The following is a 57,671-nucleotide window of genomic DNA, read 5'->3' on the forward strand; positions in this document are numbered from 1 at the left end:
AGATAAATTATATCATGAGTAAAACAGTAAGTATATAAGATATTCGCATATACTTACTGTTTTTTAAAGTACATAGAGAGGTTGGTGAAAATCATAAAAAATTGTAAATTTATGTGTGTTTTTTCCTGGTAACTAATAGATCCAATGTAAAGACAGAGATACATATTAAAAGCAAAATGTTTATAGATATTGCTCCTATTCTTAACATTAATCCTATGAAAAATAATATAACTATAAGATTACAAAGCCATTTGAAAAATGTCATTGTTTCCTCCTCTTAAATCTATTATTCAATATATATTATTACCCTTATTGAGCAAAGTTATTATAAAATAAAATTGTACCCATACATTTTGACTTTTTTGTAAACAAAAATATAATAGTACTAACTTATAATTAGAGAAAGGATTGACCGTAATGGAACAAAAAAAATTAAGCATTAGTGATCTAAAAGTTCGAGATATCATTCAAGTAGCACTTATGGCAGCGGTAACCTATATTGCTACAGCTGTAATCAATATACCGACAGGAGTTGTGTTTAGGGGAGTCGTACATCTGGGAGACAGCATGGTACTTTTAGCAGCAGTACTTTTGGGAAGAAAAAAAGGTTTTTTTTCAGCTGCTATAGGAATGAGTTTATTTGATATTCTTTCACCTTATGCTATTTGGGCGCCCTTTACTTTTTTTATAAAGGGTATTATGGCGTGGATTGCGGCAGCAATTGCCTATAGAGGAAAATATAATGGGGAAAAGCTGTGGAATAATGTACTAGCATTTGCTATGGCTTGCGTCTGGATGATAGCAGCGTATTATACAGCCGGAGTTTTAATGATGCATTACATAACCAATATAGGTTTCTCCCAGGCACTTGTATTATCAGCGGCAGAAATTCCGGGAAATATTGCACAGAGCATTGTGGGAATGGCTATAGCACTTCCACTGGCAAAAGTTTTAAAAAGAGTAAATTTGGTAAAATAGAAATGTTGGGAATTATGCAGCTAAGTTGCTGACGGTAAATAAGTAAAAGAGAGGATAAACCTCTCTTTATTTATCTTCTCATTCTGTTTTTCTCCGCTTTTCTCTTCTTTCTACATTCTGGGCATCTTACAGGGTCATTTTCAAATCCTTTTTCTTTATAAAATTCCTGTTCACCTTCAGTAAACACGAATTCCTTTCCACAGTCCTTACATATGATTGTCTTATCTGCCATTTAAATAAACCTCCTTAACCAGGACTAATTTTATTCTTGATAATCTACCTCCTAGGGTTAAGGAGAATATAGTACCTTGAAAAAATTTGACCTAATATACATAAATTATAATTAGAGTAAAACTCTATTCACATTATACCATATTCTAATAAAAAAGCAATGTTTTAGAAGAATATTGCTTTCCCCAATTTATTGATATAACTGAAATACAGAATATATAGCAGTAAGAGTCATTTGGAATTTTAACAAGAGTAATATATAATAAAAAATAAAAGGCATATGTTAAAATTGAGGTTGTTTTTATGGATATAAAAAAATTTCTTAGTTTGTTGAAAAGATCAGAAGGACCTAAATTGGATTTTAAACAGTGCATAAATGTTGAAAATGATAGTGGAAGAAAAGAACTGGCCAAGGATATATGTGCTATAGCTAATTCTAGAGGGGGTAGGGGCTACCTCATAATAGGAATTGAAGATAAAACAAAAAGAATACTTGGTGTTGATAAAATAAATTTTAGCGAGGAAAAAATACAACAGATAATTAGTTCTAGAATTGATCCTCCAATACCGGTGTCACTCCAAATCCTAAAGTATAATAACAAAAATATAGCTGTTATAAATATATATAACAGTCCCCAAAGACCCTACCAGATGAGAGACAATGGAGCTTTTTATATAAGAAGAGGCTCAACTAATGATACTATGCGCAAACAGGAAATAATCTCTGCTCTTCAGGAAAATCTAATTATAGATGTGGAACTTTGTCCAATACCCCACAGTGATTTGAACTGCATAGATGATAACATAGTACGCAGATATTTTTTATCCCAGGGAATAGAGATTACTGATGACAATAAAATAGAGTTAATGGAGAACGCTTCAATAATATATATGGACAAAAATTCGGGGAAATATATGGCCACCTTGGGTGGGCTGCTGGTATTCTCCAGAGTTAATAATATATGTGTGCCCCATAACATGATAAAAATAGTCAATAAGGTTAATAAAAATTTTAAATCCGTTGTTGTAATTCAAGGGGATTTGCTCTCTATGATGGACAAAGCAGAGGAGACAGTTAAGGAGATTATAAATGTGAAATCATATCCTGTGGAAGCGGTAAATGAAGGAATAAGAGAAGCTATAGTGTATAGAGATTATTCGGATTTTTCCAGGGGAATAGAGGTTGTGTTAGGGTATAATAGCATGGTGGTAACCAGTCCGGGTATTTTAATAAATAGAAGGAATGCAAATTTTTATAATTATTTAAATAGGAATATGTGGATATATGAAAAGATAATAGCTCTTGATACTAAAGAGAGATCTGTGAATATTTCATCTGGTTTTAATAGAATGCGGAAAAAGTTTAAAAATAAGGGAAAGGTTAAATTTATAAATTCTATGAAGAATTATAATTTTAAAGTAATTTATCCCGGCATTAAAAATTTCAAATGATGTGAGGTGGTAATGCAAAAAATGTAGTGATTTTTATTATAAATTATTATATAGCTGTTGAAAAAATATTCTGAACATTATATAATCTATGTATAAGGATGGCACCTAAATATTAAATTAAGGGGTGATAGAAATGATTCATGTGTTTTGCAGCAAAAGAGGTTCAGGAAAAACAAAAGAGCTGATTAATTTGGCTAATGAAAAAGCAAATATAGGAAGGGGGCATATTGTTTATGTAGATGATGACAAACGACCGTCATTTCAATTAAACAGGGAAATAAGGTTTATAGCTACAAGTGATTTTAAATTAAAAAAGATGGAAACTTTTTATGGTTTTTTGTGCGGCATACTTTCAGAGGACTATGATATTGATACAATCTTTGTTGATGGGTTGTTTAATATTATAGATGGGAATCTTGAAGATATGTCGCATTTGTTTTATAATATTGAAAAATTATCGGCAGAATATAGAGTGAATTTTTATATAAGCATAAATGAAGAAGAGGAAAAAATACCAGAATTTATTATGAAGTATGTGGCCTAATTGAGCTGCTTATTGATGCGAAAACAATTTAATCTTTATAATATACTTAAGACTGGAAAGGTTTCCAGTCTTAATATTTTATCTGACAAATATCATTGCTATTGTCTCTAATTTTTTGAAATCATCAGGTGATAAATAATGCCAATGTTGTAAAATTGCAATATCTGGGTAAAATATTGAAAAAGATAAGCTTTGAATATATACTATACATTATAACAGCTGTACTTATTATTTGAAAGGTTGTGATTTTGATTGACTAATGTTTATGACATATTATTAGAACGTGGTTACATAAAACAAACTACTCATGAAGAAGAGATAAGAGAATTATTGGGAAGAGAAAAAATAACGTTTTATATAGGATTTGATCCTACCGCAGATAGCCTTCATGTAGGACATTTTTTACAGATGATGGTTATGTCTTATATGCAAAAAGCAGGGCATAGACCTATAGCTCTGCTTGGTGGAGGCACAGGTATGGTGGGCGATCCAACCGGCAAAACTGATATGAGAAAAATGTTGACTCCTGAACAGATACAACATAACGTTGAATGCTTTAAAAAACAATTTTCAAGACTTATAGATTTAAAAGACGGAAAGGCCATTATAGAGAACAATGCCAAATGGCTCTTGAATCTGAACTATATAAATTTTTTAAGAGAGGTAGGAGTTCATTTTTCTGTAAATAAAATGCTTACAGCGGAATGTTTTAAACAGAGGCTTCAAAAGGGACTGTCTTTTCTTGAATTCAATTATATGTTAATGCAGGCTTATGATTTTTTAGAATTAAACAGAAGGTACAATTGTGTACTTCAGTTTGGAGGAGATGATCAGTGGTCAAATATTATTGCAGGAGTAGATCTGATTAGAAGAAAAGAGCATAAACCTGCTTATGGAATGACATTTACGCTTTTGACTAAAAGCGATGGCAAGAAAATGGGTAAAACTGAAGGTGGAGCACTTTGGTTAGACAAGGAAAAAACATCACCTTATGATTTCTATCAGTATTGGAGAAATATAGATGATGCTGATGTTGAAAAATGCTTGACGCTTTTAACTTTCCTTCCAATGGATCAAGTTAAAAGACTTGGAGCACTTCCTGGAGAGAAGATAAATGAAGCTAAAAAAACTTTGGCCTATGAAGTTACTAAGCTTGTACATGGAAAGGATGAGGCTGAAAAAGCTAAAAAGGCTTCAGAGACATTGTTTGTTGGTGGTCATGATATGGGAAATATACCTACAGTGGAAACAACTAAAAATTCTTTAGGGTGTTCTATAGTGGAATTTTTAGTTGAACTGCACATATTGCCATCTAAAAGTGAGGCCAGGAGACTTATAAATCAGAATGGTCTGACTGTAAATGATAAGAAAGTCGGAGATCCTAATTTTATTGTTACAGAAGATGACTTTAAAAATGGATATATGCTTGTAAGGAAAGGTAAGAAAAATTATAATAGAATTGTACTTAAATAAATAGGATATAACTTATCCAGGACAGCTGTTTTAATAGATTTGTAAATCATATTAAACAAATTTTGTCCTGGATGAGCCTTTAAATATTATGTTTCCACATTATTATGGCATCTTCTTTATTGTCCATATAATATGACTTTCTTATACCTTCTTCTACAAATCCATATTTTTTATAGAGATTTTGAGCAATTAGGTTGGACTTTCTTACTTCTAAAGTCATGCTGGTTATGAGTTCAATTTTACATATTTCTATGAGTGCATCTAGCAGAGCACTTCCAATACCAAATCCCCTGTATTCAGGATGGACTGCTATATTTGTTATGTGTCCTTCATCTAATATATGCCACATACCTGCATACCCCATTAGTATGTCAAGTTTTTTAGCAACTACGTATTTAGCAAGGGTATTGCTTTTAATTTCTCTTTCAAGAGATTCCCTTGACCAGGGTGTGGGAAAACACATATTGTTTATTGCAAGTACGCTGTCAATATATTCTGGCTTTAAAGGACATATTTCCACATCAATCATTTTTAAAAGACCCCAATTTTTTTTCATATTCTCTTTCTGCCTGGGATTTTCTCAAATAGAAAGGGGCAAATTTGTAAAGATCATCTTGTAGACCAGAAATTAAGAGCTTTAACCCTAGTTCGCCTAAGGAAGAGGCTTTTACTAAGTTTAAGTGCACAGGTGCAAAATGAGAATCTTTTACCTCTGAAGTTAATTTCTCCTTAAATTTTGGTATGGCGTCTCCTATAAAGTATATAGGTTTATTATGGCGATTTAGCAGATCAATTAGATCATCAATGGAGATAATCATATATCTGCTCATAATATTTAAATTATCATTGACAAAGTTATAAATTGCAGTGTATACATTTCCTCTGAGAGCGTCCAGTATTGGGCATATAATACCTGGAGTATAGCATAAATTATAGGCTAGAGCATCTAGAGAAGATACCCCAATAAAAGGTTTTCCCGTACCCTGGCTTAGTCCCTTGATTACAGCGGCTCCAATTCTGAGACCTGTGAAGGAACCAGGCCCTTTGGAAACAACAAATCCATCTAAGGAGTTTATGTCTATGTTTAAGTCTTTCAAAAGTCTATCTATTATAGGCATTAGAACTGTAGAATGTTGTTTCTTATAATTAAAAGTAATTTCACCAAATAGTTTATATTCATCCAGTATAGCACATGTTGCTGATTCGGTAGAAGAATCCAAACTTAAAATTTTCATATTTCTATTTTAACTCCTTTATATAATTATATCTATTTCCATGGTGTTTTATTATTATTTTTCTGAAGTCAAGACCTTTTTCTGGCATCTTATAAATACTTACCCATATACATTCTTCTGGTATTAGTTCTTTAATATAATCAGCCCATTCTATAACACTTACAGCAGAACTGAAAATATATTCATCAAATCCTATAGATGATATTTCGTCTATATCGTTCACCCTGTACACGTCAAAATGAAAGAGTTTTAGTCTTCCCTCATATTCATTTACTATAGTAAAAGTTGGGCTTGTTATAGTGGTGTTTATTTTAAGACCCGATGCTATACCTTTGGTAAAGTAGGTTTTACCAGTGCCAAGATCACCTTTAAGACAGATTATGTCACCGGCATTCAATAAATTTCCCAATCTTTTTCCCAAATCCATGGTATCTTCCACACTTTTTGAAACGTATTCCAATTATTTCATCTCCCGAGTATCTTTCTTCTTACAAGAAGCTGCTATATATTTTTTAGAAGAATGTGAGGAAATATATATAACTTCTTTTAAATAATTTAGTGCATTAGAACATATAAAATTTTCAAGTGCCATATTATCCATTATACTAAAAGCTTTCACAGAAGATAAGCCCTTTCTGTAAGGTCTATCTTCCGTAAGTGCCTGATATATATCACATACCGCCATAATTCTGGATTCTTCAGATAGATCATCCGACTTTAAACCACGCGGATATCCCTTGCCGTTTAATTTTTCATGGTGATTTGATGCCCACTCGCTTATGTTGGGTATATCCTCTATTCTGTCTAAAATTATTTTGGTGTAATAAGCATGGGATTTTATTATATTAAATTCCTCATCTGTCAAAGAATCGTTTTTATCCAATATGTATAGGGGAATAGCTAACTTACCTATATCGTGAAGAAGACCTGCAATTTTCATCTCACGACATTTTTCTACAGGATATCCAATGTGTTTTGAGACCCTGTAGGCTAAATTTGCTATACCCTTGGAGTGAGTTGCAGTAAATTTACTTTTATTATCTATTATATTTGCAAATATCACGGATATATCCTCAAATTCATCTATGCCCATAAACATGTTTAGGTTTGGATGCATTTTGTCTAATATGAAACTGGCAAAAGATATGTTTTGAAGATTTAACCAGAATATATCGTGCATTGCACTCTTTAAAAAAGCACTTACGATTGTTTCGGAGAAAATTTTGTTGCAATTATTTTTAACCCATTTTATAATATTATCCTTTTGTTGAAAGTTAGACAAATTTTCATTATATAATATTTCTATTAAATCGGAGATTCTTATTACTTGACTTTCTATGGGAATTTCATTTTCAGATAATTTCATAGGTCCACTGCCATTAAAATTTTCATGATGATATAATATTATAGTGGACAGATCCTTGAATATGGGAAAGTGTTCTGTTATTTTAGCTCCAATTTTACAGTGCTCTTTTATAAAAAGATTGGCAGAGTGGCTTTTGTCATAAAGAAAGTTTGCTGCCCCTATATCATGCAATAACGCTGATACGTAGATTCTATCTTTGCATTTTTGGTTTAGATTTATTTGATTTGCAATTTCAAGTGCTATGTATGTAGTTCTCTGGGAATGATGCATGAACTTATGATCGGAATAATTTACATTGGTTATATTTTCAATAATAGGATCATTTCCCGGAAAATTGTTATAATTGGAGCTTATCTGGGCTAAATCAAGAGCTATTGCCATAGATCTTATTGTTTTATCGATACTAACTTTCATGGTTAAACCTCCATTTAGTGGTATATTAACTATATATAATTCTATCACAATAAAATGATCTGATAAACATATTATAGTTAAGCACATAAAGAGTGATTTATGAATTATAAAAGTAATTTGCAATGTTAGATCACTTTATGTAAAATATATTTGTTATTATCTAATTTATCCGAACTTAAGAATCACTTGATCAAGGTACTACTATTTTATTTTAAAATGTAGGGAGAAAGGTGAAAAACTTGAAAAGATTAGTAAGTTTAATTATGCTTTTTTTGATAATATTTTTTGCATCCTGTAGTGGCAAGAATTATAATGAAACAGATAAAAATGTTAATAAATTGGCTGTGAGAAAAGATGTGGAATTAAATATAGTAACTACTGACAAACTTTTGTACAATATGGTAAAATCCATAGTTAAAGATAGACATGTAGTTGAATACATGTTCAATAATAGGTCAGGTGAAATGAATTTTAAATTTACAGAAGATAGTGTAAACAATATATCTAAAAAAGATCTCTTTTTTTACGTAGGAGCAGGTTTTGAACCTTGGATAGATAGTTTTGTAGATAAATTAAATAAGAACAAAGTTGGAGTAACTAACGTTTCTAGAGGAGTGCAGCTTTTAACTTATAATAAAACAGTAAAATATGATGGCAGGATTTTAAAGTATAATCCATATTATTTTACTAATATTGATAATTATAGAATAATGCTTATGAATATAAAAAATGCACTTCAAGACAAGGATCCACAGAATAGGGATATTTATGAGAAGAACTTTTCTGAAGCATTGAAGAATCTTAATAGTTATAAAAATGATTTAAAATCTGTAGATGATCAACTGAGTGACTATAATTTTATTGTGGCTGAAGATCAACTGAGCTATTTTGTAAAATACAACAATTTAAATGCTCTGGAGATAAATCCCGGGGAAAATGGCAGTATAATTCCCAAAGATCCAGATGAAAAGCAAAGTTTAGAGCAGAAATTAAAAAATAGTAATATGATATTTTTATATAATGATGAAGCTATATTAAAAGATAATGCTGAAATATTGAAAGATTATAATATAAAGGCGGTAAAAATAGAAATTTATGACGGAGATCTTACATATGAAGATACTCTCAAATACAATATTAAAAATTTGGGAAATATTTATAAGAGATAAAAAACTTGCAATTTACTATTTTATATTATATAATAAATAACGTCTTAGGGGTATAGCTCAATTGGTAGAGTAGCGGTCTCCAAAACCGTTGGTTGAGGGTTCGAAGCCTTCTACCCCTGCCATTTTTAAAATGAAAACCGTACAGAAATCGCACAAGGTGCAAAAGTTGAAGAGCTGATTTAATATAGGCTCTTTTTTTTTATGGTGCACTATTAGTAATAGACAGGGTGAATTAGTCTGCTTTATAAAATTTATTTGTTTAAATAATAGATAGCTTGTGAGAAGGGCTGTCTATTATTTTTTCAGAATTATTTATTTTTACTTTGATACCGAGCCATGTTTCATATATGTACCTTGTGCTTTAAATTAAATTTTCAGTATATGTGCTATATTTTCTCCCAATACTGCTTTTGCAATGGACTGTGACTTGGCAACCTTCAATATGGTTTCCTTGGATAGATCAAGGTCACCAAAAGGCCTGTCCACTCCAAAAATACATTTATCAGGTAATTCGTTGATAACAGTTCTTAAAACAAGTGTGGAGTAATATGCAGAGGTATCGAGAAATAAGTTGGAGGTTTCTTTTACAATATCCATTGTTTCAAGCCAGTTGATTCCACCCAGGTGTCCGAGAATAACAGGAGTAGAGAGATATTTCCGTGCAAAATTGGATACTTCTTTAATATCCTGTAATGTAAGTGGGAAAAAAGCATGTATCCAAATTGGAAGATTTCCGAATTCACCTGATAGTTTGAAGATATTTTTCAAAAGAGGAATTTGTCCACTTCCAAGGGTGAATTCACCCATTCCTGCCAGATGATTTTTCTCAATATTATCTGAGATATATTGCCTTGTAGTGCTCAAATCCAATCCTAGAGGTACAGCACCAAATCCAATGTAGCGATGAGGATACAAATTAATAGCTTTTACCAGTTCTTCAATTGATTTTTTTCGTATTTCTGTCATATTTCCCTTTTTACCGGCCAACAGCTCATTGAGATAATTCATTGAGGCTTTTACCTCCTGTGTATTTTTATCCAATTCAGGATGAAATGACGTGGAAAATAACACTGTCTTGTCCACCCCCGCACAATCCATGATTTTTATATGTTCTTCCACAGGTAAAGTAAGATGAGAATGTCCATCGATAATCATAGTATCACTCCTAGTTTTAAAAATTTGATTATCTCTATTATATCCGGTATAAATACAAATAATAGTATGCACTTTTTTGTGTTATACTATCATAAAGGAGAGTAATGATATGTCAGAAAAGCTTTGTTATGTAGGAAATAAGGAGCCCTTTGAGTACACTTTGTCAATTATAAATGGGAAATGGAAATTGAAGATAATTTATTTGCTGGCTTGCATGGGAACTGTAAGATATGGTGTATTGAAAAAAAATATTGATGGAATTACCCATAAAATGCTGAGTTCACAGTTAAAAGAACTGCAGAATAAAGGTATTGTACTGAGAAGGCAGTATATGCAGATTCCTCCTAAAGTAGAATATTTTCTCAGCAAAAAGGGAAAAAGTCTCATACCCCTTGTAAAAGTCATGTGTCAATGGGGAAGGAATCATGGTATCTAACAGGAATTTTTTAAGAATAATAAAGAATATATTAATCATGAGGAGGGGATAAAATGGGAATTGCCATAGTAACCGGTGCTTCAAGTGGGCTTGGCAGAGAGTTTGTTTATCAGATTGCCTCTAAAGAGAAAAATATCAGTGAAATTTGGGTCATTGCCAGACGGGAAGAACGCCTTAAGGAATTGACTGCCAGAGTTGACGTTCCAATTGAGCTTTTGCCCCTTGACCTTATTAAAAGAGAAAGTATTGATTATTTTATAGAATATTTGAAAGCTCAAAAACCACAGGTGGATATACTAGTAAATGCAGCTGGATTCGGTAAAATTGGAAGTTATAGTGATATAAGTCTTTTGGACAGTGACAATATGATAGATTTGAATTGTCGTGCTGCTGTCGATATGACTGTAGCGGTGCTGCCATACATGAAAAGGAGAAGTCGTATTATTGAAATATGCTCAACAGCTGCATTTCAGCCATTTCAATACCTGAATGTATATGCTGCTACCAAGGCATTTCTTTATAGGTACAGCAGGGCTCTGAGAATAGAATTACTGCCGAGAGGCATTCATGTGACAGCAGTCTGCCCTTACTGGATTAAAGATACTGAATTTATTCCCAAAGCCAAACATAGCAGGGATGGTAGAAAAATAAGAAATTTTATATTTGCAGGTAGGGCAAAAAATGTGGCAGCTATAGCACTTAATGACAGCAGGATTGGGCTGCCGGTATCTACTCCGGGACCAGTATGTTTTATTCACAGAATAGTGGCCAAATTTATTCCCCATGAGATCATGATATGGTTGTGGGAGTTGATAAGAAGACTATAGATAATTGGATAAAAATAGTGATTGATCAAAACAGCAGATTCTATTAGAATCTGCTGTTTTGATACCAAATGATGTTACTTGATCCATTGAACTAAATCTGTCAAGGACGGCCTGGTTTTGGGCCTTGGTTCCTTTTTCCTGTATCCAAAAGCTACCATACAGGAAACTCCAAATTTTTCTCTGTTCAGTAACCCCTCTTTTGCCAGAATTTCTTCTACCTGATCTCTGTTAAATCCTTCTATAGGACAAGAGTCAATTCCTATAAGGGCAGCTGCTGTCATCATATTTCCAAGAGCTATATAAGTTTGCTTGCATCCCCAGTCAAACAGGGCCCTGTCACTTTCCAGTAATTTAAAATCGTTTTTCTGGAAGTTTTCATATCCCTTTTTTCTTTGATCAATTACATTTTGAGGAAGTTTTTGGACATCTTCCATGATATGTGATATATATTTGGAGTTGTATATCAGATCTGGTGTTTTTCTCGATAGTATTACTATAAAGTGACTTGCATCAGGGAGTTTGAGTTTTGCACCCCAGCTTACAGGAGATATTTTTTGCCTGATTTCTCTATTTTGAAGTATTAAAAATTTCCATGGTATGAACCCAAAAGAACTGGGGGATAATTTGCCTACTTCAAGTATATAATTGAAATCGTCATCTGAAACCTTTTTTGTACCATCAAATTCTTTGCAAGCGTGTCTGAATTTATATGCTTTTAATACCTGTTCTTTAATATTTTCTTTATCCATAATGATCACCTTTTTTATATAAATTTAATGCATTCTATATATTTATTATACTTTATTTTATTAGCAAGAAAATAAGATTTTGAATATTAAGAAAATATAATTGCAATATTAAACAATTTATAACTGTAGAACAATATAGTTGAACATTCAACTAAAAAATGATAAACTGATTATAGTGAAAACTTCAATTGTATTTATGAGAGGTGAAAGATATAACAAATTTATATAGCTGTATATTGAGAGAGATAGGAGCTTTGTCACGTTGTATTCATTTTATGAGTGATGTTAAATTCAAGGAGATAAAATTGCAAAAAGGCCAATTTATGTTTCTTACCAGGATATGTGAGAATCCTGGAATTAATCAGGTGGATTTATCAAATCTTTTGAAAGTAGATAAAACAACTACTACAAAAGCCATACAAAAACTCGTTGAAGCTGATTATATAGATAGAAAAAGAGACGATGTGGATAAAAGGATGTGGAGACTTTATCCAAGTAAAAGGGCATTGGATATATATTCTTTCATTATTGATGAAGAAAATAAATATATCCAAATTTGTTTCTGCAATCTTGATGAAAGAGAAAAAAAGTTAGCCTATAAATTAGCAAAAAAAATGAGGGAAAATGTTGAGAGTGTCTGGGAAAAATCAAAAAATTTTTAAGCAATCTGGTAATATGTCAAGATAGTTTTTAAAAGATTTCGATATGTTTTTCTTAAAAAAGGGTACACGAAATAGACGTTCGAATTTTTTGACAAAAAATCGAATATCAGTTCGAGTTGATATGAAGTTCGGTGTCTAATTTTTCACCGGTGTACAGTTGGTTTTTGACCAGCAAACCAAAAACGAGTCGTACGAATTTACGAGATGTCAACGCAAGTGCTCTTTTATGCTGATGTTTCGGAACTTCGCTGTATTTTTTAGCGTAGTAATTCCGGTACTCAGGAATGTGCCTTCTGACACTGTTGGCGGCTTCACCAAGATAATAACGCAGATAAGTATTACCAGCTTTCTGCATACAAGTGTCTTCTCCATCGAAATCACCAGACTGATTTTTTGACCAAGTAAGCCCTGTATACTTGGCTAAAGCATCAGATGAATGAAAAATATTTATATCGCCAATTTCAGCAATGATTCCAGCGGCAAACACAGGACCGATACCATTAATTGATTTGAGAATGGTAAGTGCATTCGGATTCATGCCTTTGATTGTTTTTTCAATGGCATCATCAATAGCCTTGATTTCTTTCTTAAAAGTATCAATACAGTTGAAAGAACTTGCCAAAGAGATGTTTAAAGGCTCATAAAGGCATTTGTCAAGGCGATAGGAATCCTTTGCAGCTTTCTTCAAAAGCTCAGTGGTTTTTGAAATATCTGTAATTCTGTTCTTGCTTTTTTCAGCAATGAATGCAAGCAGCTCTTCTTCAGAAGCATCCATAATCTCTTGAGGAGATAAATATTCTGTAAGAATAGCAGATGAAGTGGCACCATAAATGTTGCTAAATGGCCGCTTTTCTCCACTAAGGAGCTGTAATTCACTGAATTTGAGATATAAGTTAGAAACCATATATGTTTTCTCTCTGGTAATGCATTCTGTCAGATGCAAGCGATGTCTGGTAAGACGTTTTAAAGCTAAAAATTGGCTTCCACGCCAAGGCTGTATTTCGATTAAACCAGCTCTTGCAAAATCAGCAATAATAAAGGCATCCAAAGGATCCGTTTTAGCCATAGCAGTAAAGGCTTTCCTATAGTTAGCTGTCATCTTTGGATTTAGACAGAAAACATAAGGTTTGAATGGAAGCAATATTGGGCAAGTAGAAAGATGGTTCGCTATGTGAATGTTATAAACAGAAGTAGATTCCATAGCAATCACAATGGTATTCAAATCAGAATGAGCAACCATGCAATCTTTGATTAAAGCAGAGAGCTCATCTGCACCAGGCTGATTGTTGGAGAAAGAAGACTGTATATATTTATTTTTGTAAAAATCCATTGCATAAACAACATTGGATTTGGAACTGACATCAATACCGACAAACAAAGTAGACATAAAGTTAATCTTTAACATGATATCACCATCCTTTCCGATTAAGTATTTTTGAAATCTGAAGCAAAAGGTTTATCCCGTGCATCATATAGTGACCGCAACCTCGCGTAATCAGCATGCACCCTGCCAGCTTTTTTGCTGGAGCTACAACAGGAGATGAAACATCTGTGTAAGCGGAATATGCCACATGAACCAGGCTGAAAGCTTAAAAAGCAGACACAACAAGCCGTTGGCTGAAAGGAGTGAAAGCAGTGCCTTTGGACATCAGACTCTGCTGATATCATACCACGGGATAACCTTTATTGAATATATAAATATTAATTGTATAGATGGGAATAGGATGAGGAAGAATCCCTCAAAGATGTCTCCTACCTCTATACTATAAAAAAGATAAGTTTATAACCAGTTTTTCTTGGATATAAACTTATTATACGAGGAGTGGTATTATGATAAGAAAGGCAAATGTGAGGGATATAGAGGATATAATGAAAATTATAAAACGGACCGTTGAGGAAATGCATACCTACAATAATACTCAATGGGATGAAAATTATCCAAGGAAAGAGGATTTTATAAATGACATTCAAAAAGAGAGTTTATTTGTGTTGGAAAGAGAAAGGCATTTAGCTGGTTTTGTATGTATTAATAAAGTGGAACCAGCTGAATATGGTGATTTAAATTGGACATTAAATGAAGAGGCTGCGATTGTTCACAGAATGGCTGTTAACTCAAATTATAGAAGAATTGGCATTGGCACTGAATTACTGAAATTAGCTGAGAGACTTGCACTCAAAAGCAATGTCAGATATTTAAAAACTGATACATATTCAGTAAATACAAAGATGAATTCATTATTTAAAAAGTGTGATTACAAATTTATTGGGGAGATTAATTTTTTAGGAAAGGAAAAGCCATTTAACTGTTATGAAAAGATATTAGATCCGGATAAGTATGTTATTTAAAATAATTATCAAATGATTCTCAGGTTCAGATGGAGTTTGCTAATAATGACAGAGAGGGAAAGAAAAATGAAAGATGTAATGAGAGTAAGAAATGTGAAGTTGGGAGACGGAATTCCTAAGATTGCAGTACCTTTTATGGGTTCTAATGATGAAGATATTGTTGAGGAAATAACATATTTAAAAACAATCAATTTGGACTTGGCGGAGTGGAGAATTGATTATTATGAGGATGTGTATAATATTCGAAAAGTGAAAAAAATCCTTGCAAAGATTAGGAAAGTTTTAGGTGATATTCCTCTGATCTTTACTCTTAGAACTGCCAAAGAAGGTGGAAAAAAGAAAATTACAGTGGAATACTATAAAAAACTTATAGAGTCAATTGCAGCTACTGGCGATGTTGACATTGTTGATATTGAATTGTCCATTGGAAGTGATGAATTGGTGAGGGAAATGGTGGGTACAGTGCACCGACATGGTATAAAAGTTATTATTTCCAGCCATGATTTTGAAAATACACCTGAGAAGAATACGTTGGTGGAAAAGATGTGCAGAATGCAGTATCTAGGTGCGGACTTACCTAAAATTGCGGTAATGCCTTCCAGTGCCCAAGATGTGCTTGATTTATTAGCTGCTACTAATGAGATGGTATGCTGTCATGGCCAAACTCCGGTTATCACTATATCTATGGGCTCATTAGGTATCATCAGCCGAATAGCAGGTGAAATTTTTGGTTCAGCAGTTACTTTTGGATCAGCTAAATCCGCCTCTGCTCCGGGACAATTAGAAGCAGGTGAGTTATATAAAGTGCTTCGACTTATTGCCTGCAAATAGGTAACTATAGGATTGGCATAATTGTGTATGTTATCACTTTAATGAAGATTGATAGGATACAGATATCTACAATAAAATATATAGACGCCAGATAGGGTATATTATTCTTAAATCATTTTTTTATGTTGATTTAAAAATAATTGACAGAGGAGAAATTTGAAATGGATAGATCTAAAATAATTATGAACAGCGGTACTGAGTATTTTGTAGATAAAGATCCCCAACGAGTTATTTCGGATTATGGGTGTATAGAAGATAAGTTTTTGGAAATTCAAGATTGTAGGAATAATAATAGAGTAATCATTAATATAAATAATATATCTTCAATTGAACCTTGTAAATACAAAAAATACGTAGTTACACTGGAAGAATAAATATAAAACTAAAGATAATATGTACTTAAATAGAGAAGCATATCAAGTGATTCTCAGGTTCGGATGAAATTTTTGTACGTATAGAATATTTTTTATCATCTGAAGCCTATAGAAATTTATCTATAAATGTAACATTATTTATCATCTTCCACTCTCGGGAATCTGGGGGAATTGGCAATAACAGCCATAAGATAAATATTTAATAATTTGACTAATATGCTTCTCTATTAAGGTAGAAAATTTACTGAGACCTGAGGCCATTTTTATTCAAAATTTTATAACGAGAATTATGAAATCTGTTTTAAATGATAAAGTACAGCACTTAATTTAAATATATCTGTGATTATAATCAATTATTGCACCCATTATCTTCTTTGGAATTTGTCTGGTGCTCTGGTTCATAATCTGTTTCAGAATCAGGGAATAATGGACTCAAGTTTTGATCTGGATAAAACTTTGGCACTGGTGATCTATTGAATTTGTCGCATACATTTTCTTCAGGCTCAGGTTCGCATGGTTCCTTAGGAACTGGACAGTAGCTGTAAGCTGGTATTAGCAGCTGTACTATAAGTTCACATTTTACAATTATATAGTATCCCAAAGTGATATCTAAAACTTTGCAATTATTTTCATCTTCATGCAATACGGCTTGAAGTACATCAGCCACCATTTCGAGTTTTATAATGTTGTCTATTTCATCTTTTGAACTGTTTGATTGGTTGCAGGATACTTTAGACAATGAATCTGGGCAATAGAATTTGCCAATTACATCTTGTCTGTTTATTTCGAATAGCTCGCTTTTATTTACTGCATTACAGTCGATATAATCTGCATAAAATGAAATAGTATAACAAATGATTAATTTTTTGAAGCCATTCTCACATGAAAGTGGTATTTTTTCTATTGATGTCAATGTAATTTTAAAATCTCTACAGCCAATGTATATTTTTGGATTATCTAATGGATTGCTTCTCAATTCATAATCTGTTGTAGCTGTATCGGGCCCTTCACAATAGGAAATGCATCTTTTAATCAAGCATTGATCAAAAACTTTAGGAACTTCTACACAAACTAATTCTGAAGGATCTGGTAAATGCCCTTGTTTGTTTACGAGGCCTGGACGGGGCACAAATTTATTAAAATTTATGGACATAGATTTTCCTCCTTTAAATATTATAATTTAACTGTCCGCGGTATACCGTAGGCATTTGTTTATCTGTTTTTTACCATTAGTTTTTTATATTTTTCTCCACTATGAGAAGATAAATTGATACTATACAATGTAATAACTCATTGGGAGGAAAGATATAGTTTGTTTTAACAACATGAAGTAATCAATATTTTCACAGATGATTTATGAAGTCTCTGTTTTTATTTGAGAATTTTTAATATTCTTCATTAATGTAAAAAGTTGAACGATTTGTACAGAAAAAGTTATATCGTCTTACATTATATATTATGTTTGAGTATCATAGTTGTGATATCCAAACATAATATATTTAATAAAATTTTATAAAATGTGGGTTATAAATTATATTAACAAAAATATAATTTAAAGGGGTGAAAGATATTATGGCAAATATATATCCGTGGATATTTAATATCAATAATGATATGTGGAAAATCTATTTAAACGATACTGATGTATTGATGTATAAATTGATACATGATCAGGGGAAATGGACAAAAGAGAAATTTATTGATGTGGAAGTAATTGAATTCGCTGTCTGTGTTGAAGATGAAATGATTCATATTATATATGTTAACAAGAAATATGAGATGAGATATTGTACTATGAAGGATGGTAAATGGTTCGGAAGGTTACTTTATCATATAGATAAAAATCAGTTTAAAATTGAAAGCTTAAAAGCTGTAATTTTAAAGGGTAAATTAAATTTTTTTTATTTGCTTAAAGCATTTGATGGTAGTAAACATGGAATTTTAAAGCATTACATATGGGATGGAAAAGAAATAAAATTTTACACTATTCAGAATATAGTTTTATCGAGTAAAGTTGACAAATACTATGATATAGAAATAGGCAATAATGATTGCATTAATGTCTTTTTCCTTTCAGATAGTGGAGATGAAATATCATTATCTTATTGTAAATATGAAAGCAATTTATGGACTTCGGATAAGAGGCTTTATGGATTACAAGGCGATAATATATTGTTCAAAGTGGCGAGTGATTCTGGTATGTTTAATATAATTAATAGGACTAAAGAAGGATCAACATATTTACTTGAACATGTTTGTATTGAAAGTGACATTTATATGAAAAAGTGTGAAGTTTATAAAAGCAAAATAAAACCTATTGAACCAATCATATTTTATGAAAATAATAAACTTTTTATTTGTTGGCAAGAAAATAATAATGTGCTTTGCTCAAGTTACAGATTTGGAAAATGGAGTCGACATATTCCCTTCAATAAAGATTCAAAAACTGAAATTAAGATATATAATTTTATTAATATTAGAGAAAGTAAACAGTCATATATAGTTTATGGAACAGAAAAAGATGGATTATTTGTTTTTTCGCCTGCAGATTTGGCAGAAAATATTATAAAGTTGTTGAAAGAAGAGGTAAGCGGCGAAAGCTTGAATATTGGCCAAGAGGATGAAAGCATTGAAGAAATAAAGGAAAAATTTAAAAGTATTTGTCATGAGAATATTATCCTTAAGGAGAAGATTGATTCTTTTAGTGTTTATTTACAAAATAAAAAACATGTTGCAGATGAATATGAAAATAAACTTTCTAGAATTATTGAACAGAAAAAGAGATTAGAAGAAAATTTAAATTTTTTTATGGAGGTCAAAAAAAATATCGAAAAACAAATGGATGAAGTAAAACGTCAGTTTTCAAGTCAGCAAATAATTACAAAGAGTGTACAGGATAAATTAGAGGAGAAAGAAAAAAATAATCAGTTACTAAAGAAAAAGGTGGATTATCTGATTGAAGAGAATAAAAAACTTAAGGATCAATTAGAAACTGAAAAGAATCAGTCATTCGTGGCAAAATTATTTGGGAAAAAAGATCATGGCTTATAAATGTTGAAGGGAAGTTTGAATAGAACAAACTTCCCTAAATTTTTGAAGAATAAATTTATTGATGGTTTTAAAAATGTTACCTTACTCTATAGTAATACCTGCGCTTGCATAACCTTCTATTATACTACTGCAGAAAATACCTGATGTTGTTATTGAAAATACCATTAATAAACGAGCTTGTGAATCAATTGGTATATTTAAATTAGTATTAATATTATTTGTAATAGTATCAATATCAACAACTTGCCCAGTTATAGGTGGCAGTATAACGCTGGCATCTGGAATTGGTGCAAAACTATTATTTGGAGTATTTGAACTGTATAATTGTGCCTTAATAGTTGCTGAGCCATCTCCTAATGAAAATGAATTGCTAGTGCTGAAATATGCCGATATTGAAGTTATAACTCCATTTCGAGGTATAGAGAAAGCTATATTTCCAATTCCACCGAGATAAATTTTACCTTTATAAATATTAATATTGTTGATTGAATTTCCAAATCCTATCAGACTTACCGTGTTAACTGTTCCATTTGAAAAAGTAGTTAACATAACTGGATCATTTGATGCAAATGGAATGATAGAACCATGTCCGGGATCTCCTTTGGGGCCTTGAGGACCTTGAGCACCAGGATCTCCTTTGTCGCCTTTAGGGCCTTGTGAGCCGGGACAACCGGGTTTACCCTGAGGGCCTTGAGGACCAGGGCATCCAGGATCACCTTTGGGACCTTGAGGACCAGGGCAGCCGGGTTTCCCTTGAGGACCCTGAGGGCCAGGGCAGCCAGGTTTACCTTGAGGGCCTTGAGGGCCAGGGCATCCAGGATCACCTTTGGGGCCTTGAGGACCAGGGCAACCGGTATTTCCTTGAGGACCTTGAGCACCAGGATCTCCTTTGTCACCTTGAGGACCCTGAGGGCCAGGGCAGCCAGGTTTACCTTGAGGGCCTTGAGGGCCAGGGCATCCAGGTCTACCTTGAGGACCTTGAGGGCCAGGGCATCCAGGATCACCTTTGGGGCCTTTAGGGCCAGGACATCCAGGCCTGCCTTGAGGACCCTGAGGACCAGGACACCCTGGGTCACCTTGAGGACCTTGAACTCCGGGATCACCCTTGTCACCTTTAGGACCCTGAGGACCTTGAATACCAGGATCACCTTTGCACCCCTTAGGGCCTTGTGGACCTGGAGGGCCAGGGCAGCCAGGATCGCCTTTGCACCCTTTAGGACCTTGCGGACCCTGAGCACCGGGATCGCCCTTGTCACCTTTAGGACCCTGGGGACCTTGAATACCGGGATCACCTTTGCATCCTTTAGGGCCTTTAGGACCTGGAGGACCAGGACATCCAGGATCACCCTTGCAGCCTTTAGGACCCTGAGGGCCTTGAGTACCAGGATCACCTTTGCACCCCTTAGGACCTTTAGGGCCTTGAGGGCCAGGACATCCAGGCTTACATTCAGGATCAGGAGGGCAAGGTTTATAGTCTGGAGATGGTGAATTACAGGTATATTTTATTAATATATAAGGTGAATTAGCAGTTCTACTACTATCGTATCCAATTAAGCTATCTACGATATTTTCTATTCCAACTAAAGTTATACCATTATTTGCAAGAGTGTTGTTGTGCCAATTAATTACTAAATTTGTTATATCTATTTTTATGAATGTTCCCACATCTGTATCAGATATTGTTTTTTTATATGGAGTTATAGAAATATCGGGTGCAGTATTCCATGTAACCGTATTTCCTCTAAAATTATTTAAGTTATTGTAGACAGTTATGGATTGGCAGGGATACTTGCAATCAAGCTTATTTTTTCTATTTACGTAAATATTTAGATAGGCATTTGATATTACAGATCCGTTTGGTATTGAATCTTCAATGTTAAATTTTAGTAAACTTGCATATGCATCTGGACATCCATTATATTGGGTGTACTCTCCGCTATATAAAGCTGGTGATGAGATAAAATTTGTATTTGGAAAAAATTCTGATATATATACATCATCAGTAGGATAAACTGTAAAAATAGCCATAAGATTGCCTCCTCATTTTCGAGTATTATTCTGTTGTAATGAAAAAGTTGTATAGTTTAATATTTGGTTAATTATAATATATGGAATTATATAGGCTTTGGTTACATTTTGTAGTTTTGTAGTAAGTAGAATTTTAATGGTAATGTAGGTATTTTATAGTACTATAATGACAAATTGATATAAATTTAGTTATTCAGAATAAAATAAGAGTTTTAAGATCCTTTTAGTATATCTATGTTTGTTAAATATATACCAAACTAATGTACATATATTTTACAAAAAAGGAATTAAGACTAAAAATATATTCAATAAATATATGAGAGGGGAACTTCCTATAAATTATCTGAAATCGTTGACAAAATAAGAGTACAGGTATATAATTTTAATAATATATAACAAGTATATACAAGCCGATATTTATAAAAATTGACTAACATATCTCTTAAAATGCCACTAAAATGCCACTTAGAAAATTTGTAAATCAGAGAATCTTGACTATTGATACTTTTTTAAGATTAAATTTAGATAAGAAATTTTTGTTAATAAATTATAAAATAAAAATTATTTAAATTTGCATGTTTATTTTTTAACATTTTTTCTGTATACTATAGTTAGTAGATAAATAAAAAAAAGTTGTTTTGTGAAAATAATAAGTTATATCTATAATTGTAGTCAAATACAATTATTTTATAAGTATAATATGGGTTTTAGGTAATTAAGTTGACTTGAGAAATAATTGCTGTTGTAAAGCTTTTATTTTGAGAAGGAGGGAATTATTAAAATGGAAGAGAAGACGATCTCAATTGACAAGGCTACATTGGAACTGCTGGAAAAAGCGAAGAAGGATGAAGTGGAAACGGCCTGGGATAGAAAGTCTGCACTAAAGACACCCTGCGGATTTGGTTCAGCTGGAGTCTGTTGCAGGAATTGTGCTATGGGACCCTGTAGAGTAAGTCCCGTACCTGGAAAGGGAGTTTCAAGGGGCATATGTGGAGCTACGGCAGATGTAATAGTTTCTAGAAATTTTGCAAGAATGGTTGCAGCAGGTACGGCGGCACATTCGGATCATGGCAGAAGTATAGCTCTTACTTTGTATCATACTAGTGAAGATGGAAATATAAAAGTTAAAGATGAGGAAAAATTAAAGAGAGTTGCAGGGAGATTTAATGTTGAAACTAAAGGAAGAGATAAATATGATATAGCACATGATGTAGCAAAGGAAGGATTGAATGATTATGGGAGACAGCTTGGAGAAGTAAATTTACCACCTTCTGTTCCGGAAAAAAGAAAAGAAATTTGGAAAAAACTTGGTATATTTCCAAGGGCAGTTGATAGAGAGATAACGGCAGTTATGCACTCAACCCACATGGGATGCAATGCGGATGCAGAGAGCATGATCAAAATGTCTATGAGATGTTCATTGACGGATGGATGGCTTGGATCATACATGGGTACGGAATTCAGCGACATAATGTATGGAACTCCTCACTCGGTAGATACTGAAGCAAATCTTGGAGTACTTGAGAAGAACTCTGTAAATGTGGTTTTACACGGACATGAACCAATTCTTTCAGAAATGATAGTACAAGCAGCCTCCGATCCGGAGCTGATAGAACTAACTAAATCAGTGGGTGCTGATGGAATAAACCTGTGTGGAATGTGTTGTACTGGAAATGAAATTAGTATGAGGCATGGAATAAAGCTGGCAGGAAACTTTATGCAGCAGGAACTGGCAGTTGTTACGGGAGCAGTGGATGCATTGATAGTAGATGTGCAGTGTATAATGCCAGCACTGGCGAAGTTGTCACAATCTTATCATACTAAGTTTATAACTACTTCACCAAAGGCGCATATTAAAGATTCAACTTATATTGAGCTGGATGAAGAACACCCGTTGGATTCGGCCAAGAAGATTTTAAGAGAGGCAATATTGAACTTCAAAAATAGAGACCAGAGCAAAGTAATGATTCCTCAATTAAAGTCAAATGCAATTGTAGGATATAGTGTAGAGGAAATTTTAAATAAATTAGATAAAGTTGTAAATACCGAGATAGGACCAATGCAAACTGTAAAACCTTTGGCAGATGTTATAGTATCTGGAGTATTGAGAGGGGCTGCAGCTGTAGTTGGATGCAACAACCCTAAGACTACTCAGGACTACAGCCATATTGAAACTATAAAGGGATTAATAGCAAATGATGTTATCGTCGTTGTTACTGGGTGTGCAGCTCAGGCAGCGGCAAAATATGGATTATTACAGAAGGAAGCAGTAAAATATGCTGGACCTGGACTAGCTACTGTATGTAAACTTGTAGATATACCACCTGTCCTTCATATGGGATCTTGTGTGGATATAAGCCGTATACTGGATCTGGTTGGAAGAGTGGCAAACCACCTGGGAGTTGACATGAGCGATCTTCCAGTAGCAGGTATAGCGCCGGAATGGATGTCTGAAAAGGCTGTGGCAATAGGTACCTATGTAGTAACTTCAGGTATTGATGTTTGGCTTGGGATAGTTCCTCCTGTAACAGGTGGGCCGGAAGTAGTGGACATTCTTACCAATAAAATTGAGGATTGGGTAGGGGCTAAATTCTTTATAGAAACAGATCCTAAAAAGGCAGTTGAACAGATTGTAAATAGAATGAATGTAAAACGCAAGAAAATAGGGATTTAAATACAGTTGTTGAAAATAAGTTAATAACGGGTTTTAATTCGTAATGGCTTAAAATGATACAAAATATTTTATCAAAGTGATACACTGAAATATCTGTGTATCACTTTGAGGAAATTTTTTATAACAATTGATGCAGCTTATGTCAAATATTAATGAAAGAGGGGGATTGCATATGAAGATGAAGATGGCTATAACAGGTAAAGGTGGTGTGGGAAAAACTACGCTTGCAGCAGTAATGAGCAGAATATATGCATCAGAAGGATATAAGGTTTTAGCTGTGGATGCGGATCCTGATCCCAATTTAGCACTGGCTCTAGGATTTCCCCCTGAGATAACTGAAAAAATTGTGCCAATTTCAGAAATGAAAAAATTAGTAGCTGAAAGAACTAAATCTACACCGGGAGCTTTTGGAAAGATGTTCAAAATAAATCCTAAAGTAGATGATATACCAGAGAGATATTGCAGAGAATATAATGGTGTTAGACTTTTAACTATGGGTACAGTTGACACCGGTGGAACAGGGTGTTTCTGTCCTGAAAATGTACTGCTGAAAAAACTGACTTCTCACTTACTTCTTCAGAATAAAGATATTGTAATAATGGATATGGAAGCTGGAATTGAACATTTGGGAAGGGGAACGGCCCAGGGTGTAGATGTATTTATTGTTGTTGTAGAACCTGGCATAAGGAGTATACAGACTTTTAAGCATGTAAAAAAATTGGCCATGGATATAGGTATTGAGAAGATATTTGTAGTAGCTAATAAAATTAAAAATAAAGAGGATGAAAATTTTGTACTTAAAAATATAGACGAAAAAGAATGTCTTGGTTTTATGCATTACAGTGGCGCGGTAGGAAGTTCTGACAGAGTTAATAAATCTCCCTATGATTCCGATAAGGAAACCGTGGAGGAGGTAAAAAAAATAAAACAAAAATTAGAGATGGGGGTATAATAAATGACTTATAAATCAGACATAGAAATAGCTCAGGAGTGTAAAATGGAGGACATAAAAGACATTGCTAAAAAACTTGATATTTCCGAAGATGACATTGAATTATACGGTAAGTATAAAGCAAAAGTGAATTATAACCTGTTAAAGACTACTCCTAGTAAAAATGGAAAACTTATACTCTGTACAGCTATAAACCCGACTCCAGCAGGAGAAGGAAAAACTACCACAGCAATAGGCGTTGCAGATGCACTGGCAAAACTCAACAAATCAGTAGTTGTTGCACTTAGAGAACCGTCCATGGGACCTGTATTTGGAATAAAAGGCGGAGCTGCCGGTGGTGGATATGCCCAGGTAGTACCTATGGAGGATATAAACCTGCATTTTACAGGAGACATACATGCATTAACTGCTGCTAACAACTTACTGGCAGCAATGATAGATAATCATATATATCAAGGTAATAAACTTAACATAGATCCGAGAAGAATTTCTTGGAGAAGATGCGTGGATATGAATGACAGACAACTTAGATTTGTTGTAGATGGATTGGGTGGAAAGGCAAATGGTACACCTAGAGAAGATGGATTTGATATAACAGTTGCTTCAGAAATTATGGCTATATTCTGTCTGTCAAGTGACATAATTGATTTGAAAAACAGAATTGCTAAAATAGTTGTAGGCTACACTAGAGATGGCAAACCTGTAACGGCTCACGACTTAAAAGCTGAGGGAGCTATGGCGGCACTTCTTAAAGATGCATTAAAGCCAAATTTAGTTCAAACTCTTGAAGGAACACCTGCATTTGTACACGGTGGACCATTTGCAAATATAGCTCATGGATGCAATTCGATAATGGCTACTAGAATGGCACTGCATTTTGGCGATTATGTAGTTACAGAGGCAGGATTCGGTGCTGACCTCGGTGCTGAAAAATTCCTTGATATCAAATGCAGAATGGCAGGGTTAAAACCGGATGCAGTAATAATAGTTGCTACAGTAAGGGCGCTGAAATACAATGGTGGAGTTCCAAAAGCTGAATTAAATAGTGAAAATTTGGAAGCTCTTGAAAAGGGACTTCCTAATCTGTTAAAACATGTAGAGAATATAACTAAGGTATATAAACTGCCTGCAGTTGTTGCGTTGAATGCTTTCCCTACTGATACAAAAGCTGAACTTAAATTGGTGGAAGATAAGTGTAAGGAATTGGGCGTAAATGTTAAGTTGTCGGAAGTATGGGCAAAAGGCGGCGAAGGTGGAATAGAAGTTGCCAAAGAAGTACTGAATCTTATAGAAAACGGCAGGAATGATTTTCAGTTTGCCTATGATGAAAAACTTTCAATTAGAGAAAAGATAAGAACTATAGCTCAAAGAATATATGGTGCTGATGATGTTAATTTTACAAGTCAGGCAGAAAAGGAAATTGATGAATTGGAGAAACTAGGTTTTGGACAGACTCCGGTTTGTATAGCTAAAACTCAATACTCCCTTACTGATGATCAGACTAAACTTGGAAGACCTACGGGGTTCAAGATTACAGTAAGACAGGTTACAGTTTCGGCAGGGGCAGGTTTTGTGGTTGCAGTAACTGGTTCGATAATGAAGATGCCAGGGCTTGGAAAAGTTCCATCTGCCGAAAAAATAGATGTGGATGAAAATGGAGTGATAAGTGGATTATTCTAGGATGTTTTAGGAGGTGGCAATATGAAATTGGCAGATAAAACCTGCAGGGATTTTGTGGAGGTTTTAGCTTCTAAATCAGCCACACCAGGTGGAGGCGGAGCTTCTGCAATTGTAGGAGCCATAGGTATGGCACTTGGAAGTATGGTGTGCAATCTTACTATAGGCAAGAAAAAGTATGCCCAATATGATGAAAAGGTAAAGGGAATATTGAAAAAGGCTGCTGATTTACAGGATGAACTTTTAAAATTGACAGATGAGGATGCAGAGTGTTTTCTCCCGCTTTCCAGGGCTTATGGAATGCCTAAAAATACTGAACAGGAAAGGAAATTGAAATCGGAGACTTTGGAAAGGTGTTTAAAGGAAGCCTGCAGTGTTCCGGTAAATATTGTTAAGAAAGCCTATGAAGCCATTGAACTTCACGAGGCACTTGTAGACAACTGTTCAAAGCTTGCCATAAGTGATGTGGGAGTAGGAGTTCAGTGTCTTAAAGCTGCTATTATTGGAGCACAGCTCAATGTAATAATAAACATAAATTCTATTAAAGATGAGGAATATGTAAAAAAAGTAAAATTAGAAACAGAGCCCTTAGTTGATAAGGGTGCTGAAATTGCCGATAAAGTGTACAAGAAAGTTCTAGATAAGCTTTGTAAGTGAGAAATATGATAACTTCGCAGGAAATATTTGTGTTTCTTGCGAAGACATTTATCAATCAATTCTAGTTTGACATGCAGTTAATTTTAAATGTGAAGGAGATTATAAGTATGGGTCAGATAATTAAAGGTAAACCTGTGGCAGATGCCATAAGTGAAACTTTAACTAAAGAAGTTGAAAATTTAAAGGTAAAGGGTATTACTCCAAAACTTGTAATAGTGAGAGTTGGAGCAAACGGAAGTGACCTTGCTTATGAAAGAGGAGCTTTAAAAAGATGCAGTAAAATTGGAATAGACGCAGCTGTCAGGGAGTTACCTGAAGACATAGCACAGGATAAATTTATTGAAGAACTGAAAAAAGTAAATGAAGACAAGAGTGTAAACGGGATAATGGTGTTTAGACCTTTCCCAAAGCAGCTGGATGAAAATGTCATAAAATATGTAATTGCCCCCGAAAAAGATATGGACTGTTTTAGCCCTGTAAATGTTGCAAAAGTGATGGAAAAAGATAAAACGGGTTTTGCCCCTTGTACTCCATCTGCGGTTATAGAGATATTAAGGCACTATAAGGTACCTATGCAGGGGAAGCGTGCAGTTATAATAGGAAGATCCATGATAGTTGGAAAGCCAATGGCCATGCTTCTTTTAAATGAAAACTCTACAGTTACAATATGTCATTCCAAAACTGTGGATATGCCAGAGGTTTGTTCGGAAGCGGATATACTTGTAGTGGGTATAGGAAGAGCTAAAATGATAGATTCAAAGTATGTAAAAGATGGTGCCGTAGTCATAGATGTGGGAATAAACGTAGATAAAAATGGAAAGATCTGTGGAGATGTGAATACAGCGGATTGTGAGCCAAAAGCTTCAATGATTACGCCTGTGCCGGCAGGAGTGGGCTCGGTAACGTCTTCCATATTGGCACAACATGTTATAAAAGCCTGCAAATTGCAAAATAATTTATAGGCCTTTGAATAAATGGAGGGGTAAGATATGATTATTTCAGAAAAGAAACCTTTTGAGGAGTTACTGGATTATCTCAAGGACAGCAAAAAAGTAATAATCACTGGATGTTCACTTTGTGCTTCTACCTGTAAAGTAGGTGGAGAAGAAGAAGTGATGGAAATGAAAACTAAACTAGAGGAAAATGGTAAAGAAGTTCTAGGCTATAAAATACTTGATCCTTCCTGTAGTTTTTTGAAAACGAGAAAAGATTTAAAATCCATGAAATCCGAATTAAAAGAAGCAGATGCAATTTTGTCTCTGTCCTGTGGGGATGGGACGCAGACTGTAGCCAAGTTGGTTGATATTCCTGTTTATCCGGGGAATAATACCATGTTTATAGGTGAAGTAGAAAGGGTAGGCCAGTATTCTGAGGCTTGCAGAGCCTGTGGGAACTGTCAGCTTGGGTGGACTGGTGGAATATGTCCTGTTACTCTGTGTGCAAAGGGGCTTTTAAATGGTCCCTGCGGCGGGGCGAGAGACGGCAAATGTGAGGTCAATCCCGAGAATGATTGTGCCTGGATACTAATATATAATAGGTTGAAGGAATTGGGGCAGCTTGATAATCTGGAAGAGTTAAGAGAACCAAGAGATTATCAGATAAGCTCACACCCTAGGAAGATAAACTTGAGAGCTAAGTAATGATCAAAAGGAGGATTTAAAAATGAGCTTGCTAAAAGAAGCTTTTAAAAAGGGTGATTTTGCAGTTACAGCTGAAATGGCACCTCCCAAGGGAACGGATCTTTCTCATTTAATTGAGTGTGCCAATAATGTGAAGGGAAGGGTTCATGGGGTAAATGTTACAGATTTTCAATCTGCTACGTTAAAAGCCACATCTCTTGCTACTTGTAAAGTACTAAAGGATGCAGGATTAGAACCAGTACTTCAAATAACGGGAAGAGACAGGAATAGGATAGCAATTCAGGGCGAACTTTTATCTGCAGGTGTATTTGGAATAGAAAATGTTTTGGCACTTACAGGAGATTATACTGGTGTAGGAGATCATCCGGGAGCTAAGCCGGTTTATGATCTTGACAGTGTCGGCATATTACAAGTAGCCAGTGCTTTAGCTGCTGGAAAAGATATGAGTGGAAATGATTTAAATGGAGTTCCTAAATTCTATTTAGGAGCCTGTGTTACCCCTAAGTATGAGCCGTTGGAGCTTCAGATTATTAAAATGAGGAAAAAAATTAAAGCTGGAGCTAAATTTTTTCAAACTCAAGCTGTTTATGATATAGATATTTTAAGGGAATTTAAAGAAAAAACTAAAGATTTAAACGCCAAGATTATGATTGGCATAATACCCTTGAAATCGGCTGGTATGGCCAAATATATGAATAAAAATGTACCGGGGATATTTGTACCTGAGGAACTTATTGACAGAATGAAAAATGCTGAAGACAAGGTTAAAGAAGGTATAAAGATATCAGCAGAATTTATAAGACGTATAAAAGAAGAAAAATTATTTGATGGAGTTCATATAATGGCCATTGGGGCTGAAGAGAATGTGCCTTTGATATTGGATGAAGCAGGATTATAAAATAGGGGGAGCGATTATAATGAAATTAGTTGTGATTGGAGGAGGACCAGGCGGATATGTAGCTGCTGTCCAGGCTGCTATTTTAGGGGCAGATGTAACTGTGATTGAAAAGGGATATCTGGGTGGTACCTGTTTAAATGTAGGATGTATACCTACTAAAGCACTGCTTGCTTGTTCAGATGTCTTAAATGTAACAAGAGATGCATCGAAATTTGGAATTGATTTTGAGGGAGAAGCAAAAGTTGATTTTGACTTTATTATGAAGAGAAAAAATAAAATTGTAGCTCAGCTGGTTAAAGGAATAGAAGCGATATTAAAATACAGGGGAATAAAAATTGTAAAAGGTACGGGAAAACTTTTAAATAGCAGTGAAATAGAAGTAGATAGAGAAGATGGAACCAAGGAGACTGTAAAGGCAGATAAGATTGTGCTTGCCACTGGCTCCGTACCTGTGGCACCTAAATTTTTTAAATATGACGGTAAAAGGGTTATAACCTCTGATGAGGTACTTAATTTAAATAAGCTTCCAAAATCCATGATTATAGTAGGAGGAGGCCCTATAGGCTGTGAAATAGGATATTTCCTTCACTGCGTGGGAACTGAAGTCAAAGTAGTGGAAATGCTGCCTCACCTGGCACCTCTTGAAGATGAAGATGTGGCAAAACAACTTCAAAGAGCTTTTAAACGGGAAAAAATAAAGTATTTTGTAGGAGATGGCATATCCGGTGTAGAAGTTAAGGAAAATGGAGTAACTGCTGTACTGAAAAGTGGAAAAGTTCTGGAAGCGGAAACCATGCTGGTAGCTGTTGGAAGAAGGGCTTATACTGATGGTTTAGGATTGGACAATGTTGGAATTAAAACTGATAAAAGAGGTAGAATAATTGTAGATGAGTATTTGGAAACTAATGTAAAGGGCATTTATGCCATAGGTGATTTACTGCCCAGTGCGGCTCTTGCACATGTTGCTTCTAGGGAGGGTATTGTAGCTGTTTACAATGCTGTACTGAATAAAAAGAAGAAAATGAGCTATAGAGCTGTTCCGGGTTGTATATTTGTAGAACCTGAAGTGGCATCTGTAGGAATGAAGGAAAGCGAAGCAAAGGATAGAGGAATAGACTATAAGATTGGGAAATTCGATTTTAGAGGTCTTGGGAAAGCCCAGGCTATGGGCAAATTCCAGGGATTTGTAAAGATAATTACAGATGAAAAAGATGTTATTATTGGAGCTGCAATAGTAGGAGAACGGGCTACAGATATGATTGGTGAACTCACTGTTGCCTGTGAATTGGGGTTGACTGCAGAGCAGATAGGGGAAGTTATTCACCCCCATCCCACACTTTCTGAGGGAATAATGGAAGCACTCCATGATGTCCATAATCAATGCATTCACTCTATTAAATAGGGATCATGTCTCTGGGGATATATGTACTGGTAGAATTTTTAAATTAAAATGTTTATAGATAATTTTTATCATGGCAATATAAGGAGGTTGAACTATGGGATACAAAATAGCTGTAGCAGGTAAGGGAGGCACGGGCAAAACTACACTGACAGGTCTTTTAATTGACTATCTTATAAAAAAAGGCGCTGGGCCTATTCTGGCAGTCGATGCCGATGCCAACTCTAATTTAAATGAAGTGCTTGGAACAGAAATTGAAGAAACTATAGGGGAAATAAAAGAGGATGTAAATCAAAGATCACTTTCAGGAGATAGTTTTCCGGGGGGCATGAGAAAGGCAGATTATCTGAAGTATAAATTAAATGCTTCAATGACTGAAGGTGATGGATACGATCTTATTGTCATGGGAAGATCTCAGGGACCAGGATGCTATTGTTATGTTAATGGGATACTTAAAGCGGAGGTAGATTCACTTTCAGGAAATTATGACTACATAGTAGTTGACAATGAGGCCGGTATGGAACACCTTAGCAGAAAGCTTATAGATCCCATTGATACCCTACTTCTCATAAGTGACTGTTCCAGAAGAGGTATACAGGCTGTAGGAAGAATAAGGCAGCTGGTTTCAGAATTAAATTTAAAAGTTGGTCAGATTTTTCTCATAGTCAACAGAGCTCCAGGAGGCAAATTAAATGCCGGGATAAAGAAAGAAATAGAAAAGCAAGAATTGGATTTAATCGGAGTTGTGCCTATGGATCAGATGGTGTATGACTATGACTCGGATGGCAAGGCGCTGGTAGACCTGCCAGATAATTCCCCATGTAGGAAAGCATTGAATGAAATATTATCGAAAATTGAATTTAAAAAGTAACTAAGTAACTATAAGGAGGCAACATTATGTTAAAAAAACCAGCACAAAAATATTCAGGTAAAATTGGTGAAGTTGAAATTGGAACTGGAGAAAAAGCTATAAAATTGGGCGGTGAAGCAGTATTGCCATTTTACAGCTTTGATGGGAATACTGGAAATGCACCAAAAATTGGTATGGAGATTTCAGATATTTATCCAGAGGATTGGACAGACGCGTTGAAAGAACTGTATAAGGATGTTTCAAGTGATGCTGTAAAATGGGCGCAATTTGTTGAAGAAAAATACAGCCCAGATTTCATATGCTTAAGACTTATAAGTGCAGATCCCAATGGAGAGGATGCATCACCAGAGGATTGTGCACAAAAAGTTAAAGCGGTAGTTGAAGCCATAAAGACTCCTTTGGTAATTGCAGGTACTGGCAACCATGAAAAGGATGCAAAATTATTTGAAAAAATTGCACAGGAAACGGAAGGACGCAATGTGCTTTTAATGTCTGCTGTAGAGGATAATTATAAAACCATAGGAGCAGCTGGTGTATTAGCTTATAACAACAAAATTGTAGCTGAATCTTCAGTGGATATAAATCTGGCAAAGCAGATAAACATTTTAGTAAATCAACTTGGAATTGATAATGAAAAGCTTGTAGATAATGTAGGATGTTCGGCAGGCGGGTATGGATATGAATATGTTATATCAACTTTGGACAGAGTAAAGCTTGCAGCTTTAACTCAAAATGATAAAACACTTCAAGTTCCAATCATCACTCCGGTTTCTTTCGAGACCTGGAAGGTGAAGGAATCGATAGAGCCGGAAGCAGACACTCCAGAATGGGGAAACCAGGACGACAGGGGAGTTTCTATGGAAGTTGCAGCAGCTTCAGGAGTATTGGCTTCAGGAAGTAATGCTATAATACTCCGCCATCCTAAGTCTGTGGAGATAATGAGAAGTTTTATTAATGAACTATTGGGATAATAAGAAAACTATACTTGTATTTAAATTAAGGAGGATTCAAAATGGCTTTAACAGGATTAGGTATATTTAAGTTAACACCCAAAAAAAATTGTAAGGATTGTGGATTCCCAACTTGCCTGGCTTTTTCAATGAAGGTGGCATCTGGAGCGGTGGAAATAAGTAAATGCCCCCATATGAGCAAAGAGTCTATAGAAAAATTAGCAGAAGCTACAGCACCCCTTATGAAGACAATAACTGTAGGAAAAGGGGATACGGAATATAAATTAGGTGGAGAAACTGTTCTATTCAGGCATGAAAAAACACTTGTAAATAGAAATAGATTTGCAGTACTTTTATCAGAGAATATGGAAGATTCGGAAATAGATACTAAGATTCAGCATATGAAAGATGTGAAGTATGTTAGAATCGGTGAAGAGATGAAAACTGAATTTGTTGCCTTGAGATATGTTTCAAATAAAGATAAATATCTTGCACTGATAAACAGAGTAAAATCCAGCGGATTAAAGGTGGCTTATATATTAGTTTGCGAGGACGCAGCAGTTATGAAGGAAGCACTGCCCATAGTAAAAGACGAAAACCCTCTGGCCTATGGTGCAAACAAAGACAATTTTAAGGATATGGTAGAACTTGTAAAACAGGACAATATACCTTTGGGAGTAAAAGCAGATAATCTGGAGGAACTCTATACATTGGTAGAAGGAATTCAAAAATTAGGATATAAGAATCTGGTTTTGGATCCTGGTTCAAAATCCATAAAGGAAACTTTTGAAAATACAGTTCAGATAAGGAGAATAAATCTTCAAGGACAGGATAGAACTTTTGGATATCCTTCCATACTGTTTTTAAATGAGCTTGCAAAGGGAGATAAATTCCAAGAGGTGACCTTATCCACGTTATTTACCATGAAATATGGTTCAATACTTGTTTTAAGTGACATGGATTATTGTAGGGCGCTGCCGCTGTATGGAATAAGACAAAATATATTTACGGATCCTCAAAAACCAATGAGGGTAGAAGTTGGAGTGTACGGGCTCAATAATGCAGATGATAATTCACCTGTAATGTGTACCGTTGACTTTGCACTGACTTACTTTATAGTTTCAGGAGAAGTTGAGAGATCAAAGATGCCTGTGTGGATGGTTATCCCTGATGCAGGAGGATATTCTGTTTTAACTTCCTGGGCTGCGGGTAAATTTACCGGCAGTGTAATAGCTGATATGGTGAAAAATAGTGGAATAGAACAAAAAACTAAGAACAGAACTCTTATAATTCCTGGAAAAGTTGCAGTTTTAAAAGGTGAATTGGAAGAAAATCTTCCAGACTGGAACATAGTGGTGGGCACTACGGAAGCTATGTATATTCCTAAATTGTTAAAGGAAATGGCGGTAAAATAGTAAATTTTTAATAAAACAGTTGCTGGCTGAGAAATTTTAACCAGCAGCTGAAAATATAAAAATTAGGAGGTCGTCTAATAATGGATAAATTTATGATCATAGGTGAAAGAATTCACTGTATATCTCCAACAATCAGAAAGGCTATTGAGGAAAGAAATACTGCACCTATATTTAAAAGAGCTAAAGAACAATTGGATGCAGGAGCTGATTATTTAGATTTGAATATAGGACCTGCAGGAAAAGATGGAGAAGAAATAATGCAGTGGGCTGTTAAGGCACTTCAAAGCGAATTCGATAATGTTCCACTGGCGCTTGATACTACAAATAAAAAAGCAATTGAAGCAGGTCTTAAAATATACAATAGGGAAAAAGGTAAACCTATAATAAATTCTGCAGATGCAGGGGAGAGAATTGGGAACATAGATCTAGCTGCAGAATATGATGCCATGTGTATAGCATTGTGTGCAAAAGAGGGAATTACAAAAGATAATGATGAGAGAATAGCATATTGTACGGAAATGCTTGAAAAAGCCATGGAACTTGGAATGGAGCCTACTGATTTACTATTTGATCCACTGTTTTTAGTGATAAAGGGTATGCAGGATAAACAGAAAGAAGTATTGGAAGCTATTAAGTTGATAAGTGAAATGGAACTCAGGACCTGCTGCGGACTCAGCAATGTATCCAATGGAGCACCAAAGGAAATAAGACCTATAATGGATTCCACTTATGCAGCTATGGCAATACAAAGCGGACTGACTTCTGCAATAATGAATCCTTGTGATAAAAGATTGATGGAAACAATAAAGACCTGTGATGTTATAAATGGAGCTGTGTTGTATGCAGATTCCTACTTAGAGTTATAGTCTTTTAATATTTAAAAATAGGAGGAGCTAAAAATGAATTTATTTCAAACTATATTCACTGGTTCAAAACAGGCTTTGGCAGCAGCTGAGGGCATAGTTAAACAAGCTGTGGATGAAAAGGGTAAAGATTATAAAGTGGCCTTCCCGGATACTGCATATTCACTTCCGGTAATTTTTGCAGCTACAGGAAAAAAGATAACCAATGTGGGGGAATTAGAGGGGGCTCTGGACATAGTCAGAAGTCTTATAGTAGAAGAGGAAACTCTTGATAAAGCTCTGAATTCGGGTCTTGCAACGGCCGTAGCAGCTGAGATAATAGAAGCAGCTAAATATGTATTGTCTGATGCTCCTTATACTGAGCCCTGTGTTGGATTTATATCCGATCCAATAATACGATCTCTTGGAGTACCGCTTGTTACAGGAGATATACCAGGTGTAGCAGTTGTGTTGGGAGAATGTCCGGACGTTGATACTGCATCTAAGATCATAAAAGATTATCAGTCAAAAGGACTGCTTACGTTTTTGGTGGGAAAGGTAATAGATCAGGCTGTAGAGGGAAAAGTTAAGATGGGACTTGACCTTAGAGTTATTCCTCTTGGATACGATGTTACTTCCGTAATACATGTTGTAACTGTAGCTATAAGAGCTGGACTCATATTTGGAGGAATCAAAGGCGGTGCGCTTCAGGAAATGCTGCAGTATACTGCGGAGAGGGTGCCTGCTTTTGTAAATGCTTTTGGACCATTGAGTGAACTTGTGGTTTCTGCCGGAGCAGGGGCTATAGCTCTTGGATTCCCTGTAATAACTGATCAGGATGTAACGGAAGTACCTACACTTTTATTGACTCAAAAGGATTATGATAAATTCGTCAAGACCTCTTTAGAAGCTAGAAAAATAAAGATAAAGATAACTGAGATTCCAATTCCAGTTGCTTTTGCTGCAGCTTTTGAAGGTGAAAGAATAAGGAAGAATGACATGCTTGCAGAATTTGGAGGGGGCAAAACTGAAGCCTGGGAATTGGTAATGAATGTGGATCCTGGAGAAATTGAGGATCATAAAATAGAGCTTATAGGTCCGGATATTGACACTATAGACAAAGCACCTGGAAGAATGCCTCTTGGAATGCTTGTGAAGGTAGCAGGAGCTAATATGCAGAAAGACTTTGAACCGGTACTTGAAAGGAGACTTCATTATTTTCTAAATTATATAGAGGGAGTAATGCATGTAGGACAGAGAAATCTGACCTGGGTTAGAATAGGCAAGGAAGCTTATGATAAAGGGTTTAGACTGAAGCATTTTGGAGAAGTGATATATGCTAAGATGTTGGATGAATTTGGTTCTGTTGTAGACAAATGTGAAATTATTATAACTACAGATCCAGCTAAAACTTCAGAATTAAAGGAAAAATATGCTATGCCAAGATATACAGAAAGGGATGCTAGACTTGTATCTCTGGTAGATGAAAAAGTTGATACTTTTTATTCCTGTAATCTATGTCAGTCCTTTGCACCTGCACATGTATGTATAATAACACCTGAAAGACTTGGGCTCTGCGGAGCAGTTTCCTGGCTGGATGCTAAAGCTACACTTGAATTAAATCCTACAGGACCATGTCAGGCGGTACCTAAGGAAGGTGTAATTGATGAAAATGCAGGCATCTGGGAGAAAGTCAATGAAACTGTTTCAAAAATATCTCAAGGTGCTGTAAACAATGTTACCTTGTATAGTATTTTACAGGATCCTATGACTTCCTGTGGATGTTTTGAATGTATCACGGGTATAATGCCGGAGGCCAATGGTGTTGTAATAGTAAACAGAGAATATGCTTCCATGACTCCCCTTGGAATGACCTTTGGTGAACTGGCATCCATGACCGGCGGCGGAGTTCAGACTCCTGGATTCATGGGACACGGCAGACCTTTTATATCTTCAAAGAAGTTCATGAAAGCCGAGGGTGGAATCGCCAGAATAGTCTGGATGCCTAAGGAGTTAAAGGATTTTGTAGCAGAAAAATTGAATAAGACAGCTAAAGAGCTCTATGATATAGATAATTTTTCAGATATGATATGTGATGAAACCATTGCTACTGAATCTGAAGATGTGATGAAATTCCTGGAGGAAAAGGGGCATCCTGCACTTACTATGGATCCTATAATGTAGTAAATTTGATAGAAGGATAACGGAAACAGGAGATCATTGTTTCTGTTATCCCCAATATTTAAAATTATAAAAGAGGTGGTATCTATGAATTTTCCGGAGAAATTGTACTATAGTAAGGAGCATACCTGGGCAAAAGTGGAAGGTGATACAGCACTTATAGGTATAAGCGATTTTGCCCAGGAGCAGCTGGGTGAAATACTATTTGTGGAAATGCCAGAAGTGGGAGATGAAGTCGTAAAGGACAGTTCTTTTGGAGTAGTTGAATCATCTAAAAAGGCATCGGATACGATATCTCCATTATCCGGTGAAGTAGTCGAAATCAATGAGAAGCTGGATGATGAGCCTGAATATATAAATGAAGATCCTTATGATGCGTGGATAATAAAAATAAAGATAAAGGATGACAGCGAGATTAAAGACCTGTTGAGTTCCTCTGAATATGAATCAGGATTGGAATAGATAATTTGCTGCTTTTTGTAAAGGAGGTATTTGCAAGATATGGTGAGAATAAAATTTAATCCTTATGGAAGGGAAATAGAAGTCCCAGATGGGGAAAATCTCTTGGAAGCTGTAAGAAAAGCTGGTATATTTATGGACACTCCATGTAATGGAAGTGGAGCTTGTGGAAAATGTAAAGTTAGGGTAATAAGCGGCAATATTATTTCGATGAGCAGCAAAAATATCACCGAAACGGAGAAAAAAAATGGGTATGTACTTGCTTGCCAAAGTATTATCAAGGGCAATGCAGTTGTTGAAATACCTGAAACTGAGTCATCTTCAATGCATGGTATGAAGATAGAGGACTTTTCCAGCAGCAGGGAAAAAGATATATTTAATGATTCCAGAGAGCGTATGCTGAAAAGTGGCATGAAATTTGGAACCTATGTAAAAAAGGAATATCTGGAACTTGATCCACCTACATTGGATGACAATATATCTGATTTTGAGAGACTGAAAAGGCATGTGAAAAAACAGCTGAATTATAATAGTGTATTTTGCAGGCTTCCCATATTGAAGAAAATACCTAAACTCTTAAGGAAAGCAGATTTTAAGATTACCATAACTCATATACCCAGGGGGAAAGAAAAGACTACAATCATCAATATAGAAGAGGGAGACAAAACTAAAGAGCTCTATGGAGCAGCGGTGGATATAGGGACTACTTCCGTAGCAGCTTGCTTGGTGGATTTATACAACGGTGAATTGATTGCAAAAGCTTCTTCGGGAAACGCCCAAATGAAGTATGGTGCAGATGTTATAAATAGAATAATATATTCTACTAAAGGCAGCGGGCTTGAAGAATTGAATCATGCTGTAATACAGGAAACTATAAATCCGCTGCTTAGTAAAATGTATATGGATTCTGGGATATCAAGGGATCAGGTAGTATCTTTTGTCGCAGCTGGAAATACTACCATGTCCCATCTTTTTCTGGGAGTATACCCGAACTTTCTGAGAATGGAACCCTATATACCTGCTTTTGTGAAGACACCTTTTATAAAGGCTTCAGAGCTCGATATAGAAGTTAATCCTGAGACGTTTATATACCTGGTACCTTCTGTAGCAAGCTATGTAGGTGGAGACATATCTTCAGGGGTGCTGTCTTCAGGGATCTGGAACAGCGAGGAAAATATACTTTTTATAGACCTGGGAACCAATGGGGAAATAGTATTTGGAAATAGTGAATATCTCATGACTTGTGCCTGCTCTGCAGGACCGGCCTTTGAGGGCGGAGAGATAAGCTGCGGTATGAGGGCGTCCGGTGGTGCTGTAGAAAAAGTCAGCATTGACAGCAGTTATGAGCCTACTTTAAAGGTCATTGGTCAGGAAAAACCCCTTGGAATATGCGGTTCTGGTATTATAGATCTTATATGTGAGATGATGTTTGCCGGAATCATAGACAGGAAGGGGAAAATTGTAAGAGATCTGGATACCAATAGGATTAGATTTGACGAACATGGAATTGGGGAATATATTTTGGCATTTAAGGAACAGTGTGATTTGGAAAGGGATATCAGTATAACAGAAGTTGATATAGATAATTTTATAAGGGCAAAAGCAGCTATATATTCTGGAATTACTACGCTTTTGAAGGATCTATCCATGGATTTTACTGACATTGATAAAATATATATAGCAGGTGGTATAGGAAATAGCCTTGACATAGGTAATGCGGTTAAGATAGGAATGCTGCCCGATATAGATCAGAATAAAATCCACTATATAGGCAATAGTTCACTCATGGGATGTTATTTGACCCTTATGAGTGAAGATGCGAGGCGTAAATTGGAAGAGATAGCCAACAGTATGACTTATGTGGAACTAAGTGTTGAACCGGAGTATATGGATGAATTTGTATCAGCCTGCTTTTTACCTCATACGGATATAGACAAATTTCCTACTGTTAAGAGGTGCTTCAATAAGTCTGTGTAAAAACTTTTTAGTGGTTGTTTTAATAGCATATTAGAAAGAGTATACTTAAATTTAAGGAAGTGTTTTATAATCCTGTAGATTGATATGAAATTTTTTGTGTGAGTTAAAAAGGAGGTAATTGATATGTGTGAATCGACGGCATATTTGGTAACACCCGAAGGTGAAAGCAAAGTTATGGATTATGTGGTAAATATAATTCCGAAGGAAAATGGCAAATTGTTTTTAACGGATATTTTGGGGGAAGAAAAAATAATAGAGGGAATGTTAAAAGAGGTAGATCTTTTGAAAAATAAGATAGTCATAGAAAAGGTTGTATAATTTTGCAGTGAAATATAATATTGAGGAGGGGTTTACTATGAAAGATGAACATACCCATGCACATTGCCACAGCGGGGAGCATCACCATATCCACACCCAGGACAGTACATTGGAAGTTGAAAAGGGCAAAGAGGAAAAAACATTGAAAATACTGTTGGATCATTGGATAGAACATAATAAATCCCATGAAGAAGGATTTTCAGAATGGGTAAATAAGGCCAGAAGTATGGGAAAAATTGAAACTTCACAATATATTGAAAAAGCAGTGAAATTTATGAAACAAGCTGATGATATGCTGCAAAAAGCAAAGGAATATATGTAAGGTTGATGTATTGTATAATTTTAGATAAACTTGATTTTGAAACCAGTTTTAAAATCAAGTTTATCTAAATTGTTAATTGGAGTACATTATGCCGAAATCAAATAAGGTTTAGTTTAAGGAGTGCAAATAGATGGGAGATAAGATTAATACAGATAAAAATAGGAAGGATAAAATACCCTATGATCACTATAAGACCGTATTTAAGAATTTTAACCCTGAAATAATGGCTAAAAATACAGGATGCACTTTTAATAAAGCTGCGGAAGAGATAACTGTGAAATTAATGGGACAAGATTTGATAGTGAGGTATCCTTCTGGAGATATATATAGTAAAAATGGTTCTAAATTTGAAGCCTATCCTCCAAAAACTTTAATTTTGCGGTATCTAATTCATGGCAAGGGAGTAGAGCCTTCCCGTAAATACATTACCTATAGGGAAATAGAAGGTGGGAATGTATACTATAATAATTTCTATGGAAGGTGTATTTTACGATTATCCAGAACTTTTGGAAAGAATGTAGAAAGGTTTAAAGAAATATTTGAAAAATTAGGAGCAGAAAAAGTGGAGATGGGTGATGCTGCCTATAAATTTCAATTTTTAAATAATATATATGTGATCTTTGCGATCTGGAAGGATGATGAAGAGTTTCCAGCCTCTTCCCAGATACTGTTTAATAGCAATGTACTTTTTTACTTTACAGCAGAGGATTTGGCAGTAGTAGGAGATGTAGCTATAGGAACTATGATGAAGTTGGATATTTAGTTTGAATACAGGGGTTTAAAAAAGGGGGAATTTGTATGGAAAGTAATATGTTAAAGCCTAATGAAATATGTGATGCTGCAGTAGGAGCTGGATGTACCAAGGCAGGTCTCAATATTTCCCAGCAAGCTATACTGGGGACGCTGGCAGGAGCGTTTATTGCAGTAGGAGGAGTTGTTTCTGCAGTAGTATCTCACAGCATAACCAATGTCGGGCTTGCAAAATTTGCTGGGGGTGCTGTTTTCCCTGTGGGACTTATGTTGGTAGTTATATGCGGAGCAGAACTTTTTACGGGAAATTGTCTTATGGTGGTACCTTTAGCAGGAGGAGAAATAGATTTTGAATCTATGATTAAAAACTGGATAGTTGTTTATATATTTAATTTTGTAGGATCAGTACTGGTGGCTTTTCTGGTATTTGAAGGCGGGGTTTTTGGGTTGAGCAGTGGAAAATTAGGAGGAACGGTTATAAAGGTAGCATCTACAAAAGCTGCACTGCCTTTTGGAACTGCCTTCTGCAGTGGAATAATGTGTAATTTTTTAGTGTGCCTTGCTGTGTGGGGGGCTTTTGCAGCCAAGGATATAGTGGGTAAAGTAATGATAATATGGTTTCCCATAATGACTTTTGTAACCTGCGGTTTTGAACATTGTGTTGCAAATATGTATTTCTTAATGGCGGGAATTTTTGCAAAATCCAATCCTTCTTTTGTCGCAACTTCAGGATTGTCACAGGATAAAATAATAAGCGGAATGGGAGTTGTACATAACCTCATACCTGTAACCCTTGGGAATATAGTTGGAGGAGCTGTATTGGTAGCAATGTCTTATTTTATAGTATATAAGCACCACAGAGCTTATGAGAAGAAAAGCATTGCTTATAAGTAATACTTGATTACAATGAATTTGTTATTTTTTGCTATTGAATATTGGATATTTGTATGATATACTAAAGGCGTATAAGAAAATATAATAAATGGCAGAGTAAAAAGAGAGCCAAATTTTAAGATATATTATAATATATCTTAAGGTTAGCTCTTTTTCTTTTTAACTATTTCTATGGTGAAATTCACCTGAATCTAAAAGTTACTTTATTAAGGAGGTATTGTCTTATGTTTGATGTGACCATTATAGGGGCCGGAGTTATCGGAAGTTCCATAGCAAGAGAGTTATGCAAATATAAACTTAATGTATGTGTTGTAGAAAAAGATTTTGATGTTGGAAACGGAACCAGCAAAGCCAATAGTGCCATAGTTCATGCAGGGTTTGATGCTAAGCCTGGTACTTTGAAGGGAAAATTGAATTCCAGGGGAAATAAAATGTTCGATAAACTTTCTAAAGAGTTGGATTTTCCGTTTAAAAGAATAGGTTCATTAGTAGTTTGCTTCGATAAAGAGGGCATTCCAGATCTTGAAAAATTAAAACAGCAGGGAATTGAGAATGGAGTACCTGATCTTGAAATATTAGATGGAGATAAAGTGAGGGAGATGGAACCTAATTTATCAAAGAATGTGATTGCTGCACTGTATGCTCCAACAGGTGGAATAGTCTGCCCTTATGAAATGACCATCGCACTGGCTGAAAATGCATTTACAAATGGAACGGAGTTTAAATTGGATACTAAAGTGACTTCTATAGTTAAAAGTGGGGGAAACTATTTAATAAAAACTGATAAAGGCGATATAGAGAGTAAAATTGTAGTGAATGCAGCAGGAGTATTTTCCGATGAAATAAATAACATGGTAAGTAAAAATAAATTGAGTATAATTCCTAGAAGAGGACAGTACTGTCTGTTTGACAAGGCGGTGGGAGATACCGTTTCCAGGACAATATTCCAGTTACCTACTAAAATGGGGAAGGGAGTTTTGGTTACCCCTACAGTAGATGGAAATCTTTTGATAGGTCCCGATGCAGAAGATATAGATGACAAGGAGGATTTAAATACTACCAGCGAAGGGCTTGGCTTCATAATTTCAAAGGCATCCCTCAGTGTAAATCAATTACCTATGAGGCAGGTTATAACATCGTTTTCAGGATTGAGAGCCCATGGTACAGGTGATTTTGTGATTGGAGAAGTAGAAGATGCTCCTAATTTTATAAATGCAGCTGGTATTGAATCACCAGGATTGTCCAGTTCACCTGCCATAGCAGTTGTCATTAGAGACATTATAGTAAATAGGTTGAAACCTGAAAAAAATGACAAGTTTAATCCAATAAGGAAGGGAATACCTAAATTTAGAGAGATGACTAATCAGGAAAGGAAGAAAATGATTGCCAAGAATTCTAAATATGGCAGGATAATATGCAGATGTGAAACTGTTACAGAAGGTGAAATAGTAGATGCTATAAGAAGACCGCTGGGAGCAAGAAGTGTGGATGGTGTAAAGAAGAGGACCAGGGCAGGTATGGGAAGATGTCAGGGAGGCTTCTGTGGACCTAGAGTGGTTGAAATTCTGGCACGTGAGCTTAGAATTTCGCCTCAGGAAGTGACTAAATCGGGAGAGCACTCGAACTTACTGGTGGGAAAAGATAAAGAGAATGTATCAGTCTAAATATCAAATTTGCTTGACTTTCGGTGCAGTCAAAAATCTTCTTAAATTGTAAACTGTGCATTGCAAATTGTGGATTGGATAAATTAGGATGATTTGGAGGTTTTAAATATGCGAGAATATGACGTAGTAATAATAGGCGGCGGTCCTGCAGGACTTGCAGCAGCTATATCGGTTAAAGAAGAAGGCATAGATAATATATTGATACTTGAAAGGGAAAATCAGCTTGGGGGTATACTGAACCAATGTATTCACAATGGATTTGGACTTCATGTTTTTAAGGAGGAACTTACAGGCCCCGAATATGCTCAGAGATTTATAGACAAAGTGAAAGACATGAACATTCCATATAAATTAAATACCATGGTACTTGATTTAAATAAGGATAAAATTATAACAGCAGTAAATGAAGAAGAGGGCATAATTGAGATAAAAGCTAAATCCATAATTCTATCCATGGGATGTAGAGAGAGGCCAAGAGGAGCGATAAATATACCTGGAAGCAGATGTGCTGGTATATATACAGCTGGTTCAGCTCAAAAATTTGTCAATGTGGAAGGGTATATGCCGGGAAAGGAAGTAGTAATATTAGGATCTGGTGATATAGGACTTATAATGGCCAGAAGAATGACTTTAGAAGGTGCAAAGGTTAAGGCTGTAGTAGAACTTTTGCCTTATTCCAGTGGCCTTAAGAGAAATATAGTTCAGTGTCTGGATGATTTTGAAATCCCGCTGAAGCTGAGTCATACAGTGACGGATATAAAAGGCAAGGAAAGAGTTGAAGGCGTAACTATTGCCGAAGTGGGAAAAGACAGAAAGGTCATAAAGGGCACGGAAGAATATATACCCTGTGACACCCTGCTTTTATCTGTAGGACTTCTGCCTGAAAATGAACTTTCCAGAAAAGCTGAAGTAAAATTGTCAAATATAACAGGAGGTCCTGTAGTAGATGAGAGCTTGGAAACCAATGTAAACGGAATATTTGCCTGTGGAAATGTACTTCATGTCCATGACCTAGTTGACAATGTTACTGCAGAAAGTTTGAATGCAGGTAAAAACGCTGCTAAATATGTAAGGGGAGAAAGTTTTAAAGGTAATAAAATAGAAGTTTTGGCTGTAGATGGGATTAGATACACAGTTCCTCAGTTTATAAACCCTGAGAATGTGGAAAAATCAATAGATGTTAGATTTAGAGTGGGAGATGTGTTTAAGGATAGCTTTATATCGGTGTATTTTGATGATGTTAGAGAGATGCATATAAAAAAGAGAATACTCACCCCGGGAGAAATGGAGAAAGTCAAACTTACCAGAGGGCTTTTAGATAAATATCCTAATTGTAAAAGAATAACCATAAAGGTAGAAGGGAAGTAAGAATATGAATAAAAGAGAATTGACCTGTATAGGTTGTCCTATGGGATGTCAGCTTTTAGTTAAATTAGAGGGAGATAAAGTGATAGAAGTTACGGGGAATACCTGTAAAAGAGGAGAAGAATACGGAAAAAAGGAGTGCACTAGTCCTACTAGGATAGTTACTTCTTCCGTATATGTAGAAGACGGAGAAATAGATGTTGTCCCTGTAAAGACGGAAAGAGATATACCAAAGGAAAAGATATTCGACTCTATAAGAGCATTGAAGGGAGTAGTGGTTAAGGCCCCTATAAATATAGGAGATGTTATACTTAAAAATGTAGCAGATTCAGGGGTGAATATTATAGCAACTAAAAAAGTTGACAGTGCAAATGATAAGACAGCATAAGCTAGAAGGCGTAGAAATTTTCTACGCTTTTTTAGATTAAGGCCGATAATATAATTTTTTAAATTAAGGATGTAGTTCTTCTATGTTATAATAATGTTATTAGCTATCGAGAGGCTTTTACATGTATATTGCATTTAGTACTTATAAAGTAGGAGGATTTAATGTGGGTAGAGAAACATTGGAAAAATTGATAGAAGAACTTGGAAATTTTAAACAGTTAAAACTTGAAAACATACCGGATATAGATCTATATATGGATCAGGTTACTACTTTTATTGAAGATAAATTAGGCTATTTGAAAAGAGATAAAAAAGACAGAACTATTACTAAAACTATGATAAACAACTATACTAAAGCAGGTATACTTATGCCTCCTGAGAAGAAAAAATATTCCAGGCAGCATATGATCTTAATCATATTGATTTATTATTTAAAACAAATTCTATCCATAGGTGATATCCAGAGCTTATTTTCCCCTATAGTAGATTCTATAATGTCGGGACAATATGATGAAGAGAATCTAAATAATATATATAAGACGTTTTTAAAGATAGAAGACAGTCAAGTAAAGACCTTTGTAGAGGACTTTGAGAGTAAAATTGAAAAACAGAATATTTTAGATGGAGGTTGTGATAATTTTGGTGAGAATTCAGGGGAAAAGTTAGATGAACTCATAGTGATTGTAATTATGTTGGTTGTAAAAGCCAATATAGAAAAGAGAATGGCGGAAAAAATAATCGACAATTTTTTCAAAAAATAGTATAAATAGAGTTTTTCATTGTTCAGTGAAAAGCTCTATTGGTTTCTTGATTATTATTAATGCTATTTGAACAATTTGTTGAAGCAGTTCTTACATATTAAGGTTTTACCTTTGTTGGCAGATATAATTTCATCATGCTGAAGTGATTTGCCGCAGATCTGACATTTGGGCACTGAGGTGTTCTCCTTGGGATTTTGTATTTTAATGCTGTTCTTATAAATTTTTTTTCTATTGGGAGGAGGTGAATAATTTATCTTTTCCTCTATAAAGTCATTTTCACAAATAGAATATTTTAGATTATAATGGCTTTCACCAAATAATTCTAGTTCAAATCTGGGATTATTTTTATCATAGAACTCCTCTGTAATTATTTTACGAATCTGGGCATCGTTTATTATAAGGCCGCTCTTTTCAATTCCATCAAATATACTTTTAGTTATATTGCTGGTATCAGGGTGCCTTTTTTTACTTTTGTAATACACCTTTAATACAGCTATTAGAGATTCTGATATAATCACTCCGGGATTTTGACTCCTGCATTCATAAGCTATCTGTTCTTCATACAGTGCATATCTGTCGTGGTATTTACCTGAATTATAAGGTAAAATAGCTCTTCCTTTTATATTGAATAATTTGAAATTGGACTTAGTTATGGGAGAGCCTTTTACTATAATTTTAGCATAGGATTTATTCATACTTTATTCCTCGGTATATTAGTAAGATTTAAAGATTGTATGAATCTTTATTATATATTATATCATATGTGTTCTAATCTGAAGTGGAAATGCTAGAAGAATTAAATTTAAAACCTACTATACTGTAAAAAAAATAAGTAGTATAATTCAATGATATAGATATAAATATGAGATAATTTAAATGGAAAGGTAAAAATGTTTATGGATAAGGGTATAAAAATATTGGCTATTGAAAGCAGCTGCGATGAAACCTCTGCAGCTGTAGTGATTGACGGAAGACAGGTGCTTTCAAATATAATATCTTCGCAAATAAATATTCATAAAAAATTTGGAGGTGTGGTGCCGGAGGTGGCATCTAGAAAGCATATAGAGGTTATAAGTATAGTAGTAAAACAGGCATTGGAAGAAGCTAAAATTGAGCTCAAGGATATAGATGCTGTAGGGGTTACTTATGGTCCAGGGCTTGTAGGTGCACTCCTTGTGGGTCTTCAATATGCGAAGGGACTGGCTTATGCATTGCATAGGCCTATGATCGGAGTGAATCATATAGAGGGCCATATAAGTGCTAATTTTATACAGTATAAGGATTTAGAACCGCCTTTTGTGTGTCTGGTGGTATCTGGAGGGCATACTTACTTAGTTTATATGAAAGATTATGGAAAATTTGAGGTATTAGGCCAAACTAGGGATGATGCTGCCGGGGAAGCCTATGACAAGGTGGCAAGAGCTATTGGACTGGGATATCCGGGAGGACCTAAAATTGATAGATTGGCCAGAGAAGGTAATCCGGAAATTATTAAATTTCCAAGGGCAAATTTTCATGATGACAGTTCCCTCGATTTTTCGTTCAGTGGATTAAAATCCTCTGTGTTAAATTATTTGAATCGAAAGGAAATGAAAAAAGAGATCATAAATAGGGCTGATGTAGCAGCTTCCTTTCAGAAAGCTGTGGTGAGTTTTTTAGTGGATAATGCATTGAAGGCATGTAGTTTAAAGCATGTAGATAGAATAGCTGTAGCAGGGGGTGTGGCAGCCAATACTTGCCTTAGGGAAACCTTGATAAAAAGAGGAAATGATAATAATATAAGGGTCATGTTTCCTGATTTTGTATTATGTACTGATAATGCAGCTATGATAGGAAGTGCGGCTTATTTTGAATATATCAAAGGAAATACAAGTCCCTTGAGTTTAAATGCAGTTCCCAATCTAAAATTGGGAGAAAGATAAGCAGGGAGCCCAAATCTTCGATTTGGTGCGAGTCGCTTACTCCGCCGGACCGAAGGGAGGTGGAGTTTCCTAAGTTTGGAGCCCAAATCTTCGATTTGCGGTGGATGTAGTAAATTTTAATTGTGACACACTATTGGATATTTTATCATGATATAAAGTAACATAAATAATATATATAATATACTATTTACAAAACTGCTAGTAGGATATATAATAGTTTGTATTGACACTGATTTTTTGAATCTAAAAGAATTGCAGATGAGCACTTGGTTTTATAAAAGAAAACATGCTGTAATCTACGGCAGTTATAGAATGAAATACACATTAGCTAGAATTTTGTCGGAATTAATATATGAATGAATAAAATAGGAATAATTCAATTGAAATAATTTTATTACTTATATATAATAATATTGTATCGCTCAAATTTAATGGTATAAGCTAATAAATATACAAAAATATATAATTTTTATAAAGGGGATGAGTAATCTATGAGAAAAATTAAGAGAGTACTTGTGGCAAATAGAGGGGAAATTGCTATAAGAATATTCAGAGCTTGTCAGGAATTAGGGATAACTACCATAGCGATATATTCTAATGAGGACAAGAGATCTCTTTTTAGAACTAAAGCTGATGAGTCCTATTTGATAGGGAAAGATAAAAATCCAGTAGAGGCATATCTGGATATTGATGAGATAATAGATATAGCTCTGAAGAAAAAGGTAGATGCAATACATCCGGGATATGGGTTCCTTGCAGAAAATTCTGAATTTGCAAGGAAATGTGAGGAAGCTGGTATAGAATTTATTGGACCAACTTCAAATATGATGGAGATGCTTGGTGATAAGATAAAATCCAAGATTGTAGCAAAAAAAGCCGGAGTGCCAACCATACCCGGAGTTCAAGAACCCATAAGAACAGAACAGCAAGCTTTGGAATCTGCAAAATTTTGTGGGTATCCTGTCATGATTAAAGCAGCAGCTGGCGGCGGCGGAAGAGGCATGAGAATAGTCAGAAAAGAAGAAGATCTTATAGAGGCATACAACAGTGCAAAGAGTGAATCAAAAAAGGCTTTTGGCTCAGAAAACATATTTATTGAAAAATATATTGAAGGCCCTAAACATATTGAGGTTCAGGTACTTGGTGATAAATATGGCAATATAGTGCACTTGTATGAAAGGGATTGTTCCATACAGAGAAGACATCAAAAGGTAATAGAATTTACACCGGCTATAGCTCTGTCAAAGGAAAAGAGAAATGAGATATGTGAAGATGCACTGAAAATTGCAAGAACTGTAGGATATAGAAGTGCAGGAACACTGGAATTCTTAGTAGATAAAGGCGGTAATCACTATTTCATAGAGATGAATACCAGAATTCAGGTAGAGCATACAGTGAGTGAAATGGTTACAGGAATAGATATTGTCCAGGGCCAAATACTTATAGCTGAAGGCTATCCGCTTAATTCAAAAGAAATAGGTATAAATTCTCAGAATGATATTAAATTAAATGGCTATGCCATACAGTGCAGGGTCACTACAGAGGATCCACTGAATAATTTTGCACCGGATACTGGAAGAATAGACATGTATAGGACAGGGTCCGGCTTTGGAATAAGATTGGATGGTGGAAGTGGATTTACAGGAGCAGTTATAAGCCCATATTATGACAGCCTTCTTGTAAAAAATATATCCTGGTCAAGAACCTTTGAAGATGCGATAAGAAAATCAATACGTTCCATAAAGGAAACTGTCATATCTGGTGTCAAGACAAATGCTGGATTTTTGATAAATGTACTGAACAATGAAAAATTCCACAGAGGTGAATGTGATACTAATTTCATTGAAAATACTCCTGAACTGTTTAACATAGATCCAAAGCCTGATGAAGATCTTAGAATAATGAAGTTTATAGGGGAAAAAGTGATAAATGGGACACATGGTAAAAAGCCAAGCTTTAATGTTCCAACTGTACCAGTTGTAGAAAAAGGACTGAAGCTTACCGGAACCAAGCAGATATTGGATGAAAAGGGTCAGAAGGGGCTTGTTGACTGGATAAAGTCTCAAAAAAAGCTTTTGCTCACTGATACCACTATGAGAGATGCTCATCAGTCATTGATGGCTACGAGAATGAGAACCAGGGATATGTTAAAGATAGCAGATGCCCAATCAGTATTGACAAAGGATCTATTTTCCATGGAAATGTGGGGTGGAGCTACTTTTGATGTAGCCTACAGATTTTTGAAGGAATCACCCTGGGAAAGGCTTGAAAAATTAAGAGAAAAAATACCTAATATATTATTCCAGATGCTCTTAAGGGGAGCAAATGCAGTTGGATATAAAAATTATCCTGACAATGTAATAAGAGAATTTATAAAGCAGTCTGCTAATTCAGGTATTGATGTGTTTAGAATATTTGATTCTCTAAACTGGCTAAAAGGTATGGAGGTTGCTGTAGATGAAGTTTTAAATCAAGGTAAAATAGCTGAAGCCTGCATGTGCTATACGGGAGATGTGTTAGATAGTAATAAAGACAAGTATACATTGGAATACTATGTAAATTTAGCTAAAGATATAGAGAAGACGGGAGCTAATATCCTGGGAATAAAGGATATGTCTTCGCTTTTGAAACCTTATGCAGCTTATAAACTCATAAAAGCCCTTAAAAATGAGATATCCATACCGATACATCTTCATACTCACGATACTACGGGAAATGGAGTTGCAACGCTTATAATGGCTTCTCAGGCAGGAGTTGACATTGTGGATACTGCTTTCAGCAGCATGTCGGGACTTACAAGCCAGCCGTCACTTAATTCCGTAGTGGCAGCACTTCAAAATACGGAAAGGGATACGGGGCTTGATCTTGATAAACTTCAAAAAATATCAGATTATTGGCAGGATGTAAGGCCTGTATACAGCCAGTTTGAATCAGGTCTTAAATCCAGTACTGCAGAGATATATAAATATGAAATCCCTGGAGGTCAATATTCTAATTTAAAGCCTCAAGTGGAGAGTTTTGGACTAGGCGATCGTTTTGAAGACGTAAAGAATATGTATACCAGAGTAAACAAGATGCTTGGAAATATAGTCAAAGTGACCCCATCATCTAAAATGGTAGGTGATCTAGCTATATTCATGGTGCAAAATAATTTGAACGAGGAAAATATATATGAAAAGGGAAAGAGTTTAAATTTTCCTGATTCTACGGTTTCTTATTTCAAAGGTATGATGGGTCAGCCTATGGGAGGATTTCCCAAGAAACTTCAAAAACTGGTATTAAAAGGAGAAGAACCTTTAGCTGGCAGACCAGGAGAATTTCTACCGCCTGAAGATTTTAAGAAGATAGAAGAACACTTGAGTAAAAAATACAAGAGAAAATTTGATGGAAATGAAATTATCAGCTACGCTCTTTATCCTGATGTATTTGAAGATTACTTAAACTATGTAGACAAGTTTGGGGATCTCAGTCATATGGAAAGCAGCACATTTTTCTATGGACTTTCTGAAGGTGAATTTTGTGAAGTTGAGATGGGTCAAGGACGCAGTTTATATGTACAATTACTGGATATTACAAAAGCTGATTCTGAGGGATATAGATTTTTGGTATTTGAAATAAATGGAAATAAGAGAGACATAAGAATAAAAGATAAATCATTCTCTGCGGGATCTGTAATTCAGGAAAATTCATCTGTGATGGCAGATCCGGATAATGATAAGGAAATAGGAGCAAGTATACCGGGAAATATTGTTAAGACACTTGTAAAGACCGGAAGTGAAGTTAAGGAAGGACAGAGTTTGATTGTAATAGAAGCTATGAAAATGGAAACAAATGTTACAGCAACTACTTCAGGAGTAGTTGAAGGTGTGTTTGTAAAAGAAGGCCAGAGGGTTAGAACCGGTGAGCTTTTAGTCAAATTGAAATAACACAATTCTAAAAGATGTTTCTATAATGTAATGGGCACCACTGAAATTTCTCAGGAGTGCCCATTTCCTATTTAGTTCACAATTTACAGTCTACTTTGTTTTTTTACGCCTTCACTAACTCACCTATATGTGCTAAAATAATATATTAATAATAAAATTTTACCTGGGAAATATATATAATAACGGGCGAAAGAGGGGCAAAATAGTATATGGAGAATATAGGATTGGTTTTGGAAGGTGGAGGAATGAGAGGGCTGTATACTGCTGGAGTACTGGATTTATTTATGGAAAAAAATTTATATTTACCTTATATTATAGGGGTCTCCATGGGAGCCTGTAATGCGTGCTCATATCTTTCAAGACAAAAGGGAAGAAATAAAAGAATAAATATAAATTATGTAGATGATCCCAGATATTTAAGCTGCAGAAATCTTATATTTGAAAAGGGAATTTTTGGAGCGGATTTTATTTTCAATGAAATACCAAATAAGCTGGAGATATTTGATGTAGACACATTTAATAAATCAAAAGAAAAATTTATAGTTGGCACTACAGACTGTGACACTGGAAAACCCGTATATTTTGAGAAGAATAAATGTCAGGACGGTGATATATTTGATGCCGTAAGGGCTTCCAGCAGCTTGCCCTTTATGGCTTCCATCGTAAAATTCAAAGGGTTGAATTTGCTTGATGGGGGAATTTCTGATCCCATACCCATAGAAAAATCTATAAAAGATGGCAATAAAAAGAATATAATTATTTTAACCAGAAATAGAGATTATGTGAAAAAGCCTTTCAAGATGAAATTCTTGGCCAGAAGATTATATTCTAACTATAGTGGATTGGTAGAAGCCATGATAAACAGACATAGAAAATACAATCATACTTTAAGGTATATAGAAAAACTTAGAAGAGAGGGAAGTGTTTTTGTGATCAGACCCAAGCAGCCCTTGAAAGTGAAAAGAATAGAAAAAAATAAACATAAGCTTACGGAATTGTATAATCAGGGATATAGAGAGGCACTGGAGTGCTATGATAAATTAGAGGATTGGATTAAGAAATAGGAAAAATCAAGTCCGTGGGGCAGAGAGCTTCACGAGTATATGTAAAGGAGAATCGGTGATATGCATGTAGGGGAAATTTACAGTGGTTTTAAACTGCTGGAACAGAAAAAATTAGAGGACATAAATTCTATAGGAATGTTTTTTTATCATGAAAAAAGTGGTGCAAAACTGTTCTTTTTAGAAAATAAGGATGACAATAAGGTGTTTTCCATAAGTTTTAGAACTCCACCGGATGACAGCAGAGGAGTACCTCATATACTTGAACATTCTGTACTCTGTGGTTCAAAAAAATTTCCAGTGAAAGAACCTTTTGTGGAATTGGTAAAGGGATCTCTCAATACTTTTTTAAATGCAATGACTTTTCCTGATAAAACCATGTATCCAGTTGCAAGTGTAAATGACAGGGATTTTGAAAATCTCATGGATGTTTATCTTGATGCAGTTTTTCATCCTAATATATATAAGTATCCTGAAATCATGATGCAGGAAGGATGGCATTATGAATTGAATAGTAAGGAAGAGGATATAGCTTATAAAGGTGTGGTTTACAATGAAATGAAGGGAGCTTTTTCATCTCCAGAATCTATATTATTCAGGAAAATGCTTGAATCACTTTATCCGGATACTCAATATGGAGTGGAGTCTGGAGGTGATCCTGAGGTTATAACACAGCTTACACAGCAGCAGTTCCTGGATTTTCACAGTAAATACTATCATCCTTCCAATAGTTATATATATCTATATGGTGATATGGATATAGAGGAGAAACTTAAATTTTTGGACAGTGAGTATTTAAACTATTTTAATAGAAGAGAAGTGAATTCTGATGTATTGGTGCAGGAACCTTTTCATAAGCGTAGAGAGATGGTGACAGAATATCCTGTTTCGAGTGCGGAAAAAGAAGAAGATAAAACTTTTTTGAGTTTGAATTATTCTGTTGGGACGGCTGTGGATAATGAATTGTATTTAGCTTTTGATATACTTGAACATATGCTTTTGGAAACTCCATCTTCACCTCTTAAAAAGGCATTGATTGATGCTGAAATAGGCAAAGATGTATTTGGTGTATTTGAATCTGGTATACTTCAGCCCATGTTTGGAATAGTAGTTAAGGGCTCCAATGAAAAAGAAAAATATAGATTTCAAGAAATAGTTGAGAAAACGTTAAAAAATATCGTAGATAAGGGTATGGATAAAAAGCTGATGGAGGCTTCTATAAATATAAAGGAATTTCAGCTCAGGGAAGCAGACTATAAGGGGTATCCAAAAGGGCTTATATATGGAATGAAATGTATGGATGGCTGGCTGTATGATAGTGAGCCATGGATCCACCTTACCTATGAGTCAGTATTAAATAAGATAAAATCGCAGCTGGATAATGGTTATTTTGAAAAGCTTATTGATAGGCACATCCTAAAAAACAATCACAGTTCTATACTGGTAATTAAGCCTAAAAGAGGTCTTGAAGAAAGAAAGGATGAACTGTTAAAAGAAAAATTAAAAAATTTTAAGGATAGTCTTTCAGAAGATGAAATTGAAAAAATAATTCAAGATACAATGAAGTTGAAAAAGAGACAGATGGAGAGGGACGGCAGGGAGAATCTTATGAAAATACCTCTTTTATCCCTGAAAGATATAAAACCTGATGCCAAAAAACTTGAGCTTGTAAATAAAAAAATACAGGATGTAGAAGTACTGTTTTATCCTATATTTACCAATGGAATCTATTATATAAATCTGTATTTCAATACAGAGGGCGTCGAAGAAAAATTTATTCCATATATATCGCTTTTAAGTACTGTACTTGGAAAGGTAAGTACAGAAAATTATTATTATGAAGATCTAGCTAAAGAAATAAATATATATACAGGTGGAATAAATTATTTTTCACAGCCTTTTGCAAAGAATGGGAGCAGCAGGAAATTTTATCCTAAATTTATAGTACGCTCAAAGGTTCTTATAAATAATTTGCCGAAATTGCTTTCTATATTAAAGGAAGTAATAAATCATACTGGATTTGATGAGAAAAAAAGGTTGAGGGAGATAATTCAGGAGACTAAGTCCAGAATTGAAATGACTATTTTTGAAAGGGGTCATATAGTAGTTGCAAATCATGTATCTTCATATTTTTCACCTGCAAGTAAGTATGAAGATATGCTGAATGGACTGGAATTTTATAAATTTATATCTGATTTGGAAAATAATTTTGAAAGTAAAGCAGACGAAATAAGGCATAATTTAGAAAGAGTTTCTAAGGAGATATTTACTAAAGATAATTTGCTTTTGAATATAACCTGTGATGAAAGAGATTATAATAATTTTGAAGACAACGTAGGAGAGCTTATATCTGAATTTAAAAATAATAGATTTGATAAAATTCCATATAAACTTGATTTAGAAGCCAAAAATGAGGGACTTATGACATCTTCCAAAATACAATATGTGGCTAAGGCCTATAATTATATAGATCTTGGATATTCTTATAGTGGAAGTCTGCAGGTCCTGAAATCCATAGCAAATTATGAATACCTGTGGAATCAGGTGAGAGTTCAAGGAGGTGCCTACGGCAGCTTTGCCTCTTTTCAGAGAAATGGAAATATGTTTTTTACATCTTACAGGGATCCAAATTTAAGAAATACTGTTGAAATATATGATAGAGCTGGAGAGTTTTTCAAAAATTTTAATGCGGATGATAGGCAGATGGTTAAATATATAATAGGAACCATATCTAATTTGGATTTTCCGCTTTCACCTTCAATGGAAGGGGAACGTGCCGCAGAGAATTATATAAGGCATGTAACTTACGAAGATTTACAAAAAGAGAGAAAGGAAATATTGGATACTAAAGTGGAAGACATAAGAAAATTTTCGGACCTTATTTCCAGTGCAATGATCAAAAACAACATATGTGTTCTTGGAAATGAACAGAAGATAAAAGAAAATAAAAGCATGTTCAAAAATTTGATAAATTTATTTGAATAGATATGTAAATATCCACAATGTGAATAAAATTTTATTCACATTGTGGATTGATTTTTATACTACGGTATCCTTATCGGCAGTTTTAACATTTTTTAAATCCCTTAGCCATACTTTAGTACTCTCGTAGATTATAACTACAAGCAGCAGCAGAAGTATTATGGAAAGTACAACTAGAAGTGTTTCGCCCTTAGGTATATAGTTACCAAATATATTTGAGAAGGAAGCTGTAATGGTTATTATGGATATAGCTATCATCGGGATTACGGTTATCATGGCATATTTCTGTTTTTTCATCTTTATAATTATAGTAGTACCAATGGCAAAAGCTATAGCGGCCAGCATTTGATTTGCAGTACCGAACAGCGGCCAGATTGTTGATATATTGCCGGTGTAGAGAAGATATCCCCAGGTAAATGACATAAGAACGCTAAATAATACTATATTTGCCCAGGAGTTTTTCTTTGCAAAAGGCTTGTATATCTTTCCAAAAAGATCCTGGAGTAAGTATCTGCCTACTCTGGTACCTGCATCTATAGTTGTTAGAATAAACAACGCTTCAAACATTATACAGAAATGATACCAGTAGGACATTAATCCTTCCATACCCGGTATTTTGTAAAATACGTAAGACATACCTACTGCCAGTGATACAGCGCCTCCGGGTCTTCCAGCTAGTTGCTCTCCTACCATTTGTGACAGCATAGGCAGTTCCTTTGGAATCATTCCAAGTTTATCAAATACGGCCGGTGCGGAGTTTATAGCAAAGTAGTCGGCGGTTGGAAGACATGTTGCAGCTATCAGTGCCATCAGTGCTATAAAGGATTCTATGAGCATTGAACCAAAGCCTATAGGAAGTATGTCCCTTTCATTTGAAATAAGTTTAGGTGTAGTACCGGAGCCTATAAGTGAGTGGAATCCCGACAATGCACCACAGGCTATGGTTATGAATAGGAATGGAAATACCTTGCCTGGTACAATAGGTCCCCCTCCGCTTATGAATTTAGTGAGTGCCGGCATCTGAAGAGTAGGTCTTACAAATATAATTCCTATTACCAGTAATGCTATAACGCCGAGTTTCATATAAGTACTCAGATAATCTCTCGGCAGCAGTAGGAGCCATACAGGTAAAACAGCAGCACAGAAACCGTATACAGCTAAAATAAGTGACATTTGTTTAGTATTGAAAGTTAAAAAAGGAGCTAAGGCTGTGTGCTGGATATAAGGTCCTAATGCAACTCCCAGTATGATGAGTGCCATACCAATAATAGTGGCTTCAGCTATTTTACCAGGTCTTAAGAATCTAAGATAAATACCTATGAAAATTGCTACTGGAATGGTAAAGCCAACTGTAAAAGTACCCCAGGGACTGTTGTAAAGTGAATTGACAACAGGAAGCCCAAGGC

At 35.0% G+C, this 57,671-nt stretch carries 52 protein-coding genes and 1 tRNA gene (1 of these 53 only partly in view); 41 read left to right on the plus strand and 12 right to left on the minus strand.

The features are described from left to right. Positions 1 to 417 precede the first annotated feature (417 nt). A complete protein-coding gene (locus LN736_RS07710; protein ID WP_150356822.1) occupies positions 418 to 978 on the plus strand; it encodes an ECF transporter S component in 561 nt (186 codons plus the stop codon). Between the two features lie 70 nt (positions 979 to 1,048). On the opposite strand, the gene LN736_RS07715 is transcribed toward LN736_RS07710, so the two are convergent. After that, a complete protein-coding gene (locus tag LN736_RS07715) occupies positions 1,049 to 1,210 on the minus strand; it encodes a zinc-ribbon domain-containing protein (RefSeq protein WP_150356821.1) in 162 nt (53 codons plus the stop codon). A 302-nt stretch (positions 1,211 to 1,512) separates the two neighbouring features. On the opposite strand from LN736_RS07715, the gene LN736_RS07720 reads away from it, so the two are divergent. From LN736_RS07720 to tyrS, 3 genes are all read left to right on the plus strand, one after another. Then, positions 1,513 to 2,661, plus strand: a complete 1,149-nt coding sequence (locus LN736_RS07720) for an AlbA family DNA-binding domain-containing protein (RefSeq protein WP_229981296.1) — start codon at positions 1,513 to 1,515, stop codon at positions 2,659 to 2,661. 133 nt (positions 2,662 to 2,794) lie between these two features. Next, a complete protein-coding gene (locus LN736_RS07725; protein ID WP_150356819.1) occupies positions 2,795 to 3,205 on the plus strand; it encodes a hypothetical protein in 411 nt (136 codons plus the stop codon). A gap of 252 nt (positions 3,206 to 3,457) precedes the next feature. Beyond that, complete coding sequence (gene tyrS / locus LN736_RS07730; protein WP_179978420.1) at positions 3,458 to 4,678, plus strand: tyrosine--tRNA ligase; 1,221 nt, start codon at positions 3,458 to 3,460, stop codon at positions 4,676 to 4,678. A 79-nt stretch (positions 4,679 to 4,757) separates the two neighbouring features. On the opposite strand, the gene rimI is transcribed toward tyrS, so the two are convergent. Genes rimI through LN736_RS07750 form a run of 4 tightly spaced genes read right to left on the minus strand, consistent with a single transcriptional unit; the run spans position 4,758 to position 7,693 of the window. Continuing rightward, positions 4,758 to 5,207: a ribosomal protein S18-alanine N-acetyltransferase gene (rimI, locus tag LN736_RS07735; RefSeq protein WP_150356829.1), complete on the minus strand. Its 450-nt coding sequence runs from the start codon at positions 5,205 to 5,207 to the stop codon at positions 4,758 to 4,760. Continuing rightward, positions 5,200 to 5,913 carry a tRNA (adenosine(37)-N6)-threonylcarbamoyltransferase complex dimerization subunit type 1 TsaB gene (gene tsaB / locus LN736_RS07740; RefSeq protein ID WP_150356817.1) on the minus strand — a complete coding sequence of 238 codons (714 nt, stop codon included), beginning with the start codon at positions 5,911 to 5,913 and terminating at the stop codon, positions 5,200 to 5,202. Before tsaB ends, rimI begins: the two co-directional genes overlap by 8 nt. Before the next feature lie 4 nt (positions 5,914 to 5,917). Next, positions 5,918 to 6,373: a tRNA (adenosine(37)-N6)-threonylcarbamoyltransferase complex ATPase subunit type 1 TsaE gene (gene tsaE, locus LN736_RS07745; RefSeq protein WP_229981297.1), complete on the minus strand. Its 456-nt coding sequence runs from the start codon at positions 6,371 to 6,373 to the stop codon at positions 5,918 to 5,920. Beyond that, a complete protein-coding gene (locus LN736_RS07750) occupies positions 6,374 to 7,693 on the minus strand; it encodes an HD-GYP domain-containing protein (RefSeq protein ID WP_229981298.1) in 1,320 nt (439 codons plus the stop codon). A 230-nt stretch (positions 7,694 to 7,923) separates the two neighbouring features. Between LN736_RS07750 and LN736_RS07755 the strand changes: the two genes are divergently transcribed. Then, positions 7,924 to 8,862 carry a metal ABC transporter substrate-binding protein gene (locus tag LN736_RS07755; RefSeq protein ID WP_229981299.1) on the plus strand — a complete coding sequence of 313 codons (939 nt, stop codon included), beginning with the start codon at positions 7,924 to 7,926 and terminating at the stop codon, positions 8,860 to 8,862. A 46-nt stretch (positions 8,863 to 8,908) separates the two neighbouring features. Continuing rightward, positions 8,909 to 8,984, plus strand: a tRNA-Trp gene (locus LN736_RS07760). A gap of 244 nt (positions 8,985 to 9,228) precedes the next feature. Here the strand turns inward: LN736_RS07760 and LN736_RS07765 are convergent. Beyond that, a complete protein-coding gene (locus tag LN736_RS07765) occupies positions 9,229 to 10,017 on the minus strand; it encodes an amidohydrolase family protein (protein ID WP_229981300.1) in 789 nt (262 codons plus the stop codon). 109 nt (positions 10,018 to 10,126) lie between these two features. Here LN736_RS07765 and LN736_RS07770 point away from each other — a divergent pair, with 109 nt between their 5' ends. Next, entirely contained in the window at positions 10,127 to 10,453 is a 327-nt protein-coding gene (locus tag LN736_RS07770; RefSeq protein WP_150356793.1) for a winged helix-turn-helix transcriptional regulator, read from the plus strand. Between the two features lie 53 nt (positions 10,454 to 10,506). Then, entirely contained in the window at positions 10,507 to 11,280 is a 774-nt protein-coding gene (locus LN736_RS07775) for an SDR family NAD(P)-dependent oxidoreductase (protein WP_150356792.1), read from the plus strand. Positions 11,281 to 11,354: 74 nt separating this feature from the next. On the opposite strand, the gene LN736_RS07780 is transcribed toward LN736_RS07775, so the two are convergent. Beyond that, positions 11,355 to 12,029: an NAD(P)H-dependent oxidoreductase gene (locus LN736_RS07780; RefSeq protein ID WP_229981301.1), complete on the minus strand. Its 675-nt coding sequence runs from the start codon at positions 12,027 to 12,029 to the stop codon at positions 11,355 to 11,357. A 254-nt stretch (positions 12,030 to 12,283) separates the two neighbouring features. Here LN736_RS07780 and LN736_RS07785 point away from each other — a divergent pair, with 254 nt between their 5' ends. Further along, on the plus strand, positions 12,284 to 12,691 hold the full coding sequence (locus LN736_RS07785; protein WP_407647120.1) for a MarR family transcriptional regulator: 408 nt from the start codon (positions 12,284 to 12,286) through the stop codon (positions 12,689 to 12,691). A 106-nt stretch (positions 12,692 to 12,797) separates the two neighbouring features. Here the strand turns inward: LN736_RS07785 and LN736_RS07790 are convergent, their stop codons facing one another. Next, positions 12,798 to 14,096, minus strand: a complete 1,299-nt coding sequence (locus tag LN736_RS07790; RefSeq protein ID WP_229981302.1) for an IS110 family RNA-guided transposase — start codon at positions 14,094 to 14,096, stop codon at positions 12,798 to 12,800. Between the two features lie 166 nt (positions 14,097 to 14,262). Between LN736_RS07790 and LN736_RS07795 the strand changes: the two genes are divergently transcribed. The 4 genes from LN736_RS07795 (at position 14,263) to LN736_RS07810 (ending at position 16,242) form a co-directional block, all read left to right on the plus strand. Then, on the plus strand, positions 14,263 to 14,460 hold the full coding sequence (locus LN736_RS07795; protein WP_229981303.1) for a hypothetical protein: 198 nt from the start codon (positions 14,263 to 14,265) through the stop codon (positions 14,458 to 14,460). A gap of 61 nt (positions 14,461 to 14,521) precedes the next feature. Then, positions 14,522 to 15,037 carry a GNAT family N-acetyltransferase gene (locus tag LN736_RS07800; RefSeq protein WP_179978422.1) on the plus strand — a complete coding sequence of 172 codons (516 nt, stop codon included), beginning with the start codon at positions 14,522 to 14,524 and terminating at the stop codon, positions 15,035 to 15,037. Between the two features lie 66 nt (positions 15,038 to 15,103). Further along, the gene (gene aroD / locus LN736_RS07805) at positions 15,104 to 15,868 is read left to right on the plus strand and encodes a type I 3-dehydroquinate dehydratase (RefSeq protein WP_179978423.1); all 765 of its coding nucleotides are present in this window, start codon (positions 15,104 to 15,106) and stop codon (positions 15,866 to 15,868) included. A gap of 161 nt (positions 15,869 to 16,029) precedes the next feature. Further along, positions 16,030 to 16,242 carry a hypothetical protein gene (locus LN736_RS07810; protein WP_150356788.1) on the plus strand — a complete coding sequence of 71 codons (213 nt, stop codon included), beginning with the start codon at positions 16,030 to 16,032 and terminating at the stop codon, positions 16,240 to 16,242. Between the two features lie 349 nt (positions 16,243 to 16,591). On the opposite strand, the gene LN736_RS07815 is transcribed toward LN736_RS07810, so the two are convergent. After that, positions 16,592 to 17,395, minus strand: coding sequence for a hypothetical protein (locus LN736_RS07815; RefSeq protein ID WP_150356787.1), 804 nt, complete (start codon positions 17,393 to 17,395; stop codon positions 16,592 to 16,594). A 419-nt stretch (positions 17,396 to 17,814) separates the two neighbouring features. Here LN736_RS07815 and LN736_RS07820 point away from each other — a divergent pair, with 419 nt between their 5' ends. Further along, a complete protein-coding gene (locus LN736_RS07820) occupies positions 17,815 to 19,293 on the plus strand; it encodes a hypothetical protein (protein ID WP_150358954.1) in 1,479 nt (492 codons plus the stop codon). An 81-nt stretch (positions 19,294 to 19,374) separates the two neighbouring features. Here LN736_RS07820 and LN736_RS07825 read toward each other — a convergent pair whose 3' ends face one another. Next, positions 19,375 to 21,321: an exosporium glycoprotein BclB-related protein gene (locus tag LN736_RS07825; protein WP_229981304.1), complete on the minus strand. Its 1,947-nt coding sequence runs from the start codon at positions 21,319 to 21,321 to the stop codon at positions 19,375 to 19,377. A gap of 781 nt (positions 21,322 to 22,102) precedes the next feature. On the opposite strand from LN736_RS07825, the gene cooS reads away from it, so the two are divergent. The 23 genes from cooS to LN736_RS07940 all read left to right on the plus strand — a co-directional run bounded on the left by cooS (position 22,103) and on the right by LN736_RS07940 (position 46,374). Further along, positions 22,103 to 23,995: an anaerobic carbon-monoxide dehydrogenase catalytic subunit gene (cooS, locus tag LN736_RS07830; RefSeq protein ID WP_229981305.1), complete on the plus strand. Its 1,893-nt coding sequence runs from the start codon at positions 22,103 to 22,105 to the stop codon at positions 23,993 to 23,995. A gap of 178 nt (positions 23,996 to 24,173) precedes the next feature. Beyond that, complete coding sequence (locus tag LN736_RS07835) at positions 24,174 to 24,947, plus strand: ATP-binding protein (protein ID WP_179978551.1); 774 nt, start codon at positions 24,174 to 24,176, stop codon at positions 24,945 to 24,947. Between the two features lie 3 nt (positions 24,948 to 24,950). Further along, complete coding sequence (locus tag LN736_RS07840) at positions 24,951 to 26,627, plus strand: formate--tetrahydrofolate ligase (protein WP_150357348.1); 1,677 nt, start codon at positions 24,951 to 24,953, stop codon at positions 26,625 to 26,627. 21 nt (positions 26,628 to 26,648) lie between these two features. After that, complete coding sequence (locus LN736_RS07845) at positions 26,649 to 27,281, plus strand: cyclodeaminase/cyclohydrolase family protein (RefSeq protein WP_150357350.1); 633 nt, start codon at positions 26,649 to 26,651, stop codon at positions 27,279 to 27,281. Positions 27,282 to 27,388: 107 nt separating this feature from the next. Continuing rightward, positions 27,389 to 28,243, plus strand: coding sequence for a bifunctional 5,10-methylenetetrahydrofolate dehydrogenase/5,10-methenyltetrahydrofolate cyclohydrolase (locus LN736_RS07850; protein ID WP_229981306.1), 855 nt, complete (start codon positions 27,389 to 27,391; stop codon positions 28,241 to 28,243). Positions 28,244 to 28,270: 27 nt separating this feature from the next. Beyond that, positions 28,271 to 28,921, plus strand: a complete 651-nt coding sequence (locus tag LN736_RS07855) for a methylenetetrahydrofolate reductase C-terminal domain-containing protein (protein ID WP_150357353.1) — start codon at positions 28,271 to 28,273, stop codon at positions 28,919 to 28,921. Between the two features lie 22 nt (positions 28,922 to 28,943). Further along, entirely contained in the window at positions 28,944 to 29,819 is an 876-nt protein-coding gene (locus tag LN736_RS07860) for a methylenetetrahydrofolate reductase (protein WP_150357355.1), read from the plus strand. Positions 29,820 to 29,838: 19 nt separating this feature from the next. After that, positions 29,839 to 31,221, plus strand: coding sequence for a dihydrolipoyl dehydrogenase (gene lpdA / locus LN736_RS07865; protein ID WP_229981307.1), 1,383 nt, complete (start codon positions 29,839 to 29,841; stop codon positions 31,219 to 31,221). A 94-nt stretch (positions 31,222 to 31,315) separates the two neighbouring features. Then, entirely contained in the window at positions 31,316 to 32,089 is a 774-nt protein-coding gene (locus tag LN736_RS07870; RefSeq protein WP_229981308.1) for an ATP-binding protein, read from the plus strand. Between the two features lie 26 nt (positions 32,090 to 32,115). Next, positions 32,116 to 33,060, plus strand: coding sequence for an acetyl-CoA decarbonylase/synthase complex subunit delta (gene acsD, locus LN736_RS07875; protein WP_229981309.1), 945 nt, complete (start codon positions 32,116 to 32,118; stop codon positions 33,058 to 33,060). Between the two features lie 41 nt (positions 33,061 to 33,101). Next, positions 33,102 to 34,454 carry an acetyl-CoA decarbonylase/synthase complex subunit gamma gene (gene acsC / locus LN736_RS07880; protein ID WP_150357363.1) on the plus strand — a complete coding sequence of 451 codons (1,353 nt, stop codon included), beginning with the start codon at positions 33,102 to 33,104 and terminating at the stop codon, positions 34,452 to 34,454. An 80-nt stretch (positions 34,455 to 34,534) separates the two neighbouring features. Next, positions 34,535 to 35,320 (plus strand): carbon monoxide dehydrogenase/acetyl-CoA synthase methytransferase subunit, encoded by a 786-nt coding sequence (acsE, locus tag LN736_RS07885; protein WP_150357364.1) that lies wholly within the window; start codon positions 34,535 to 34,537, stop codon positions 35,318 to 35,320. 33 nt (positions 35,321 to 35,353) lie between these two features. Beyond that, positions 35,354 to 37,480: an acetyl-CoA decarbonylase/synthase complex subunit alpha/beta gene (acsB, locus tag LN736_RS07890; RefSeq protein ID WP_150357366.1), complete on the plus strand. Its 2,127-nt coding sequence runs from the start codon at positions 35,354 to 35,356 to the stop codon at positions 37,478 to 37,480. Positions 37,481 to 37,564: 84 nt separating this feature from the next. Beyond that, positions 37,565 to 37,939 carry a glycine cleavage system protein GcvH gene (gene gcvH, locus LN736_RS07895; RefSeq protein ID WP_150357368.1) on the plus strand — a complete coding sequence of 125 codons (375 nt, stop codon included), beginning with the start codon at positions 37,565 to 37,567 and terminating at the stop codon, positions 37,937 to 37,939. A gap of 39 nt (positions 37,940 to 37,978) precedes the next feature. Continuing rightward, positions 37,979 to 39,913, plus strand: a complete 1,935-nt coding sequence (gene acsV, locus LN736_RS07900) for a corrinoid activation/regeneration protein AcsV (RefSeq protein ID WP_150357370.1) — start codon at positions 37,979 to 37,981, stop codon at positions 39,911 to 39,913. Positions 39,914 to 40,036: 123 nt separating this feature from the next. Continuing rightward, a complete protein-coding gene (locus LN736_RS07905; protein WP_150357372.1) occupies positions 40,037 to 40,231 on the plus strand; it encodes a CooT family nickel-binding protein in 195 nt (64 codons plus the stop codon). Between the two features lie 37 nt (positions 40,232 to 40,268). Further along, positions 40,269 to 40,553: a zinc transporter gene (locus tag LN736_RS07910; RefSeq protein WP_150357374.1), complete on the plus strand. Its 285-nt coding sequence runs from the start codon at positions 40,269 to 40,271 to the stop codon at positions 40,551 to 40,553. 130 nt (positions 40,554 to 40,683) lie between these two features. Then, positions 40,684 to 41,316: a DUF3786 domain-containing protein gene (locus LN736_RS07915; protein ID WP_150357376.1), complete on the plus strand. Its 633-nt coding sequence runs from the start codon at positions 40,684 to 40,686 to the stop codon at positions 41,314 to 41,316. A 35-nt stretch (positions 41,317 to 41,351) separates the two neighbouring features. Beyond that, positions 41,352 to 42,197: a formate/nitrite transporter family protein gene (locus LN736_RS07920; RefSeq protein ID WP_229981310.1), complete on the plus strand. Its 846-nt coding sequence runs from the start codon at positions 41,352 to 41,354 to the stop codon at positions 42,195 to 42,197. Between the two features lie 224 nt (positions 42,198 to 42,421). Further along, a complete protein-coding gene (locus LN736_RS07925; protein WP_150357380.1) occupies positions 42,422 to 43,861 on the plus strand; it encodes an NAD(P)/FAD-dependent oxidoreductase in 1,440 nt (479 codons plus the stop codon). A 108-nt stretch (positions 43,862 to 43,969) separates the two neighbouring features. Beyond that, positions 43,970 to 45,229: an NAD(P)/FAD-dependent oxidoreductase gene (locus tag LN736_RS07930; protein WP_150357382.1), complete on the plus strand. Its 1,260-nt coding sequence runs from the start codon at positions 43,970 to 43,972 to the stop codon at positions 45,227 to 45,229. 4 nt (positions 45,230 to 45,233) lie between these two features. Beyond that, complete coding sequence (locus LN736_RS07935) at positions 45,234 to 45,614, plus strand: DUF1667 domain-containing protein (protein WP_150357384.1); 381 nt, start codon at positions 45,234 to 45,236, stop codon at positions 45,612 to 45,614. 163 nt (positions 45,615 to 45,777) lie between these two features. Further along, positions 45,778 to 46,374 carry a DUF1836 domain-containing protein gene (locus LN736_RS07940; RefSeq protein ID WP_229981311.1) on the plus strand — a complete coding sequence of 199 codons (597 nt, stop codon included), beginning with the start codon at positions 45,778 to 45,780 and terminating at the stop codon, positions 46,372 to 46,374. A 62-nt stretch (positions 46,375 to 46,436) separates the two neighbouring features. Here the strand turns inward: LN736_RS07940 and LN736_RS07945 are convergent, their stop codons facing one another. Then, positions 46,437 to 47,069: a RusA family crossover junction endodeoxyribonuclease gene (locus LN736_RS07945; RefSeq protein WP_150357388.1), complete on the minus strand. Its 633-nt coding sequence runs from the start codon at positions 47,067 to 47,069 to the stop codon at positions 46,437 to 46,439. Positions 47,070 to 47,270: 201 nt separating this feature from the next. On the opposite strand from LN736_RS07945, the gene tsaD reads away from it, so the two are divergent. The 4 genes from tsaD (at position 47,271) to LN736_RS07965 (ending at position 56,268) form a co-directional block, all read left to right on the plus strand. Beyond that, the gene (tsaD, locus tag LN736_RS07950) at positions 47,271 to 48,296 is read left to right on the plus strand and encodes a tRNA (adenosine(37)-N6)-threonylcarbamoyltransferase complex transferase subunit TsaD (RefSeq protein ID WP_150357390.1); all 1,026 of its coding nucleotides are present in this window, start codon (positions 47,271 to 47,273) and stop codon (positions 48,294 to 48,296) included. A gap of 491 nt (positions 48,297 to 48,787) precedes the next feature. Further along, a complete protein-coding gene (locus tag LN736_RS07955; RefSeq protein ID WP_229981312.1) occupies positions 48,788 to 52,222 on the plus strand; it encodes a pyruvate carboxylase in 3,435 nt (1,144 codons plus the stop codon). Between the two features lie 209 nt (positions 52,223 to 52,431). Continuing rightward, the gene (locus LN736_RS07960; protein WP_150358498.1) at positions 52,432 to 53,286 is read left to right on the plus strand and encodes a patatin-like phospholipase family protein; all 855 of its coding nucleotides are present in this window, start codon (positions 52,432 to 52,434) and stop codon (positions 53,284 to 53,286) included. Between the two features lie 60 nt (positions 53,287 to 53,346). Continuing rightward, positions 53,347 to 56,268 (plus strand): insulinase family protein, encoded by a 2,922-nt coding sequence (locus tag LN736_RS07965; protein WP_150358499.1) that lies wholly within the window; start codon positions 53,347 to 53,349, stop codon positions 56,266 to 56,268. A gap of 54 nt (positions 56,269 to 56,322) precedes the next feature. Here the strand turns inward: LN736_RS07965 and LN736_RS07970 are convergent, their stop codons facing one another. Beyond that, positions 56,323 to 57,671: the 3' portion of a carbon starvation CstA family protein gene (locus LN736_RS07970; protein WP_150358500.1), read on the minus strand. It continues 436 nt past the right edge of the window; only the last 1,349 of its 1,785 coding nucleotides appear in the window; its start codon lies beyond the right edge, outside the window — the gene reads right to left on this strand; its stop codon occupies positions 56,323 to 56,325.

Origin of the sequence: Clostridium aromativorans, from assembly GCF_020908015.1 — a bacterium.
Classification (GTDB): Bacteria; Bacillota; Clostridia; order Clostridiales; family Clostridiaceae; genus Clostridium_B; species Clostridium_B aromativorans.

Coding starts and splice junctions, on each gene's coding strand:
- LN736_RS07945 (WP_150357388.1), bottom strand. CDS start 47,069: ATGAATAAATCCTATGCTAAAATTATAGTAAAAGGCTCTCCCATAACT.
- LN736_RS07770 (WP_150356793.1), top strand. CDS start 10,127: ATGTCAGAAAAGCTTTGTTATGTAGGAAATAAGGAGCCCTTTGAGTAC.
- LN736_RS07855 (WP_150357353.1), top strand. CDS start 28,271: ATGATTATTTCAGAAAAGAAACCTTTTGAGGAGTTACTGGATTATCTC.
- LN736_RS07930 (WP_150357382.1), top strand. CDS start 43,970: ATGCGAGAATATGACGTAGTAATAATAGGCGGCGGTCCTGCAGGACTT.
- LN736_RS07780 (WP_229981301.1), bottom strand. CDS start 12,029: ATGGATAAAGAAAATATTAAAGAACAGGTATTAAAAGCATATAAATTC.
- LN736_RS07910 (WP_150357374.1), top strand. CDS start 40,269: ATGAAAGATGAACATACCCATGCACATTGCCACAGCGGGGAGCATCAC.
- LN736_RS07925 (WP_150357380.1), top strand. CDS start 42,422: ATGTTTGATGTGACCATTATAGGGGCCGGAGTTATCGGAAGTTCCATA.
- LN736_RS07720 (WP_229981296.1), top strand. CDS start 1,513: ATGGATATAAAAAAATTTCTTAGTTTGTTGAAAAGATCAGAAGGACCT.
- acsC (WP_150357363.1), top strand. CDS start 33,102: ATGGCTTTAACAGGATTAGGTATATTTAAGTTAACACCCAAAAAAAAT.
- LN736_RS07860 (WP_150357355.1), top strand. CDS start 28,944: ATGAGCTTGCTAAAAGAAGCTTTTAAAAAGGGTGATTTTGCAGTTACA.
- LN736_RS07820 (WP_150358954.1), top strand. CDS start 17,815: ATGGCAAATATATATCCGTGGATATTTAATATCAATAATGATATGTGG.
- LN736_RS07815 (WP_150356787.1), bottom strand. CDS start 17,395: ATGTCCATAAATTTTAATAAATTTGTGCCCCGTCCAGGCCTCGTAAAC.
- gcvH (WP_150357368.1), top strand. CDS start 37,565: ATGAATTTTCCGGAGAAATTGTACTATAGTAAGGAGCATACCTGGGCA.
- LN736_RS07710 (WP_150356822.1), top strand. CDS start 418: ATGGAACAAAAAAAATTAAGCATTAGTGATCTAAAAGTTCGAGATATC.
- LN736_RS07825 (WP_229981304.1), bottom strand. CDS start 21,321: ATGGCTATTTTTACAGTTTATCCTACTGATGATGTATATATATCAGAA.
- tsaD (WP_150357390.1), top strand. CDS start 47,271: ATGGATAAGGGTATAAAAATATTGGCTATTGAAAGCAGCTGCGATGAA.
- LN736_RS07870 (WP_229981308.1), top strand. CDS start 31,316: ATGGGATACAAAATAGCTGTAGCAGGTAAGGGAGGCACGGGCAAAACT.
- LN736_RS07920 (WP_229981310.1), top strand. CDS start 41,352: ATGGAAAGTAATATGTTAAAGCCTAATGAAATATGTGATGCTGCAGTA.
- cooS (WP_229981305.1), top strand. CDS start 22,103: ATGGAAGAGAAGACGATCTCAATTGACAAGGCTACATTGGAACTGCTG.
- LN736_RS07835 (WP_179978551.1), top strand. CDS start 24,174: ATGAAGATGGCTATAACAGGTAAAGGTGGTGTGGGAAAAACTACGCTT.
- LN736_RS07775 (WP_150356792.1), top strand. CDS start 10,507: ATGGGAATTGCCATAGTAACCGGTGCTTCAAGTGGGCTTGGCAGAGAG.
- acsV (WP_150357370.1), top strand. CDS start 37,979: ATGGTGAGAATAAAATTTAATCCTTATGGAAGGGAAATAGAAGTCCCA.
- lpdA (WP_229981307.1), top strand. CDS start 29,839: ATGAAATTAGTTGTGATTGGAGGAGGACCAGGCGGATATGTAGCTGCT.
- LN736_RS07810 (WP_150356788.1), top strand. CDS start 16,030: ATGGATAGATCTAAAATAATTATGAACAGCGGTACTGAGTATTTTGTA.
- LN736_RS07840 (WP_150357348.1), top strand. CDS start 24,951: ATGACTTATAAATCAGACATAGAAATAGCTCAGGAGTGTAAAATGGAG.
- LN736_RS07790 (WP_229981302.1), bottom strand. CDS start 14,096: ATGTTAAAGATTAACTTTATGTCTACTTTGTTTGTCGGTATTGATGTC.
- acsE (WP_150357364.1), top strand. CDS start 34,535: ATGGATAAATTTATGATCATAGGTGAAAGAATTCACTGTATATCTCCA.
- LN736_RS07915 (WP_150357376.1), top strand. CDS start 40,684: ATGGGAGATAAGATTAATACAGATAAAAATAGGAAGGATAAAATACCC.
- LN736_RS07750 (WP_229981298.1), bottom strand. CDS start 7,693: ATGAAAGTTAGTATCGATAAAACAATAAGATCTATGGCAATAGCTCTT.
- LN736_RS07905 (WP_150357372.1), top strand. CDS start 40,037: ATGTGTGAATCGACGGCATATTTGGTAACACCCGAAGGTGAAAGCAAA.
- LN736_RS07800 (WP_179978422.1), top strand. CDS start 14,522: ATGATAAGAAAGGCAAATGTGAGGGATATAGAGGATATAATGAAAATT.
- LN736_RS07960 (WP_150358498.1), top strand. CDS start 52,432: ATGGAGAATATAGGATTGGTTTTGGAAGGTGGAGGAATGAGAGGGCTG.
- tsaB (WP_150356817.1), bottom strand. CDS start 5,913: ATGAAAATTTTAAGTTTGGATTCTTCTACCGAATCAGCAACATGTGCT.
- LN736_RS07850 (WP_229981306.1), top strand. CDS start 27,389: ATGGGTCAGATAATTAAAGGTAAACCTGTGGCAGATGCCATAAGTGAA.
- LN736_RS07795 (WP_229981303.1), top strand. CDS start 14,263: ATGAACCAGGCTGAAAGCTTAAAAAGCAGACACAACAAGCCGTTGGCT.
- LN736_RS07715 (WP_150356821.1), bottom strand. CDS start 1,210: ATGGCAGATAAGACAATCATATGTAAGGACTGTGGAAAGGAATTCGTG.
- LN736_RS07725 (WP_150356819.1), top strand. CDS start 2,795: ATGATTCATGTGTTTTGCAGCAAAAGAGGTTCAGGAAAAACAAAAGAG.
- rimI (WP_150356829.1), bottom strand. CDS start 5,207: ATGATTGATGTGGAAATATGTCCTTTAAAGCCAGAATATATTGACAGC.
- aroD (WP_179978423.1), top strand. CDS start 15,104: ATGAAAGATGTAATGAGAGTAAGAAATGTGAAGTTGGGAGACGGAATT.
- LN736_RS07965 (WP_150358499.1), top strand. CDS start 53,347: ATGCATGTAGGGGAAATTTACAGTGGTTTTAAACTGCTGGAACAGAAA.
- LN736_RS07765 (WP_229981300.1), bottom strand. CDS start 10,017: ATGATTATCGATGGACATTCTCATCTTACTTTACCTGTGGAAGAACAT.
- acsD (WP_229981309.1), top strand. CDS start 32,116: ATGTTAAAAAAACCAGCACAAAAATATTCAGGTAAAATTGGTGAAGTT.
- LN736_RS07955 (WP_229981312.1), top strand. CDS start 48,788: ATGAGAAAAATTAAGAGAGTACTTGTGGCAAATAGAGGGGAAATTGCT.
- LN736_RS07935 (WP_150357384.1), top strand. CDS start 45,234: ATGAATAAAAGAGAATTGACCTGTATAGGTTGTCCTATGGGATGTCAG.
- LN736_RS07845 (WP_150357350.1), top strand. CDS start 26,649: ATGAAATTGGCAGATAAAACCTGCAGGGATTTTGTGGAGGTTTTAGCT.
- acsB (WP_150357366.1), top strand. CDS start 35,354: ATGAATTTATTTCAAACTATATTCACTGGTTCAAAACAGGCTTTGGCA.